The organism is Fodinicurvata halophila (genome assembly GCF_042651425.1).
GTDB classification, from domain to species: Bacteria; Pseudomonadota; Alphaproteobacteria; order Kiloniellales; family DSM-21159; genus Fodinicurvata; species Fodinicurvata halophila.
Genome location: NZ_JBHSCW010000011.1, coordinates 113,280 through 167,271, shown reverse-complemented (window position 1 = coordinate 167,271; position 53,992 = coordinate 113,280). Strand labels below are relative to the sequence as shown.

The following is a 53,992-nucleotide window of genomic DNA, read 5'->3' as shown; positions in this document are numbered from 1 at the left end:
GTTTTGCCGCCAATCTATCCCTCATGTTCACGGAGTGGCCCTTCCTGGAGCGTTTTGAAGTGGCGGCAGCCTGCGGATTCACGGGCGTCGAATACCTCTCTCCCTACAGTATTCCGGCCAAGGAGCTGGCGCAAAGGCTGCAGGATGCGGGTTTGCAACAGACACTGTTCAACCTGTCGCCGGGCGACAGGGACGCGGGCGAGCGGGGCCTGGCGGCCCTGCCGGGGCGCCAGGCGGAGTTTCGGGAGACACTTCAGCAGGCGTTGGAGTATGCGGCCATTCTGGATTGCCGGCACCTTCACGTCATGGCTGGCATTCCCCACGCTGACGAACCGCTGGCGGCCTGCCGCGAGGTCTATCTGGACAACCTTCGCCATGCGAGCGAGGAGGCGGCGAAATTGGGCTGCTGCTTGCTGATCGAACCGATTAATCAGAGGGACATGCCGGGCTATTTCCTGAGCCATCAGGACGACGCAATGACGGTCCTGCGAGAAGTCGGGGCGGAGAATCTGAGGCTGCAGTTCGACCTCTATCACTGTCAGATCATGGAGGGAGACCTGGAGAGGCACTTGGAGGAGCAGTTGCCACAGATCTCATACATACAGGTTGCAGGGGTTCCCGGGCGCCATGAACCGTCCGTGGGGGAGGTCAATTATCCCTATCTTTTCAATGTAATGGACGCGCTTGGCTACGACGGTTGGGTTGGATGCGAATATCACCCGGCGAGCGGAACCCTCGAAGGGTTGGAGTGGGCGCGGGAGTACGGGATTTCTCCCCGCTTGCCTGGGGAAAAGGAGCAATTACATTAAGCTCCATGAAACGCCTGATCCCGATTGCAGCTGTCTTTCTGTTTCTGACGGCCTGTAGTACCGCGCCGTCGGTCTATACCCCGGCCGAGGGTGGGGGGTATGGCTATTCGGAGCAGCAGCTGGAGGAGAATCGCTACCGCGTTTCCTATTCCGGGAACAGTGCGACGTCGCGGGAAAGGGTCGAGGATTATCTGCTCTATCGTGCCTCCGAGCTCACCCTTCAGAACGGCTACGACTACTTCGTGATGACGGCCCGGGATACCGAGCCGCGCACATCCTATTATGGCAGCGGCACGCCCTATGCCGGTTGGCCACCGGGCTATGGCTTCTATGGTTATGGCGGCGGCGGTTTCGGCGTGGGGTTGTCCACCAGCACGGCACGCCCCGTTACACGTTACAGGGCCTATGCCGATATCGTCCTGTATCGCGGCGAGACGCCCGAGAAGGACAGCTGGGCCTATGATGCGCGCGAAGTCATGGATCAGCTGGGTCCGGAACTCGTTCGCAAGGGTGAAAATTGATCTGTTCGCCCTCGAAACGTCACGGATATTCCATTCGTTGATCCGCTTACGTGATCCCAAGTGCAGGTTGCGCTGACATCACTGAATGCCGGCGATGTGATCGACCCAAGCAATTGAAGAGGTGCGGATATGAATTGGGATATCATCGAGGGCGACTGGCGCCAGTTTCGTGGCAAGGTCAAGGAGCACTGGGGGAAGCTGACCGACGATGACCTGGACGTGGTGGCCGGACGACGCGATCAGCTGATCGGACGGATCCAGGAGCGGTATGGCCTTGTGCGGGAGGCAGCCGAAAAGGAAGTGCGTGCATGGGAGGAACGTTCCTGACCATGCTTGGTTATTCCTTTATATATCTCTAAAGCATTTTCAACGCTAAATAATCACCCTGGAGTCACGTACAGCGCTCCAGGGTGATTGCTATCGGGTTTCAGCCCTTCTCCGAGCAAGGGAGAGAAGGTCTGAGCGAAAGAAATTTCACTGGCCAGCCCCCTTCGGCAAACGCAGTTTTCCGGGCTTCTCGAGCCGTCATCCAATTAGCCGATTCCCGGCAAGTCCTGTCGTTTCTTGAAAAGACGCTGTCGTTACCTATTATACTGTGACATAAAATAGACAGGCTGACGGGACGAACCGTGGCTCTGAAGAATGACAAACAGGGTATGACAGGCGGTTTGGCAATTTACGTCTCGCAATCCCATACCGCAGTTCTTTCCACATCTGTTGAATGCAGGCGCAGTGGGTTGCGCATGCGGTTTTCTTTGTCTCTCGCCTGAACGGAAAAAACTGGATATCGGAAAAGCCGTGACGGACAAACTGACTGTAAAGAACCTCTTCAAGGTCTTTGGACCAAACCCCGAGCAGGCGATCGAGCTTGCGAAGCAGGGAGTATCCAAGGACGAGATTTTCCGCCAGACCGAAAGTGTCGTTGCCGTCAACGATGTTTCGCTCACTGTCAGGGAGCGCGAGCTTTTCGTCGTCATGGGCCTCTCTGGCTCCGGTAAGTCGACGCTGATCCGCTGTTTGAACCGGCTGATCGAGCCCAGCAGCGGAGAGATTTCCATTGATGGATACAGCATCACGGATGCGGATGAGGAGACGCTGCGACAGCTCCGCCTCAACAAGATGTCCATGGTCTTCCAGCACTTCGCTCTCTTCCCGCACAAGACCGTGTGCGAGAATGCGGAATACGGCCTGAAGGTGCGTGGCGTCTCGCGCCGGGAACGTCGCGAGAAAGCCATGGCGGCGCTGGAAGCGGTCGGACTGGATGCCTGGGCGGATGCCTATCCCAGCAGCCTCAGCGGGGGCATGCAGCAGCGTGTCGGCCTGGCCCGCGGCCTGGCCGTGGACCCGCAGGTGCTGCTGATGGACGAACCGTTCAGTGCGCTCGACCCGCTGATCCGACGCGAGATGCAGGATGAACTGGCCGGCATTCAGGCCAAGTACACCACCACGATCATCTTCATCACCCACGATCTTCACGAAGCGCTGAAACTCGGCAATCACATCGCCATTATGAAGGACGGCCGCTTCGTCCAGGTCGGCCCGCCCGAGGAGATCGTGACCGCACCGGCCGATGACTACGTTTCGGCCTTTACCCATGACGTGGATCGCGGTCGCGTCCTGCGCGCGGAATCGGTCATGGAGCAGTCGATCACGCTTCAGGCCGGAAAGGACACGGCGTCCACTGCCTTGGCCCGCATGGACGAGGCCGGCCAGGACTGCCTCTATGTCCTGGACGACAAGGGCGGGCCCGCTGGTTACGTCAGGCGCGACATGCTGGCGGACGTGTCGGGCAATACGCAGATCACCAGCGTTATGCAGAGCGACTATCCTCAAACCGACCCGGATCGCTTGCTCTATGAGCTGTATGAACAGTTTGCCGAGGGCATTCCCGTGGCTGTCGTTGCAAAGGATGGCAAGCTTCTTGGGGTCGTGCAGCAATTACAGGTCTTCAATGAGTTGGTAAGCGAAGAGACGACAGCGGGAAGCCAGGACAAGGCCCCTGCAGGTGCTGCAAAGTAGGCTGGTTTATCCAAGAGCGACTTTGCGCAAGACAATAAAGCCGGAGAATTACGAGTTATGGCGAATGGGCCGGAAAGCGAACAGAGCAGTGCATTTGGCAGGTTCATCGAGGATCTGCCGAACTCCCTAAGTCTGTCCTATTATGACACGCTTCCGTTGGATAACTGGATCGAATGGTTCGTGAAGGACTTTCTGGTCCCGAACTTCCGGCCGTTCTTCCAGGCCATCCAGTGGCCGGTGGATCAGGTGCTTACGAACCTGGAGGCGTTCCTGCAGTGGATTCCCATGCTGCTTTTTGTTCTGGTCGCCGCGCTTTTTGCCTGGCGTGTGGCCGGAAAGAACATAGCCATATTCACCTTGGTTTCCTTGCTGTTCATCGACCTGATCGGCATGTGGAACCCCACCATGACCACCTTCGCGATGGTCCTGACGGCTGTCATATTCTGTACCATCGTCGGGGTGCCTATGGGCATTGCCGCGGCACGCAACGATCGCTTCGCCACAGGTATCCGGCCCGTACTGGATATCATGCAGACGATTCCGCCCTTCGTGTACCTGGTGCCCATCGTCATGCTGTTCGGGGTCGGCCTGGTGCCCGGAGTGATCGCGACCATCATCTTCGCCTTGCCCCCGATCATCCGCTTCACCAACCTGGGAATCCGCCAGGTGCAGGCGGAAATGGTCGAGGCTGGCTTCGCGTTCGGGGCCACCCGGCGTCAGGTGCTCTGGGATATCCAGGTGCCTTTGGCCTTGCGTACGATCATGGCGGGTCTAAATCAGACTCTTATGCTGGCGCTGTCCATGGTGGTGATTGCCGCCCTGATCGGCGCCGGTGGCCTGGGCGAAACGGTGTACACCGGTCTGGGGCGCCTGGATGTCGGGCGCGCGGCCATCGGTGGCATCGGAATCGTTCTGTTGGCCATTGTCATGGATCGCATTACCCAGGCCATGGGTGATGGCGGATCCGAGCGAAAGGAACACTGGACCTTCACAGGCGCACTCAAACGCGTTTTCATGAGGTCCAGACAAGCTGCCGATGAACGGCAGTAGACAGAGATGGAGCAGCGGGCGCCTACTGCCCGCGTTCCAAACGCGTTTCTTCAAGGGAAACGCCGGATTATGCTCGCGGAATGCCAAGTATGGGATGGCTGCGGGCTTGTCCGATAACCTTCAAACGAGGAGGATTAAATGAAGTACTGGGATATCGCAAAAGCCGCCGGGCTGGCGACAGCCATCACCGTGATGGGTGCGAGCGCAGTTTCCGCCCAGGACGAACCCGGTGACGGCGTGAGCGTCAGTCCGGCCCGTCCGACTTGGGATACCGGCTGGTTCACAACGGCCATTTACAACGAGATGCTTCGTGAACTCGGCTATGAGGTTGCCGATCCCACGACACTTGACAACCCGGCCTTCTATCAGTCCGTCGCCCAGGGCGATGTCGACTTCTGGGTCGAGGGCTGGTTCCCGCTGCACAACACCTACGAGGACGCCTTTTCTGATGGTGCTGAGAAGATCGGCATGGTCGCCGAGGGTGGTGCGCTGCAGGGCTATCTCGTCGACAAGGAAAGCGCTGAGGAATACGACATCACCAGCCTTGAAGACTTCAAGCGCGACGAGGTCAAGGAAGCGTTCGACGCCAACGGTGACGGCAAGGCCGACATGGTCGCCTGTCCGCCGGGCTGGGGCTGTGAGACCGTGATTGAGCATCACATGGATGCCTACAATCTCCGCGATCACATCAACCTCATCAAGGCCAGCTACAGCGCTTCCATGGCTGATGCCATCAGCCGCTACGAAAACGGCGAGCCGATCCTTTTCTACACCTGGACGCCGAACTGGACTGTTGGTGTCCTGACGCCAGGCGAGGATGTGGTCTGGATCGAAGTGGACCATCCCGATCTGCCTGAAGAGCAGAAGGAACTGGAAGACGCCACGGAGCTCGCCGGTGTTGAAGGCTGTGTGGATGACCCCTGCCAGATGGGCTGGCCAGCCAACGACATCCGTCCGGTGGCCAACAGCGAATTCCTCGCGGAGAATCCGGCCGCGGCCACGCTGCTGGAAACCGCATCCATTCCGCTTGATGCCGTCTTTGCGCAGAACGCGAAGATGAACGAGGGCGAGGACAGCGAAGAAGATATCAAGCGTCACGCCCAGGAGTGGATCGAGGAAAACCGCGACACTGTCGATGGTTGGCTTGAAGAGGCCCGCGCCGCAGCCAACTGAGCTGTGGAGCGTTCAAACCTCGTGAGTATTGGGGGCGGAGATCTTCTCCGCCCCCTTTTTCGTGGGCCCGGCATGGGCGCACTCCTGCTGGCGCAGGTTCTGCCATGAGTAGGTCATGACGAGTGAAGTGAAGCGCAACTGCGTGATGGCGACCGAATGTGGGAAGGAAGTGTGGAGCGCAAACCGCGAGCCGATGGCCAAGAACCGGATACGTGATGCTGCCGACGGCGCGAGCGCGAAAGCGACTGTGCCGAACCGGAAAAGGGACATCAGGCGTCAGGCTTGCAGAAGCACAAGCCTGACCGACTTTAACTGCTTTGACCGACCGGTGCGGCCCCACTTGACGGTTGGTGTAGCCGGGGGCGATCTCTCAAGTCCGCCCACAGGCCGATTACACTCATGGCAGACGCACAATAAAAAACGGCGGCCCGAAGGGCCGCCGTTCTTCTATACGGTTTTGATGCCGTATCTTCGGATCACTTACTCGACCTGAAGGTTGGCAGCGGCCTTCTTGCCGCGCTCCGTCACGATCTCGTAGCTGACCTTCTGGCCTTCATTCAGGCTGTTCAGGCCTGCGCGCTCGACAGCGCTGATGTGGACGAACACGTCCGCAGCTCCGTCGTTCGGCTGAATGAAGCCGTAGCCCTTGGTGGTGTTGAACCATTTTACCGTACCGCTAGCCATGTCTAGGCCTCCTTAATGTACGCGATTACTAATCAGACAGCTCGCCCGTTGGCGGCCGCCGCGCACAACCTCGATTTTTGGATAGCTTGAAGGGGCCTCGATGAGAAACGCCGGTAGCAATGGCCAAAACTCAGATTGCAAGCTGCATAAAGCGACAAAATGGGGAAGCCGTCAAGACCTTTGTGCGCTCGCACGTGGAAAAGGGCTGTCCGTGCTATTTTTCCACCAAGCCGGTTCTTGATTTACCCGGGGTCCTTCGTGAAAGTTGCGCCCAACGGAATATGGAGGAGATGCCCCTATGGCCAAATACCGCATTGCCGTGATTCCCGGAGACGGAATCGGCAAGGAAGTCATGGATGAAGGGATCCGGGTGCTTGAGGTCGCCGGCGCGCGCTACGGGATCGAGTTCCAGTGGGATCATTTCGACTGGAGCTGTGAGCTCTACAAGCAGACCGGCCGCATGATGCCCGAGGACGGCCTGGATCAGATTGCCGATCACGATGCGATCTTCCTGGGGGCCGTCGGGTTTCCCGGAGTGCCGGATCACGTCTCGCTCTGGGGACTGCTGATTCCGATCCGGCGTCATTTCCGCCAGTACATCAACCTGCGGCCCGTTCGACTTCTGCATGGCGTGTTCTCGCCGCTGGCCAACCGCAGTCCGGGAGAGATCGATTTCTACATCGTCCGCGAGAACAATGAGGGAGAATATTCCGAAATCGGCGGGCGCCTCTATGCCGGTACCGACGAGGAGGTGGCCGTTCAGGAAAGCATCTTCACCCGCAAGGGCGTTGACCGTGCGCTGAAGTATGCCTTCGAGCTGGCACAGCAGCGGCACAGGAAACACGTGACCTCGGCAACCAAGTCGAACGGCATCATTCATACCATGCCGTACTGGGATGAGCGCTTCGAAGAAATGGCCAAGGCCTATCCCGACGTAACCACCGACAAGTTTCATATCGATATCCTGACGGCCCACTTCGTGCGCAATCCGGACTGGTTCGACGTGGTGGTGGGCAGCAACCTGTTCGGTGACATCCTCTCGGACCTGGGGCCGGCCGCCACCGGCACCATCGGCATCGCGCCTTCGGCCAATCTCAATCCCGAGAAGGAGTACCCGTCCATGTTCGAGCCGGTACACGGCTCGGCCCCGGACATCGCCGGCAAGGGGATTGCCAACCCCATCGGTCAGATCTGGTCGGGAGCCATGATGCTGGACCATCTGGGAGAAACGGATGCGGCGCGTCTCGTGGAGCGGGCTTTCGAGACCGTGCTGGCGGAAAGCGAGGTCCGCACGCCTGATATGGGCGGCAATGCCACCACCCAGGAATTCGGTTATGCCATTGCGGAATCCGCGGCACGAATGTCCCTGTAGAGCAACTTCACATTGAAGTGAGAGCGGATTCACGGTGTCAGTTTGAGGCCTTGTGCTTCAAAGCGATCTTGATCCACTCTCGCCGACGGGCCTCGGCAGGAGATTTAGGGTCGAAGGGCTCAGTCCTCCTCCGCGGGCCAGGCAACGATATGTTCCTCCCAGTTCGTCTCGGGGACATCCCTTTCCGAGACGATGCGCCCCCGGGCGGAAATACCGGCCTCATGCACGCTTTCGGCACGCCCGCTGACGAGCGGGTGCCAGTCATAGAGGTCCTTGCCCTCGTCAATGAGACGATAGGCACAGGTGGGCGGCAGCCATGACAATTCCCGCACGCTCTCCGGGGTCAGGCTGATGCAATCGGGCACGTACGTCCGCCTGTTCTCGTAGCTGCTGCAGCGGCAACTGCCGAGCTCCAGGAGCTTGCATGCCACGTCGGTGTGAACGATCTCGCCATCGTCCGGGTCCTGGAGCTTGTTCAGGCAGCACTTCCCGCAGCCGTCACACAACGATTCCCACTCGGCCTCGGTCATCTCGGCCAGGGTCTTCCGCTTCCAGAAGGGCTGGGTGTCATCCGTCATCAAGGGCCATTTCTAACTCAGGATACAAGGCTACGCATTCCCGCTGTCTGCAGCTCCCCTTTGGCTGAGAGTGTGTCTGCTGTCGTTGGACACGAAGAGCGCCCCTTCGATGGATGGGCCTCCAATCAAGCGACCGCTCTAAGTCTGTCCCGCAGGGTCCTGTGTCTTCACAGCTTCACTCGGTATGCGGCAGCTTTCCAGAAGCCAGGCGTAGTCCTGGCCGAATGCCACACCGAAGCGTTCGTGCAGCCGACGACGGGCAGCGACGGCCAGGCGTTCCGGTATCTGACCGAGTTCGCCCTTGCGGGCCATCAGGGTGAGGCGGCGCGAGAAGCCGCCGCGGGCCAGACGGATCACCTGGAGGTGCGGCAGCTGATGGGATTCCTGCAGCAGGCAGAGCGGGGTGGTCAGGCTCCAGCCCATGCCATTGGCCACGGCCGCCAGGTGGCCCGTGGCCGTGTCGAATTCGGCAAAGGCGGGCAGGTCCAGGCGCAGGCGGTTGATCTGCCGCTCGATATGACGGCCGATGGCACTGCGCAGGGAATAGCGCAGGAAGGGCAACTCCTCGATCGGCTGCAGGTGATCCACGGGGTTGGGAAAGTCCGCGGGAAAGACCAGCACGAAGGGTTCGCTGAGCAGGAGATGACGCTCCAGGCCTTCCACGGTGTCCAGTTCATCCCCGGCAATCACAGCGATGTCGACGCCGTGCGTCATCAGCGAGTGCTGGTGGTCCGGCGAGATTCCGGACCAGATACGCCAACGCCGCGCCAGATGCATGCAGTCATGCAGCAGCAGCGGACCAATGCTGTTGGCAAAGCTTTCCACCATGGCGAAGGTAAGCGAACTGAGACCCGCCTGGTCATGGCCACTGCGTGTTGTCTCGAGTGCCTCGGCGGCCTTCTGCAGAATCTGTCGCGTGGCCTCGTAGAGTTCCTCGCCGGCCGAGGTCATGGCAAGGGGGCGGGTGTCCCGGTCGAAGAGGCGTGTCTCCAGGGCTGCCTCGAGGTTCGAGATGGTCTGAGAGACGGTGGACTGGGTCAGCGAGAGACGCCGGGCCGCCGCACTCATGCCGCCGGCTTCGACGACGATCTGGAAAACCCGAAGGCTGCGCAGGTCAAAGCCGTGCGGCAGTTCCATGTCATACTCCGCCCATTGCAGTCCGCGGGGCGCGGCTTCGGGATCTCTCTAGGCCTCAGCTGCCCTGGCGGGCAAGGAAATTCGATCCACTCTCGTAGACCCAGTCCCACAGCGACTGGGCATAGCTTCTGGTTACCAGCAGGTTGAAGTGGTCGGTCTGTCTGCGCAAGACCGTGATGTCGATATGATCGAGCATCGTGGCCGCGGCACAGCGCTCCGGCCAGGCGGCGAAGTTGACCGTCAGGCCACTGGCCAGAACTCCGCGGACCCCCGTACCCTGCATGTCGAGCAGAAGGCGCGACTCGCTCTGGTCGAAGATCGATCCCGAGTCCATGGGTGTGTTGCTGACAAGCTGGCGAGCGTTCTCCGCGCCCAGGTCCAGCAGCATGGCGCTGCCGGGCGCCGTCGAGAAGACAAGTCCGCCTTCAGACAGCTCCTGCAGCTGTCCGGGGTCGGGCCAGGACAGCGACGGCAGTGTCTGTTTCAGGTGCCCTGTCAGGGCGTCCTTATGTCCAGGCCAGGCCATGCATTGCAACAGGGAGTGAGGCACCTCCAGTCGCAGCTGCAGCAGGGTGTCCGCTACCGCGTCGCTGGGAAAGCGCTTCAGGATGGTACGCGAGGCCTCAGGCATTCATCCGGGCTCCTTCGGGATCGTAGAAGTGGGGACTGACGACGACAACGGGCACGCTCTCACCGGTGAGAGGGGAGGCGGCCGTGAGGTCCTCGCCGTGGCGGGCCCGTCCGTTGCGCAGCAAGGCCAGAGCAATATAGTTGCCAAGCGCGGCGCCATAGGTGGGCGAGGAGACATGCCCCTGGGCATCCTGCGGCGGCGTGCCGTCGCGTGCCGCCTGGTTGTCCAGCAGCTGTGCGCCCGGCGGAATCGGCTGCCCGGTGCTGGACACCAGCCCGACCAGCTGGGGGCGGTCGGCTTCCAGCAGGGCTTCGCGTTTGGACAGGGCCTCGCCAAGGAAATGCTTCTTCTTGGACATCAGGCCACCCAGCCCCAAGTCGTCGGCTGTCGTGCGCCCGTCCAGTTCAGGGCCGGCGACGTGTCCCTTCTCGATACGCAAGGAGCCCAGGGCTTCCAGGCCGTAAGGCGTGATGCCATCTTGTCGTCCGCTTTCCAGCAGGTGTGTCCAGACCGCTTCGCCGTGCGAGGCGGGCGTGTAGACCTCGTAGGCCAGCTCGCCGGAATAGCTGAGCCGCGCGATCCAGACCGGAGCACCATCGATCTCCGCTGCCTTCACGTCCATCGGGCGCAGGGCTTCGTTGGACAGGTCGAGACCGGTGACGCAGCGCTGCAGCACGGCACGGCTGTTCGGTCCCGCGATGGCGCAGCCGCTCCACAGATCGCTGACCGAAGTGATGTGAACCTTCATCTCTGGCCAGACGGCGGCCAGCAGGAACTCCAGGTGTTTCATGACACCTCCGGCGTTGCCGGTGGTGGTGGTCATGAGATAGCGGTTCTCCTCCATACGCCAGAGCGTGCCGTCGTCGAAGACCATCCCATCGGTTCGCAGCATAAGGCCATAGCGAGCGCGGCCGACCTTCAGGTTGCCCATGCGGTTGGAGTAGACACGATCGAGGAAGTCAGCGGCATCCGGCCCCTTGATCTCGATCTTGCCCAGGGTGGAGACATCGGTCATTCCGACCTTTTCACGAACAGCGCGCGCTTCACGACGTATGGCCTGGGTTAGGCTTTCCCCCTGCTGCGGATAGGCGCGCGGGCGCTGCCACAGGCCGACCTCCACCATGATGCCGCCATTCGCCACGTGCCAGTCGTGCAGCGGGGTGCGGCGCAGGGGGCGCAGGTTCGAACCGGTGGCCCGGCCTGCCAGGGCGCCGAGCGAAACCGGTGTGTAGGGCGGGCGGAATCGGGTCGTGCCGGCGACATCCAGTGGCACGTCCAGCAGCGAGGCCATCATGCCCAGCCCGTTGATGTTGCTGGTCTTTCCCTGGTCGCAAGCCATGCCGAGCGTGGTGTAGCGCTTCAGGTGCTCGACCGAGACGAAGCCTTCCTGGTGCGCCAGCTTCACGTCCCGTGCGGTGACGTCATGCTGCAGGTCCACGAAGGCCTTGCCCTTGCCGCCTTCGACTTGGAAGAGCAGGCGTGTGAGACCGGGCTTGCGATTTTCCAGGCCGTCGGGACGTCCTGATGTCGCAGCCGGTGTCAGGCCGCAGGCCTCGGCGGCACGGCCACCGGCCTGCTCACCTTGCTCCCAGGCGTCGGCCAGGCTGTCCGCACCGCCAAGAGCGCCGGCGGCACTCCAGTCCTGTAGGGCCTCGCCCGGCATGAACTGACCGCGTTCCTCGTCGTAGCGTGGCTTGCCGCCCGCCTGGGCCGTCAGGTGGATGACCGGGCTCCAGCCACCACTGACGGCCAGGCAGTCGGCCTGGATGCTGTCCTGTTTTCCGCGTGGGCGTCCGTCGTCATCAAGTTCCGTCAGAACGGCGCTCGTCACGGCTTTCCGGCCTTCCGCCGCCAGGACGGTGCTGCCGGAGCGCACGGGAATTGCCAGCGATTCCGCCTCGGCCACCAGGTCGGCTGGCGGTTCGCGGCGGCCATCCGCCAGGCAAGCGATTCTAACGCCCGCCCGAGCCAGGTCGATGGCGGTACGGTAGCCGCTGTCGTTGGTGGTGGCGACCAGGATGTTGCGACCGGCGGCAACGCCGTAACGGTTGGCATAGTCACGCACCGCCCCGGACAGCATGACACCGGGCAGATCGTTGTTGCCAAAGACCAGCGGGCGCTCCAGAGCACCGGTGGCCAGCACCACGCGCCGTGCCTTGATGATCCAGTGGCGATGGCGCGGCTGTCCGGCGCGGGGCAGGGGATGATGGTCGCTGACGCGTTCCACTGCGCCCAGGATGTTGTCGTCGTAGTAGCCATAGACGGTTGTACGCGGCAGGTAGTCGACACCGTGCTGATCCGTCAGCACCTGAATTTCCCGGCGGGCCCACTCGTAGCCTGTCTTTCCATCCAGCTCTGTGGTTTCGCTCAGAAGGGACCCGCCGGGATCGGGCGACTCGTCGGCAATCAGGACCTTTGCGCCTGAAGTTGCGGCTGCCCTTGCGGCAGCCAGGCCGGCTGGGCCGGCGCCCACCACCAGAACGTCACACCAGGCATGGCGCGTGTCATAGCGGTCGGGATCCGGCTCCAGGGAGGCCTCGCCCATGCCGGCAGCCTTGCGGATGAGCTTCTCGTAGAACATCCAGGCATGGCGGGTCGGGCCCATGAAGGTCTTGTAATAGAAACCGGCCACGAAGAATGGCGAGAAGAGGCCATTCATGGCACCCAGATCGAAGTCGAGGCTGGGCCAACGATTCTGGCTCTCCGCCGTCAGGCCGTCGTAGAGTTCAACGCCGGTTGCACGGCAGTTCGGTTCGTGTCGCGCGCCATGGCGCAGGCCGACCAGGGCATTGGGTTCGTCCGAGCCGGCGGCATAGATGCCGCGGCGGCGGTGGTACTTGAAGCTGCGCGCCACGGTCTTCTGTCCGTTGGCCAGCAGGGCCGAAGCCAGCGTGTCTCCCGCGTAACCGCTCAGGGGGTGGCCGTCGAAGGTGAAGCGCAGTTCGCGCTGGCGATCGATGTGGCCGCCGCTGTTCAGGCGAAATCCGCTCATTGACCCATCTCCGGGCTTTCCTGTTGTGCTTCTCCGGCCCAGGGGCCCGCGACTTCCACCTGATGGATCTCGTGTGTCAGGGTGTTGCGCTCGACGATCAGGAACTGTCGGCAGCCGTGGGCATGCTGCCAGTATTCGCTGTGCGGACCGGCCGGATTGCGACGCTGATAGACCGTCTCGCTCCAGGCCTCGAGGTCCTGGGTCTCGAGTGCCGGCCAGGTGATCGTGGCGTCCCCCTCATAGGTGAATTCCTCGAGATGACGATGGCCGCAGAATGGGCAGTTTATGTACATGACCTGATATCCTGATTGGGCAAAGCGGTCGGTTTGAGAATCGGGTTGAAATCAGTGCAGGCGCGGCACCGGGCCGGCGCCTTTCTCATCCAGCGTGCGACCCGTTCGGAAGCGGTCGAGGCGGAAGGCGGCGTTGAGCTCGTGGGGTTCATCGCGCGCGATGGTGTGGGCGAAACACCAGCCCGAAGCCGGGGTGGCCTTGAAGCCGCCGTAGCACCAGCCGGCGTTGATATAGAGACCATCTTTCGGGGACTTGTCGATGATGGGGCTGCCATCCATGGACATGTCCATGACGCCGCCCCAGTGACGCAACAGGTGCAGGCGCGAGAGGTTGGGGAACATGGCCACCGCCATGGCGGCGACGTCCTGGATGACCGGGATGTTGCCGCGCTGGGCGTAGGAATTGTAGCCGTCCAGGTCACCACCGAAGACCAGCCCGCCCTTGTCGGACTGGGAGATGTAAAGGTGTCCGGCTCCGAAGGTCACGACGGTATCGATCAGGGGCTTGAGCGGCTCGGAAACGAAAGCCTGCAGAACATGACTTTCAATCGGCAAGCGATCGAAGCCGGCCTTGGCGAGCACGCGGCTGGTGTTTCCGGCGACGGCGACGCCGACTTTGCCTGCCTTCACGGGTCCTTTGACGGTATCGACGCCGACGATCCGGTCCCCGTCGAAGAGGAAACCCGTGACCTCGCAGTTCTCGATGATATCGACGCCCAGGGAATCGGCGCCTCGGGCATAGCCCCAGGCCACGGCGTCATGCCGTGCCGTGCCCCCGCGCGGTTGCATCAGGCCACCGGCGATCGGAAAGCGGGCCCTGTCCGAGACATCCAGTCCGGGGACCTTGGCGGCCACCTGGTCACGATCCAGCAACTCGGCATCGATCCCGTTGACCCGCATCGAGTTACCGCGGCGCATGAAGCCTTCCATCTGCGCGGGCGTGTGGGCGAGATTGAGCACGCCGCGTTGGCTGAACATGACATTGTAGTTCAGGTCGCGGCTCATACCTTCCCAGAGCTTCATGCCCCATTCGTAGAAGCGATTGTTCTCGGGAAGCAGGTAGTTGGAGCGCACGATCGTGGTGTTGCGGCCCACATTGCCGCCGCCGATCCAGCCCTTCTCGATCACCGCGACATTGCGAATGCCGTATTCCTTCGCAAGATAATAGGCCGTGGCCAGGCCGTGACCGCCACCGCCGACGATAACGACATCATAGCTTTCCTTTGGTTGCTCGACGGCGCGCCAGGTACGCGTCCAGCCGCGATGCCCCTTGAGGGCCTGGCGTGCGAGGGTGAAGGCGGAAAAATGCATGACTGCTGTCCGATCTCTGTAAACCGCCCCTAGATAAACGCAAGCGAGCATGTCGTGCGATACCCATCGGTTTCTTCGTTTGTTTATATCGATTTTCACGATGGATAAGGGATGGGGGTTCTGCCGACCCGTTGCGCGTAATCTGGATGCAATCTCCACATTACAAGGACTTGCGAGGCGTTGTCTTTGCCGGAATGATTGGTTAGACAGGGTAAGAGGTTGTACTGGACGTGTTGCACTCACGCCCAAAATCACCCAATGCTTTCACCTTTCTGATAATGGCCCAATCGGGCCAGATCACAGAGAACAGGGAATTTAACGATGCTCAAGAAACTACTGACAACCACGGTCATGGGCGTTGCCGCTCTCGGCGTCAGCGCTTCCGTCGCGTTTGCTGACGTTCTGGAGGACGTCAAGGAACGCGGTACTCTGATTGCCGGTGTCAAGGCTGACTATCCTCCATTCGGCTATCGCAGCGATGACGGCGATATCGCTGGCCTGGAAATCGACCTGGCCGAGAACTTGGCCGAGCGCCTGGATGTCGACCTGGAACTGGTTCCGGTCGTGGCGTCCAACCGCATGGAGTTCCTGAACCAGGGCAAGGTCGACGTGCTGATCGCGACCATGACCAATACCGAGGAACGCGAGAAGGTCGTGGATTACGTGGAGCCGGGACACTATGCTTCGGGCACCAACATCCTGGCGCCCAAGAAGGCCGAGTTCACCGAGTGGGATGACCTGAACGGCAAGCCGGTCTGCGGCGTCCAGGGCGCCTTCTACAACCGTCGCACCCAGCAGGAATACGGCGCGGAACTGATCGCGTTCAAGGGGACGGCGGAAGCCTATACCGCACTTCAGCAGGGCCGTTGCCTGGCATTCGTCTATGACGACGCAGCACTTCTCGGGCAACTCGAGAAGGACGAATGGTCCGAATTCGAGATGCCGCTGGAAACCATCGACGAGTCCCCCTGGGGTCTTGCTGTGGCAGACGGCGAGGACAATTTCCGTGAGATGCTGGAAGACGTCGTGATCGACTGGCATGCCTCCGGAAAGATCCTCGAACTCGAGGACGAATACGGCATCAAGAACACGCCGTACGCCAAGCGGATGCACGAGAAATACGAGGGTAACTGATATCCTGGTAGCCTGATACGGCGGGTGAGTCTTTACAGAAGGCTCATCCGCCGTTTTCTTTGCAGCTTGTTCGACAAGCCGGTGTGTGTGGAGCGACGACAGGCGTGGAAATCATATACAACTGGTTCCAGCAGCTGAACGAGGCGACCGGCATCAACCTTCCGGTCTTCTACAATACCTTTGACCGAGAACGCTTCTTCTCAGGCCTGCTCGTCACGATCGAGCTGTCCATTGTCAGCCTGATCGCGTCCGTGGTGATCGGGGTTGTCGGAGCCTGGCTGCAGGGGTCCAAGCTGGTCTGGACGCGTCGCATCGTCCAAGTCTATATCCAGTTCTTCCGCAATACTCCGCCCCTGGTGCAGATGTATTTCTTCTTCTTCGGGCTCAGCGCGCTGTTGCCGACCGTGGAGAACGAGTACGGCTTCCAGGAGCCGATCCTGGGCGCGTTTGCCTGGGCCTGCATCTCGCTGAGCTTCTTCGCCGGCGCCTTCAATGTCGAGATCTTCCGTTCGGGTATCGAAGCGGTCCCGGAAACCACGCGCGAAGCTGCAGAATCTTTGGGATATAGCAGGCTTGGGGCCTACATTCATGTGATCCTGCCGCTGGCCTTCAGGGTCTGCCTGCCGGCGCTGAACAACAACCTCGTCAATCTGGTGAAGACCACGACCTTGGCCTATGCCATTGCGGTCCCGGAACTGTTGTATGTTTCCGGCCAGATCTGGTCCGACTATGCCAACGTGCCGGAAATGATGACGCTGCTTCTGCTGATCTACGTGGGGCTCGTGGGCATCGTGGTCATGGGAATGAACCGCTGGGAGCGGGCAATGCGTCTGCCGGGGTACGGAACATGACAAGGAAGGCAAGCTCAAGACAGCGCCTGAACGCCTCCCTGCGCTCGGGAACGGATCTGCCCGTTCTGCATTCGCCAGATGAGAGGACTGCGGCCTTCCGGACGACCGGGCGGGATGTTCTTGCCCTGCCGCGTTTGAACCTCAAGCCTTGGCACGGCCTGTTGTTGATGGGGCTGCTGCTTTTCTCGGCCGGCGTAGCCGAGGCCCAGAACGGAGGCGGTCGCGAGGGCGTCTTCTCGATCCTGGTCAAGTGGACCCCGCTGCTGCTCCAGGGCTTTGTCTTCAACCTGATCATATCGGTCCTGTCTATGGCGCTGGGGACTGCGGTCGGGGCTTTTCTTGGCCTCATGCAGATCTCGCTGTTGCCGCCAGTGCGGGCCGGAAGCTGGTTCGTGACTCAATTCTTCCGCAATGCGCCTTGGCTGGTACTGCTGTTCTACGCCATGTTCATGCTGCCGTTCCAGTTCGAGATCGGCGGCATGACCATCCCCTTCCCGGATTGGGTGAAAGCGGTTATCGGCCTCAGCCTGCCGGTCATGGCCAATGTCTCGGAACTGGTCCGCGGTGCTGTCCAGTCGATCCCCTCGGGGCAGTGGGAAGCGGCCGAATCCCTGGCCTTCACACGCCGCCAGCAGATCTGGCAGATCATCATGCCACAGTGCATCAAGCGGATGCTGCCGCCTTGGATGAATCTCTATGCCATCCTGACCATGGCCACCGTCCTGGCCTCGGTGGTGGGCGTGAACGAGGTCATGACCCTGGCTGACCAGGTGAAGGCCGCTGAGGGCGGGCGCACCGACCTGTTGGCGCCGCTCTACGGGTATCTCCTTCTGTTGTTCTTTATCTATTCCTATCCGATCGCGCGGCTGACCATGCGTCTAGAGCTCAAATACGCGGTGAAGATCTGATCAGAACGGCCGGAAACGGCGAAAAGGGACTCTTGCATGAGCACAGCAAACTGGACCGACGACCAACCGATTGTCTCGCTGAAGGACGTGCACAAATCCTTCGGTGACTTCGAGGTCCTCAAGGGCATTTCCTTCGACGTCAAGAAGGGCGAAGTGATCTGTATCATAGGGGCTTCCGGATCCGGAAAATCCACGCTGATCCGCTGCATCAACGCACTGACCGAGATCAACAGCGGATCCATCAAGGTCGAGGGGATCGAGGTCAACGATCCCAACCTGAACAAGCTGGAACTGCGCAAGCGCGTGGGCATGGTCTTCCAGCAGTATAACCTTTTCCCCCATCGTACGGCGCTGCAGAACATCATGATGGCGCCTGTCCAGGTTCTGCGGCAGCCGAAGCAGGAAGTTGAAGAGCGGGCCCATGCACTGATGAGAAAGGTTCGTCTCGACGGTAAGGAGCACGCCTATCCGGGCGAGCTTTCCGGGGGGCAGCAACAGCGCGTCGCCATCGCCCGCTCGCTGGCCATGAACCCGGAGGTCATGCTGTTCGACGAGGTGACGGCCGCCCTGGATCCGGAAACGGTGAAGGAGGTCCTGGCCACCATCAAGGAATTGGCCCAGGAGGGCATGACCTGCATGCTGGTGACCCACGAGATGGGATTCGCCAAGGAAGTGGCCGATCACATGTACTTCACGGACAATGGCGTGATCGTGGAAGACGGCCCGCCCGCCGAATTCTTCGCCAATCCGAAGGACGAGCGCACTAAGCAGTTCCTGGGGCAGATCCTCTGATCGCCTGTAGCAGCTGCCGCACCGTCTCTTCCGGTGCTTCAGCGCGCATGACTTCTCCCATCACGGCGAGCCCTGTGGCTCCGGCGCTCAGGCAGTCGCGCGCATTCGCGGCTGTCACGCCGCCCAGCGCGAGGACAGGCGGTGCGATGCCGTCTGTCATTCTGCGCAGGCCGTCCAGTTCCAGGGCCGGCCCGTAACCGGGTTTGCTCTCCGTCGCAAAGACCGGGCTCAGAGTGGCATAATCCGCGCCTTCCGCTGCCGCGGCCACGATATCCTTTCTGGAATGTGCCGACACCCCGATCACGGCGGCGTCCCCCAGAGCTGCTCGGGCGAGGGGGATGTCGCCCGGATGTTGCAGGTGGACACCGGCCGCGTCGACCTCCGCGGCCAGGCTCCAGTCGCCGTTTATGAGCACGCGGCCTAGATGCCTGCAGGCAAGTTCGCACAGCCGCTCCGCCAGAGCTCGGCGCTCCGTGTTGGCCAGGTCCTTATCACGCAGCATGAAGTTGCGGAGTCCTGCGCTGAAGGTCCGTTCGGCAATCTGCTCGAGGTCGTGCCGTGCCTGGTGCCGATCGCTGATGACCAGCAGTTCGGGCACTTTTCCGACCATTACGAGCCTACCAGCCCCATCTGCGGGCTTGAGGCCTCGGCATGCGTACGCTTGGGGATGCGCCCGGCCAGATGCGCCGCACGGCCGGCTTCGCATGCATGGCGTACAGCGCGGGCCATGGCGACGGGATTGCGTGCTTTCGCCACGGCTGTGTTCAGCAACACGGCATCACACCCCAGCTCGAAGGACTGCACCACGTCAGAGGCCGTCCCCAGTCCGGCATCGATCACCACCGGCACCTCCGCGCGCCGGCAAATCAGCTCGATGTTGGCCGGATTGGCCACGCCCATGCCGGAGCCGATCAGCGAGCCCATGGGCATGACGGCGGCGGCGCCCGCATCCTCCAGCCGCTTGCAGATCACGGGATCGTCATTGCAGTAGGGCAGGACGGTGAAGCCGTCCTTCACGAGCTCCTCCGTGGTCGAGAGCAGCTGTTCCACATCGGGATAGAGGGTTTCTCGGTCGCCGATGATCTCAAGCTTCACCCATTCGGTTTCCAGGGCTTCGCGGGCCAGCTGGGCCGTCAGGATGGCATCGCGCGCCGTTTCGCATCCGGCCGTGTTCGGCAGGAAGTGATAGCCGTCCAGCAGGTCCACCGGACTTTCCGCGTGACCTTCGAGATCCATGCGGCGAATGGAGAAGGTCACCATTTCGGTGCCGCTTTCCTCCACGCAATCCAGCATGATCTGCAGGTTGGGGTAGCTCGAGGTGCCGAGGAAGATGCGATTGCCGAATTCCCGTCCGGCAATCACGAGAGGCGTGTCGTTGGACATGAACTCGAGTCTCCTTCGCTCAACCGCCCGCCAGGGGACGGACGATTTCGATGCGGTCGCCCTCGGCCAGGGCTTCTTCGGACCAGCTGGCGCGTTTGACCAAGGCGCCGTTGCGCGCGATCGCGATTCGGCGGGCCGTCGGGTCGATCCCGCGTTGCTGCAGCAGATCCTGCAGCGTCCCGGGTTCGACGCGGGTCGTTTCGCCGTTGAGATTGATGTTCAGGGACATGGTCGAAGTATCCTATGCACTCTGCAGTAGCGGTTTCTTTCTGTTCGTGGAACGAGGCTTGAAGCGTGCCAGTGAAAACGGCCGGGCTGCCTCGGGCATCTCTCCCGTCAGGATCTGTTCGGCCAGGCAGTGTCCGGTGACCGGGGCCAGCAGGATGCCGTTGCGGTGGTGGCCTGTTGCCAGGTGGAGGCCCGGCACGGGGGTCGAGCCCAGCACGGGCGCGTCGTCGCGGCAGCCGGGACGAAAGCCGCTCCAGCTCTCGAGCAGGGGCAGGTCCTCGATGCCGGGCAGGGCTCTGCGGGCCCCTTCGATCAGGGCATAGAGGCCGCCGGCCGTTACGCTGTCGTCAAAGCCACGTTCCTCCACGGTCGCGCCGATGATCAGGCGTCCGTCACGGCGCGGCACGCAATACACCTGCTCGGTCCAGAGGACATGCTCCAGAAGCGGTGCCGCCGGGTCCATCTGCAAGGCCAGGGATTGTCCTTTCAAGGGCCGCACCGGCGGTTTGGCCGCATCCGGCAGGCCGGGCAGGCCACGGGTCCAGGCGCCGGCCGCCAGCACCAGGTGCTCGGCCTGCAAAACCTCGCCGTTCGCAAGATGGATGCGCTTGGCGGAGTCTTCCGGGCAGTCGAGTGCGGCGACCTCGGTGTGCTCACGCAGCTCTCCGCCGGCGTTCACGAAGGCCCGCTTCAGGCCTTCGGCCAGTTGCCGGTTGTCGACCTGGTGATCCTCCAGACTGTAAATGGCGGCGGCAGCGCTCTGTCGCAGGTGCGGTTCGCGTTCGCGCACCTCGCGTCCCTCCAGCCACTGCAAGGGCAGTCCCAGCGCGCTCTGGAAGTCGTGCCGAAAGCGCAGGCGATCGACTTCGTCGCGGTTGAGCGCCACTACCAGGGTGCCTTCGTCCCGATAATCCGGACGCAGTCCGCTCGCCGCTTCCAGGCGGTCCAGGAAAGTCGGCCAAAGTTCCTGGGCCCAACGGGTCAGCTGCAGCAGCTGTTCCTCGCCGGGCTCGCACTCGGCGGCCGCGGCCAACATGCCGGCAGCGGCATGCGTGGCCGCCTGGCCGCAGCGCTCGCGCTCGAGCAGGGTGACCTGCTGGCCGGCCTCCGCCAGCTGCCAGCCGATCGCCAAGCCGCAGACACCGCCACCGATGATCACGGTCTGCAGGCGTTCGCCGTTTCTGTGTTTCGTATCTGCCACGTTGCTCCCTTCGCTGGCATGATCCAGTGCAGGTTCCATGGGTGTGATCTCAGCCGCCTGTCTTGGCGGCACCCCAGATTTTCAGGCTGACTCTAAGATGAAGGCGAGGCCGTTGCCTTGCAAGGTTTTCGGCGAAATTTATTAACATTTATAAAATGTATAAATATTAATAAATCCACACAAAGTGTGAAATTATTTGACTCCCGAATCATATTGCGCAAATATAAGGGGGATCGAGAGATTTATACACTAACATGCGTGAAAATATCTGGCTCACGATGAAATACTTCCCTCTGTTTCATGATCTGACGGATGCTCCCTGCCTGGTGGTGGGTGGCTCCGAGGCGGCGGCCCGCAAGGTGCGTCTCCTGCAACGCACGGAGGCCGAAATCCACATCGTTGCACCGGAGATAAACGAAGAGCTGGGCGAACTGGTCTCCGCCGGCAGGGCGCATTGGTATCCGCGCCGCTTCCGGGCACGGGACCTGGATGACAAGAGCCTGGTCATCGCCGCCTCCGGTGACGAGCGGATCGATGGTCGGGTCTCCCGCCTGGCGAGGGCGCGCCGGCAGCCCGTCAATCTCGTGGATCGGCCGGCGCAATCCTCCTTCATCGTGCCAGGCATGATCGATCGGGATCCGGTCACGATCGCGATTGCCAGCGGGGGCAGTGCGCCGGTCCTGGTGCGACAGCTGCGCGAGAAGATCGAGGCTCTGCTGCCCGCGCGTCTTGGCGCACTGGCACGCTTCGCCGACCAGTTTCGTCCGGCCGTGAAGGCAGTGATTCCCGGCGAGGAGGGACGCCGCCGATTCTGGTCGCGCTTCTTCCGCAGCGGCGTGGCCGAATCGCTGCTGCAGGGCGATGAGCGCGGCGCGCGTGAACGGATGCTGGGCCTTGTCAATTCCGCGCCGGAAAGCCGCGGCAATCTCACGGGAAGTGTCGCACTGGTCGGCGCCGGTCCGGGCGACCCGGACCTGTTGACCTTCCGTGCCGTCCGCCTGATGCAGGAAGCCGACGTCGTGGTTTACGACCGGCTGATTCCCCAGGGGGTGCTGGATTGCGTGCGCCGGGATGCCGAGCGGATCTTCGTGGGCAAGGCGAAGGGCGCTCACAGCAAGAGCCAGGATGAGATCAACGAGATCCTGCTGCAGCAGGCCCGCGGCGGAAAGCAGGTCGTGCGCCTGAAGGGCGGCGATCCCTTCATTTTCGGCCGCGGAGGGGAGGAACAGGAGTACCTGCTGCGCCACGGTGTCGACGTACAGGTGGTGCCCGGCATCACTGCGGCAACCGGCTGCGCGGCTGCCGCCGGCATTCCCCTGACCCATCGGGAAACGGCGTCTGCCGTCACCTTCGTGGCCGGTTATGCCCGCAACGGCCTGCCGGAGCTCGATTGGCAGGCGCTGGCCGGCGAACGCCAGACACTGGTCGTCTATATGGGGCTGTCCCATGCCGAGGAGATTGCCCGCCGGCTGATGGACAAGGGGCTGCCGGCTGGCACCCCGATGGCCGTGGTGGAACGAGGCACGCTGCCGGATCAACGGGTGCTGGGCGGCCGTCTGGCGGATCTCGGCGACATCCTGCGTCGCGAGGCCGTGCAGGGTCCCGCACTGTTGATCATCGGACAGGTGGCCGCGGCTGCGGCGACAGACGAACCGGCCGTGGAGCCGCTCCTGGCCCAAGCCGTTTGAGAAAGAGGAAACAGGCAGAATGTATCTGAAAGCAGTAACCGCCAACCGGCTGCGCGATGGCCGCGTCGTCTATCTCTCGGAGACGGGGGGCTGGTCGCAGGCGCTCGAGGAAAGCCGGCTGGCACGCGACGAGGACGAGCTCAAGGGCCTGATGGACGAGGCCGAGCTCGGCGTGCTGCGCAATGAAGTGGTGGCTCCGTATGCCATCGACGTCGTGCAGCAGACGGATGGCTATGTGACCACCCGCTGCCGCGAGGAAATTCGCTCGACAGGACCAAGTCGCCGTACGGACGCGGCCTGACCAGGCTGGAGACCGGAGGAAGACCATGTATCGCTATGACGAATTCGATGAAGCGCTGGTGCGCGAACGCGTGGCCCAGTTCAGCGAGCAGGTGCAGCGTCGCCTGAATGGGGAGCTGAGCGAGGACGAGTTCAAGCCGCTCAGGCTGATGAACGGCCTCTACCTGCAGCTTCACGCCTACATGTTCCGAATTGCCATTCCCTACGGAACGCTCTCCTCGAACCAGCTGCGCCAGCTGGCTTATGTGGCGCGTACCTACGACAAGGGATACGGGCACATCACCACGCGCCAGAACATCCAGTTCAACTGGCCGCGGCTGGAGGATGCCCCGGCCATTCTCTCGGACCTGGCGGACGCGCAGCTGCATGCCATCCAGACCAGCGGCAACTGCATCCGCAACACCACGGCCGACCAGTACGCCGGCGTGGCGGCGGACGAGATCGCCGATCCGCGCCACTACTGCGAGATCATCCGTCAGTGGTCCACCCTGCATCCGGAGTTCTCGTTCCTGCCTCGCAAGTTCAAGATCGCGGTCACCGGCGCGGAAGAAGATCGCGCGGCCCTGCGCACGCACGACATCGGCCTGCGCATGCGCCGCGACGCGGACGGCAATCCGGGATTCGAGGTGATGGTCGGCGGCGGCCTCGGCCGCACGCCGGTGGTCGGTGTGACGATCCGCGATTTCCTGCCGGAACAGCACCTTCTGTCCTATCTGGAGGCGATCCTGCGGGTCTATAACCAGCTCGGACGGCGCGACAACATCCACAAGGCGCGTATCAAGATCCTGGTGCAGTCTGTCGGTCGCGACGAATTTGCCCGCATGGTCGAGGAGGAATGGGCTCAGCTGCGCGACGGCTACCTGACCCTGCCGCAGGAAGAGCTGGATGCCATCGCCCACTATTTCACACCACCACCTTATGAGGCGCTGGAAGACACGCCGCCGGAACTGCAGCTCTGGCAGAGCACCAGTCCCGGCTTTGGTGCCTGGATGAACGAGAATGTCGCCGCCCACAAGCAGCCCGGCTATGCCATCGTGAATGTCTCGCTGAAGCCCGAAGGTGGCGTGCCGGGCGATATCACGGCGGAACAGATGGAGGTGGTTGCCGATCTGGCCGAGCGCTATAGCTTCTCGGAGATTCGTGCGACGCACGAGCAGAATCTGGTCCTGCCCTACGTGCGCAAGCTGGACCTGATGGCGGTTTGGCAGGGCTTGCAGGAAGCTGGGCTGGCCACGGCGAACATCGGGTTGATCAGCGACATGATCTGCTGCCCCGGCCTGGATTACTGCAATCTGGCCAATGCCCGCTCGATTCCCGTGGCGCAGGAGATCAGCGAACGCTTCGCCGATCTTTCCCGCCAGCGCGACATCGGGCCGCTGAAGATCAAGATGTCCGGCTGCATCAATGCCTGCGGCCACCACCATGTGGGTCACATCGGGATCCTCGGCGTCGATAAGAAGGGCCAAGAGTACTACCAGATCACCCTGGGCGGAAGCGCCGAGAACGAGACGACACTGGGGAACATCATCGGTCCGGCCTTCAGTGCCGCGGAGGTCGGCGATGCCATGGAGACGATCGTCGAAACCTACCTGGATATCCGTCAGGAAGGCGAGAGTTTCCTGGAGACCTATCGCCGCGTCGGACAGCAGCCTTTCAAGGAGACTCTCTATGCCGCTCATTAAGAACGGAGAACAGATCGAGGATCTCTGGTTGCCGGTCGATGACGAACAGCCGTTGCCGGAGAATGCGCCGATCCTTGTTTCGCTGGAGCGCTGGCAGCAGGAGAAGGACGTGCTCCAGGCGCGCGGAACGGAGCTGGGGCTTCGCCTGCGCAGCGATCAGTCGCCCCAGCAGGTGGCCGAGGACTTGCAGGCGTTCTCCCTCATTGCCCTGGAATTCCCGAAATTCACGGATGGGCGCGCCTATTCCCATGCCCGCCTGCTGCGGGAACGCCATGGCTTCACCGGCGAGCTGCGGGCCGTCGGCAACGTCCTGCGCGACCAGCTTCTCTTCATGCAGCGCTGCGGCTTCGATGCCTTCGAATTGCCCGAGGATGCCCCTGTGGAGGCTTGGCTCAAGGCCCTGGAGGACTTCTCGGTCTGGTACCAGCCGGCCACGGACAATCGGGCCCCGGTGTCGTCCCTGCGGCGGCGCCTGCGGGTGGCTGCGCAGTAGGAGGAGATAGTCATGCAGCAGACATCCACCCTGCCTTCCACAGCCGCTCCGGGGCTTGCCAGGGATCTGATTCAGGCCTTCGAGCTGGAGGAGGAGAGCCGGGATCTCTATGCGCTGGAACTCCTGGACCGGATGGTCCATGAGGTCTTTCCCGGCCGCATCGCCCTGGTTTCGTCCTTCGGGGCAGAATCGGCCGTGCTTCTGGACATGGTGGCCCAGGTGAACCGGCATATTCCCGTGATTTTCCTGGAAACCGGAAAGCATTTCACGGAAACGCTCATGTATCGGGACCGGCTGGTCCGCCGGATCGGGTTGACTGACGTGCGCGATATCACGCCGGCGGAGGAGGATCTGGAGGCTGAGGATCCTGGTGGGACACTCTGGAAGTCCGCCCCCGACCGCTGCTGCCATATTCGCAAGGTCCTGCCACTGGAACAGGCGCTCGAGGGCTTTGACGCCTGGATCACGGGGCGCAAGCGTTACCAAGGCGGGACGCGTGAAACCCTGCCGCGAATCGAGGCCGCGGACGGCCGAGTCAAGGTGAATCCGCTGGCCGACTGGTCATTGCAGGAAATCCGCAACGCCTTCAAGGCGCGCGATCTGCCGAGCCATCCCCTGACGAATGTCGGCTATCTCTCGATCGGCTGTGCACCCTGTACCAGCCCGGCACTCCGCGAGGATGCGCCGCGTGCCGGTCGCTGGAACGGCATGGAGAAAACCGAGTGTGGAATCCATGCCTCAGGCAACCAGTGGGAATGAGCAGTTTATTACCTGTGGCAAAATGCGTATAGTGACCATGTCCCCGTTTTCCGGAAAGCAGGATGTCCATGCTGCTGGCGTCTCAATGACGCTGGGACGGCCGCGCGGTTTGCGTGGCGGGGCAAAGGGCATATGTAAAAATCGAGACGGACGCTTGCGGCAAACGGGACCCAAAAGGTCTTTATCTTGTGGTATAAAGCCGCCAGATAACGAATTGGTCAGAAGTCTGTGTGATCGACACAACATGGCCTGCTTGGGATCGCCCGATGATGTGCTCGGCCGACTTCCGGATCTTTCCGGAGGTTTGGTTCCGCGCGCAGGTCCGATTGAAACTTAACGGGCCGAATTCGTGAGGGGACCTGAAGCAGGGAAGAGTTAAGATGGACGAGAATGTGATTGCCTTTGATAAGAATCAGCCGATCGAGACGGATATCGTCATCGTCGGTGCCGGCCCGGTGGGCCTTTTTGCGGTATTCGAAGCCGGGCTGCTTGGCCTGAACTGCCACCTGATCGACAATCTCGACAAGGTGGGCGGCCAGTGCGCCGAGCTTTATCCGGAAAAGCCCATTTATGACATTCCGGCGCTTCCCTACTGCACGGGACAGGGGCTGGTCGACGAGTTGATGAAGCAGTCCGACCCCTTCAAGCCTGGCTTTCATCTCAGCCAGCAGGCCGACTCTCTGTCCAAGCTGGAGGATGGGCGCTGGCGGCTGGAAACCAGCACCGGCACGGTTTTCCACGCCACGGTGATCGTGATTGCGGCAGGTGCCGGCAGTTTCGTGCCGCGCCGGCCGCCTCTGGAGAACCTCGAGGACTATGAAGGCAGCTCGATTCTCTATGCCGTGCGCCGCATGGAAGCGCTGCGCGACAAGAGGATCGTGATCGCCGGCGGCGGCGATTCGGCGCTCGACTGGACGCTCAACCTGCACCCGCTGGCCAGCCAGGTGACGCTGATCCATCGCCGTGACCAGTTCCGCGCGGCGCCGGATTCCGTGGAGAAGATGCGCCAACTGGTGGCCAATGACGAGGTCAGCCTGCAGATCGGCCAGATCAAGGAACTCAAGGGTCAGGGCGGCCAGCTGGAAGCCGTCCAGGTCAAGGGATCAGATGGCGAACTGTACGACGTGCCCTGCGATGTACTCCTGCCCTTCTTCGGCCTGAAGATGGAGCTGGGGCCGATCGCCGAATGGGGCCTGAACCTGGATCGCGACCTGATTACCGTGGATACGGAGAAGTTCGAGACCTCCGTGCCCGGCATTTTCGCCATCGGCGACATCAACTACTATCCGGGCAAGCTGAAACTGATCCTCTCCGGCTTCCACGAGGCGGCGCTGATGGCCCAGCAGGCCTTCCGCTACTGCCGCCCCGACGAGAAGCTGGTCTTCCGTTACACCACGTCTTCAACGGACCTGCAGAAGAAACTGGGCGTGATATGAGCTATATCGTTGTTGTTGACCGCGAGGGCCAGGAACATCGCCTGGACGCCCTCAACGGCTGGCGTATCATGGAAATCATCCGGGACCACGAACTGCCCATCAAGGGCGAGTGCGGTGGCTGCTGCAGCTGTGCGACGTGCCACGTGTATGTGGATGACGACTGGCGTGCACGCCTGCCGCAGCGCGAGGACGAGGAGGACGAGATGCTGGACGAGGCCTTCGGCGTCGAGGACAATTCCCGCCTGAGTTGCCAGATCCTGTTCTCCGAGGACCTCGAGGGGCTGCGCGTCTATCTGGCTCCCGAAGGGGCCTGACGCCGGAGCCGGGCGCAGCCGCCTGCATGCAGTGCATGGCTGTTGCCCGCTTGTACGCCTTCCCAGGGTCCCCTTTTCCGACAAGAATGTAACTGCATCATGCAGACTCGGGCAGGGCCGGTGAGCCGGCCCTGCCCGGGTATCCCTATCCAACCGGCCGGTCGCCATCCGGCCGGTTCACTTTTGGATTCTGATCGGAAGAGATGTCAGCCATCGCAGAGGAGACGACGAAAGAACGGGCGAAGCCACCGATCGCCATCCTGATTGCGGCCAGTGCCATCGGCCCTCTGGCGCTCAACATCTTCATCCCCTCGATGCCGGGGCTGCAGTACAGCCTTTCGGCGGACTATGCCACTGTCCAGCTGACCCTGACGCTCTACCTGATTGGCCTGGCGGTCAGCCAGCTGCTCTACGGCCCGCTGTCCGACCGCTATGGCCGGCGTCCCCTTCTGCTTGGGGGCCTGGGCCTGTTTGTCCTGGCCAGCCTGGCCTGCTCCTTCGCCACCTCGATCGAGGAATTGATCCTGGCGCGCATCCTTCAGGCTGTCGGGGGCTGTTCGGGGATCGTGCTCGGTCGTGCCATCGTGCGCGACCTCTATGAGCGGGACCAGGCGGCCAGCATGATCGGCTATATCACCATGGCCTGGGTGCTGGCACCCATGGTGGCTCCCTTGATCGGCGGTATATTGGATACTTGGTACGGCTGGCAGGCCAGCTTCTATTTCCTGGTCGTGACGGGAGCACTGGTGTTCCTGGCCTGCCTGCGCTGGCTGCACGAAACGAATTTCCACAGGCAGAGCGCCGATGGCCTGAGAGGCTTTGTCATCGGTTTCCCGGTCCTGCTCAGGCGCAAGGAATTCCTGGCCTATGCGCTTCAACTGTCCTTCAACAGCAGCGTGTTCTTCTCGTTCCTGGCCGGTGCGCCCTATGTGATGACCGAGACCCTGGGCCGCAGCCCGGTGGAATACGGCATCTATTTCGCCCTGGTCTCACTGGGATACATGGCGGGGAATGGCCTTTCGGGGCGCTTCTCCGTTCAGCGCGGCATAGACAGCATGATCCTTCTCGGGCTGATCGCCACCTGGGCCGGGACTGCCATCATGATGGCCTTCGTCGTGGCAGGTGTCCTGCACCCCATCACCATCTTTGTCCCGATGCTGCTCTGTTCTCTCGGCAATGGCCTCAGCATTCCCAATGGCCTGGCCGGAGCCATCAGCGTGCGCCCAGATATGGCCGGGGTGGGGTCGGGCCTGGCCGGCTTTATCCAGATGTTCCTGGGGGCCATGATCTCGCAGCTGGTGGGTTTCCTGCAGAACGGTGCCGTCTATCCGCTGTTCGTCATCATGCTGACCTGCGCCACGCTTGCCTTTCTGGCGAACAGCTTCACAGGTGCGTCCAAAGTGGCGCCCGGCACGCAAACGGGCCCCTGACGTTCAAAGGGCAGTGCCGTGCCCGCGGTCGACACGCAGCGGCTCGATCGTCGTCACGCTGCCATCAGGCCCCGTAGCATGGAATTCGGCGATTTCTCTCTCCACATCCAGGATCATCAGGCTGAGAACGCCCGTGGCAAAGGCCCCGGTATCCAGGGAAATGCGGTTTTCCGTGATGACCGGACAGGGCGGGTCGATCATGGGCGTGTGGCCATGCACAACGGTGTGGCTCAATCGTCCCAGGTGATTGAGAAACGGACCGCGAATCCAGATGCAGTCCTCCGCATCCTGTTCGGGAATCGGACGGTTGGGGTTAACCCCCGCATGAACGAAGGCAAAGTTGCCCGCCAACTCCTGAATGGAGGCGTCGCGCAGCATTTCGAAGTGATCGCGGAAGTCTCTGGCCACCCGGTCCCGTACCGCTGCAGGATCGAGATCGGCAAGGCCATAGGATTGCAATGTCTCCGCACCCCCATTCATAAGCCAGGCAGGGTCCGCTGCACCCTGGTCGAAGAATTCCAGGAGCCAGCTGTCGTGATTGCCCAGCAGAAGGCGTGAGTCCGGCCAACGTTTCAGGGTTGCGCTGACCACGTCCATGGCGCGTCGGTTCTCCGGTCCGCGATCGACGATATCCCCCAGGAAAATGACCTTTGGACTGTGTCCGCGCTGGGCTGCATCGCTTTCGATGAAGGTCAGCAGGCGATCCAGCAGGCCGGCGTGACCGTGGATGTCGCCGATGACGTAGAGGGGAGCTTGTGCCGTCAAGCCTTGTTCCTTTCCTTGTCTGCCGCCAGATCCTCTTGTCAGGGCGCGGGGATGGCACAGTTTGTACAGGGACTCACATGGTATCAGTAAAGGGAGCGCGCAGGGTGCCAGGCTTCATTTCTTTGCTCGGTATGGTTCTTGTGCTCTTCATGCAGCCGGCCCTGGCGGAAGAGGACCTCTGGCAGGGACTGGCCGAAGGCAGGAATGCAGCACTTATCCGTCACGCCATTGCTCCGGGAACCGGCGATCCCGCCGGTTTCGAGCTGGGTGACTGCAGCACGCAGCGTACACTCTCGGAGGAAGGCCGCCGCCAGTCCAGGGCCTTGGGAGAGCTTTTCCGCGCTCAGGGGATCAGCCAGGCCCGGGTGCTCTCGAGCCGCTGGTGCCGCTGCCTGGAAACCGCGGAGCTCCTGGGATTGGGCCAAGTGGAAGAAAGCCCGCCACTGGATTCCTTCTTCGGCAATCGGGATCAGGGGCCTGAACAGACAAGAGCAGCGCGGACCCTCATTCGCGAGCACCTCGCAAATGCCGGGACGCCCCTGGTCCTGGTCACGCACCAGGTCAACATCACGGCGCTCAGCGACGTCTACCCTGCATCGGGAGAGGTCATCGTGGTGAGCCTCGTGCCTGAAAGCGATGAGCTGAAGGTGGAAGGGCGCATCAAGCCCGAATTCTGACCAGATCAGCCGCGCCGGCGGCTGCGCAGCTCCGCGATCGCCTCGCAGACGGCCTCGAAGGGCAGCAGGGCCGAGCCGTGGCGATGGCGCATGTCGATGGCCGGAAACAGCAATTCAAGATCCTTCCAGTCGCCCTGTGGAGGATCCTGCCCTTCCTTGAGCATGCGACGGACCTCTTCGCTCACCTGCTCGGCCTCGGCAAACGACTTGCCCGGCAGGTGTCGGGCAAGCACGGCGGTTCCGAGCTGGCCCAGCGAACAGGCACGCACGGCATAGCCGATCCCGGTCACCCTCTCTCCCTCGGCCGAGAGGTCGAGGGTCATGGTGCTGCCGCAGATCGGGCTGCGCCGGTCCACGCTTACATCCGGCCCTTCGAGACGGTGATCGCCTTCGACGTCACGCGTGAGTTCCTTCAAACGCGTGCTGTAGAGTTCCAGAAGATCGTCGTCCAAGGGGGCTGTCACACTGCTCTCCGCCATTCACAGGCTACCTTTCCTGTCCTTAAAGGTATTCAGCACCCCGGTTCCCCGACAAGGGAAAGTTTCCAGCTGTCAGCTGTCCGGCGGGTCATTCGGCCGGAACCAGCCTCAGGATCTCGGCATCGGAGGCGTCGATCGCGACATAGAGGTATCCGTCCGGGCCGTTGGCGACATCCCGGATCCGCTGGCCGCGATCCTCGAGCAGCCGCTCCTCGCCCACGATCTCCTGGCCCTCGACTTCCAGGCGGGTCAGATGTGTCATGGCAAGGGCCCCGACAAAGAGATCGCCTTGCCACTCCTCGAACCGTTCGCCGTCATAGAAGGCCATGCCACAGGGAGCGATGGAGGGCGTCCAGTGCAGCAGGGGCTGTTCCATGCCTTCCTTGTGGGTGCCTTCGCCGATGGTGCCGCCGGTGTAGGCCATGCCGTAAGTGATGACAGGCCAGCCGTAGTTCAGGCCCTTGCGCGGGATGTTGACCTCGTCGCCGCCCCGGGGACCGTGCTCGTGCTCCCAGAGCACGCCGGTCTCGGGATGCAAGGCGAGGCCCTGGGGGTTGCGATGGCCATAGGAGTATATCTCGGGCTTGGCATCCTCCTGTCCGACGAAGGGATTGCCCTCGGGGATGCTGCCGTCGTCATGCAGGCGGATCAGCGATCCTGCATGGTCGTTGATGTCCTGGGCCCGATCCATCTCGCCCCGATCGCCGACGGTGATGAAGAGATAGCCCTCTCGGTCGAAGGCCAGGCGCGAGCCGAAATGCCGGGTCGTGCCCGAGAAGGGTTTCGCCGTGAAGATCCGCTCCAGGTCTTCCAGGCGGTCGTCCTGGAAGCGGGCGCGGCTGACCGCGGTGGTCATGCCGTCTTCGCCGAAGATCGAATGACTTAGATAGATCAGCCGGTTGTTCTCGAAATCGGGGTGCAGGACGATGTCCAGAAGTCCACCCTGACCGCGGGCTGCAACCTCGGGAACGCCGGGCACGGGCTCCGATCGCAGGTTGCCGTCGGCATCCACGAGGCGCAGCTGTCCCGGTCGCTCGGTGACCAGCATGCGTCCGTCCGGCAGAAAAGCCATGGCCCAGGGGCGCTCGAGGCCCTTGGCAAAGGTCTCGACCTGGAAAGTGGCCTGTTCCGAGGTATGTGTTTCCTGGGAAAAGGCGGCCGGAACCAGGAGGAATACCCCCAGGAAACCGGTGACGAGAAGGCGGATAGCATTGATCATGGCGCCGTCGACCCTCCATGGGAATCATGCAGTGCTGCCGTATGGCCGCTTGCCATCCGGCAGCACTGCTCCACTCTCCTATGTAGCATTTTTCCGGGCACCTGCCATAGGTGACGGGGTGTCCGTCCCGCTTTGCCAGTCACAGCAGACCCTTGTACTGCCTCTACAGGAACGGCATGCTGTCTCGCGAACCTATTGGGCGCCGAGTATCCTTCGGCCCAGTCAACAGGGGGGCAAGAGATGAAAGTCGCGATTGCCAAGGAGCGGCAGACAGGGGAAGCGCGTGTCTCCGCTTCGCCGGACAGCGTCAAGAAGATGGTGTCGCTGGGAATGACAGTGGCCGTGGAAAGCGGAGCGGGCAACGGTGCCAGCTTTTCCGACGCGGCCTACAAGGAGGCCGGCGCCGAGATTTCCAAGTCCGCGAAAACCCTGTTGGCCGATGCCGATGTCGTGCTGCGAGTCGCCCGGCCCGAGGCCGATGAAGTCGGCGACTGCCCGAAGGGCACGCTGGTGATCGGTCAGATGAACCCCTATCAGGAAACCAAGAAACTGGAGGCCCTGGCAAAGCAGGGTTTGACCGTGTTTGCCCTGGAGTTCCTGCCGCGCATCAGCCGGGCCCAGGCCATGGACACGCTCTCTTCCCAGGCCAACTTGGCCGGTTACAAGGCCGTGATCGACGCGGCCGCCGAATATGGCCGGGCCCTGCCGATGATGATGACGCCCGCCGGCCGCATAAATCCGGCCAAGATCATGGTTATGGGGGCCGGCGTGGCCGGCCTGCAGGCCATCGCCACGGCACGTCGCCTGGGGGGACGGGTCTATGCCACGGACGTTCGACCGGCGGCCAAGGAACAGGTGGAATCCCTGGGCGCCGAGTTCGTGGCGGTCGAGGACGAGGAGTTCAAGGCGGCCGAGACGGCTGGCGGTTATGCCAAGGAAATGTCGGATGCCTACAAGAAGAAGCAGGCGGAACTGATCTCCGAATCCATTGCCGACATGGACATGGTGATCACCACGGCCCAGATTCCCGGGCGCCCGGCTCCGCGCCTGATCGACGAGGACATGGTCAAGTCCATGCGACCCGGCTCCGTGATCTTCGACCTGGCGGCCGAGGGCGGCGGCAACTGCGCACTCACCCAGCCCGGAAAGATGGCGACCAAACACGGCGTGAAGATCATCGGGTATCAGAACGTGCCCTCACGCCTCGCGGCCGATGCCTCGATGCTCTACGCCAACAATCTCTTCAACTTCCTGTCGCTGCTCTATGACAAGGAGAGCAAGGCCCTGAAAGTCGACTGGGAAGACGAGGTCGTCAAAGGCACCCTGCTCAGCCGGGATGGCGCGCTCGTGCATTCCAGACTGACAGGCAGGGCGGAAGAGACGGAGACAACCTCATCGACGGAGAAGGCTTCGGAAAAGGGGAACGGCAATGGCTGAGCAGGCACTGGTCGACCGCGCGATGGACCTGGCCAATCGCGCGAACGAGCTATCCAAGGAGATCGCGGCCCTGGGCCAGGATGCCAGCCGTGCGGCAGTGGAGACCACAGCCGGTGGCAGCGAGACCTCTGTCCTCGTCGTCGGGCTGACGGTCTTCGTGCTGGCGGTCTTCGTCGGCTACCACGTCGTTTGGCGGGTGACGCCGGCCCTTCACTCGCCGCTCATGGGCATTACCAATGCCATCTCCTCGGTGATTGTCGTCGGCGCCCTGATTGCCGCCGGGACCGGGGACTACGGTTTCAGCGAAATCATGGGCTTCATCGCCGTCGTTCTGGCCAGCGTGAATATCTTCGGGGGGTTCATCGTGACCTACCGCATGCTGTCCATGTTCAAGAAGAAACAGAAATAAGCGGGGGACAGGACAATGGACAAGGATTTCGCCGCCCTGCTGTATCTCGTGGCCTCGGTCTGCTTCATTCTGGCGCTGCGCGGCCTGTCGCATCCCGAAACCAGCCGCAACGGCCTGCGCTTCGGGATGGTCGGCATGGCCATCGCGGTGCTGACCACTCTGTTCGTGGTGCCGGAGGTGAACTACCTGCTGATCCTGGCCGGCGTGGCCGTCGGCGGGACGATCGGTACGGTGATCGCGCTGCGCATCCAGATGACGGCCCTGCCGCAGCTTGTGGCCGCCTTTCACTCCCTGGTCGGCCTGGCCGCGGTGCTGGTGGCCCTGGCCGCCTTCTACGATCCCGCGGCCTACGGCATCGGATCGCCGGGCGACATCAAGGTCAGTTCCCTGATCGAGATGTCCATCGGCACGGCCATCGGCGCCATCACCTTCACCGGCTCCATCGTGGCCTTCGGCAAGCTTCAGGGACTGGTCAGCGGCAAGCCGGTGACCTTCCCGATGCAACACTGGCTGAACCTGGCGCTGGGCATCCTGACCGTGGCGCTGGTCGTCTGGGTCTGCACGACCCAGGCAAGCCTGCCGTTCTGGCTGATCATCCTTGTAACGCTGGCGCTGGGTATCCTGATTATCATTCCCATCGGCGGGGCCGACATGCCGGTGGTGATCTCCATGCTCAACTCCTATTCCGGTTGGGCGGCCTGCGGCATCGGCTTCACGCTGGAGAACAACCTGCTGATCATCACCGGCGCTCTCGTGGGTGCGGCGGGTGCCATCCTCAGCTACATCATGTGCAAGGGCATGAACCGCTCGTTCATCTCGGTGATTCTCGGCGGGTTCGGCGGCGAATCCGCAGCCGCCGGTGCGGACGATACGGACCGCACCTATCGCCAGGGCTCAGCAGAGGACGCGGCCTTCCTGATGCGCAACGCCGACAAGGTCATGATCGTGCCGGGCTATGGCATGGCCGTGGCCCAGGCCCAGCACACTCTGCGCGAGATGGTGGACCTGCTGAAGGCAGAGGGCGTCGAGGTGAAGTACGCCATTCATCCCGTTGCCGGACGGATGCCGGGGCACATGAACGTCCTGCTGGCCGAGGCCAACGTGCCCTATGACGAGGTCTTCGAGATGGACGAGGTCAATCGCGAGTTCGGCGAGACCAATGTGGCTTTCGTGATCGGGGCGAACGACGTCACCAATCCCTCGGCCAAGACGGATCCGTCCTCGCCGATCTACGGCATGCCGGTCCTGGACGTGGAGAAGGCACAGAACGTGCTCTTCGTGAAGCGGTCCATGTCCAGCGGTTATGCCGGCGTCGACAACCCGCTGTTCTACATGGACCAGACCATGATGCTGCTCGATGACGCCAAGAAGATGTGCGAGCACATCGTCAAGGCGCTGGAAAAGTAGCGCAGCCAGGCAGCTCTCAGAGCTGCTTGTAGAGGATGGTGGCGGGATCCAGGCGGTCCTCGTGCGGATCCCGGGCATAGCCTGGGATGGCGCCGAGCCTGACGTAGCCCAGCGAGAGGTAGAGCGATTCGGCGGCGCTGCCGGTCGTGGTGTCTAGGGTGATCAGGTGCCGGCCCAGCTTTCGGGCGTGAGCCTCCATCTCGAGCATGAGCTTTCGCGCGAGGCCGCGGCGGCGATGCGCGGGGTGGACCAGCAGCTTGGTGATCTCGGCCCTGTGGGCCTGGTTGGGCGGCATGTCGCAGTTCAGTTGAACCGTACCGACAATGCCTGGCTGACCTGCCCCTTGGAGAGTCCTGGCGATCAACAGGACGCGATCTTCATCGCGTAGCGGGCCCAAGACCTTCTCGCGCCAGAAGGCGACCGCATCGTCCTGGCTGAAGGGCAGGATGAAGTTGATGTTCGCGCCGTCGTGGACGCAAGCATGCAGCAGAGCGCCCAGCTCCTGGAGATTGGCTGCGAACTCTTCCCCCGTCAGGTGGGCCAGGGTCAGGGGGGACGTTTCCTGCATGGGCGCGCTCCTATACCGTGAACAGGACATATCGGGCCGTGCTGTCCGGCTCCGTGCGGAACACACTCGGCCCCGACAGCCGATACCGCAGGCAGTCTCCGGCGTGCAGCCGGTGAGTCTGCCCGTCGAGCGTGATGTCCAGCGCGCCTTCGAGCAGGAAGAGATGGTGCTCGAGGCCTTCGCGTGGGGGTGAGTCATAGGAGATGGTCTGCCCCGCCTGGATTTCCGCCTCGATGGCTTCTCCGGCCAGTGGCCGGGCCGGTGGAGAGATCGTACGCCTGAGAAAGCCGGCATGCGGGTCGCGCCAGACTTCCTGCTCGGCGCGGCTGATCAGGGGCGTATAGGCGTCTTCGACCATGTGCATCAGGCGCGACAGGGTCAGACCGTAAGCGGAGCAGAGGCGCCCCAGGATGTTCGCAGTGGGGCTGACCTCGCCGTTCTCGATGCGTGAAAGGGAGGCGCGGCTGACACCGCTTTGTCCGGCCAGTTGATCGAGCGACCAGTCCTGCTCGAGGCGCAGGCGCTTCAGGCGGGCAGCAAGACGGTCATCGATTTGGCTTTCGCTCATATATGGAAATAATTCTCATATACGAGAATGTGTCAAGGTCTTTGGGACACAATGGTCTAGCGGCGGGATGCATGAAGACACAAGAAAAGCGCAGTCCGGAAATCCGGACTGCGCTTTTCGGAAGAATGTTCGAGCCTCGAAAGAGGGAGATCTAGAAGCCTTCGCGCTCCATGCGCTTGCGCAGCAGCTTGCGATGGCGGCGCACGGCTTCGGCGCGCTCGCGCTTGCGCTTCTCTGAAGGCTTCTCGAAATGGCGACGCAGCTTCATTTCACGGAAGACCCCTTCGCGCTGCAGCTTCTTCTTAAGCGCGCGCAGGGCCTGATCGACGTTGTTATCGCGGACGTGTACTTGCACGGAAGCTCGAACCTCCTAGTCTCTTGAACAAAAACCACCGTTCCGCAACGCTTTTCGTTGCGGAGCCGGTTCCTTAGCACGGCTCGGCCCTTGTGAAAAGAACCTATCTGCCCAATACAGTCGTCATCTTTACGACTGCAACAATTTCATACATACAACAGGCCATGGCTGTTCTCAAGATCCTGCGGATGGGAAATCCGATCCTGGCCCGCCGCGCGGAGGACATCATGGATATTTCCGCGCCAGAGGTGAGCCGACTGATCGCCGACATGAAGGAAACCCTTCAAAGCGAGGGCGGCAGCGGCCTGGCCGCACCGCAGGTGGGCGTTGGATTGCGGCTGGTGGTCTTCCGGATTCCCGGGCGTCACCGTAGTATCACCTCGGCAGTACACGGGGATTTCCGGGTTCTGGTCAATCCCGTGGTCGAGCCGTTGGGCAAGGAGCTGGAAGCCGGCTGGGAGGCCTGCCTGTCCGTGCCCGGTCTGGTGGGCGAGGTCTGGCGATACAGGGCCGTGCGATGCCGCTACTACGACGAGACAGGGGCCTTGCACACCACGGATGCGCAGGGATTCGAGGCGCGAATCCTGCAGCATGAGTGCGATCATCTCGACGGCGTGCTTTATCCGCATCATATCCGTAGTATGCACAAGCTGATCTATTCCTCGGAACTTCATCATCAGGGAGCGATCGCGTGACGGACGAAGCCACAAACGAAAGCCTGGAGACACTGCGCGAACAGCTGCTGGACGCCGTCCTGCCGCATGTGCCCTTTGATGGCTGGGGCGAGACGGCCCTGCGCGCAGGTGGACGGGATCTCGGGATGGATCCCGTCATGGTGCTCAACGCCTTTCCGGATCCGGGGCGCGACCTGATCGAGGCCTACAATGCGCGCATCGATCGCGAAATGTTGCGCCGCTTCGAGGCCGAAGTGCCCGCGGATGCCAAAGTGCGCGAGAAGATTTCGACCTTGGTGCGCCTGCGCCTGGAGCTTCTGGATCCCGACAAGGAGGCAGTGCGCCGGGGTGCTGCCTTCCTGTCCCTGCCGTTCAATGCCGCACTGGCCTCGCGCCTGGTGTGGCGGACAGTCGATATCATGTGGTATGCGGCGGGCGATACGGCCACGGACTACAATTACTACAGCAAACGGGCCCTGCTCTCCGGTGTCTATTCCTCGACTTTCCTCTATTGGCTGAATGACCGGACGGAAGGTTACGAGGCCACCTGGGCCTTTCTCGATCGACGCATCGACGAGGTGCTGAAGGTCGGCGGGCGTGTCGGCAAGACCATGTCCCGGGTCATGTCGCTGCCGGACCGCCTGTTCGACAAGCGCGAACGTGACGGCTTGAAGAGCAGGCTGTCCCGCGGCAGAAGGCCATTCGTACCGCCCCGTTCGTGACAACCTGCTCCAGCCGGCCTCTCAGGTAACCTTGTGCAGCAGCCGGATGAACTCGTTTCGCTCGAGATCGTCGAGCGGAGCGATCACTTCGTCGTTCACCTGAATCGCCCCCTCGATCAGGCTCTGCACCACGCCTTGGCCGCTTTCGGTCAGCTCCAGGACCATCCGGCGCCGGTCCATGGGATCGGGGGTTCGGCGGATGTAGCCCTTTTCATTCAGGCGCTGGATCACACCCTGTATGGTTGCCGGATCCATTGCGGTCTCCCGTCCCAGAAGATTCTGGGACAGGCGGCCTTTTTCGTGCAGGCGCGCCATGGCGAAGAACTGTGTTGGAGTCAGATGGTGGGTGCTGAGCTGGTTGATGAACAGCGAGGAGGCGCGTTGATGGGCGCGCCTGAGTAGATGCGCGACCTGTTCCTCGAGCTGGAAAGCGACGCGCCCGGAGGACTTGTTCGCTCTCTCTGTCATGACTTCGGGCATTTGAACCTCTGGTGAAGGTTGACGAAAATGCCCTCCGCCGATCTTGTAGTGCCGCTTCTTCCGGCGGTCACATCAGCAACGGTATTGGAAGGTATAATAGGCCGACACAACGGGTGCGTCCATGGCTGTTGTGCCATTGCCGTGCCATGTCCGCAGCACAGAGCGGTTGTTCGCATGATGCGGGCAGTCTGCGCTTGTTCTTGCGGACTCCTTCTGCAAACTGCAGGTCTGTCGTGAAGTCCAGTTTCCGTACTGTTACGAGTATGTCCACATGAAGCCTAAGGTCCTACAAATCAGACACATGCCGGGCGAGCGGCAAGATCGCGTCAGCGCCGAGCTTCAGAGCAGGGGCTTCGAGCTGGATACGCGCTGGATCGCAGACGGGCACGAGCTGCCAGAAGGTATCGAGGACTACGATGCCGCCGTCATCTATGGCGGGGCCCAGATGGTCGAGCAGGTCGGAGAGCTGGATTACCTGGCCCGCGAGATTGACTGGATCGGCCGCTGGATGAAGAGCGACAAGCCCTTGCTGGGCATCTGTCTCGGAGCGCAGATGATCGCCCATGCCCTGGGCGGACGGGTCGGGCCGCATGCCGAGAACAAGGCCGAGATCGGCTTCTTTCCCATTGAGCCCACGCCGGACGGGCAGGGGCTGATTCCCGAGGAGATCATGGTCTATCACTGGCATCTTCAGGGTTTCGAAGCCCCACCGGACAGTGCGCTCCTGGCGCGTGGTCCCGTCTTCGAGCATCAGGCCTTCCGTTATGGCCGGAACGTCTATGGCCTGCAGTTCCATCCCGAGATCACCCGGGATATCCAGGCCTCCTGGCTGGAGGCCGGTGCGCATCTGCTCGAGCTGCCGGGCGCGCAGTCGCGCGAGCAACAGCTGGCTGCCACGGACAAGCACCTGGCTCCCCTCGGTGACTGGTTGCGTGGCTTCATGGATACCTGGATCGGGACAGCGACGACCTCTACCCTCCGGGCCTCTTGAAAACAGCGCCACCGCATCCCCGCTTGCTGATTCTGGATTCCGGCATCGGCGGACTCAGTGTCCTGAAGGAAATACGCCGGGCATTGCCGCAGGCAGAGGTGATCTACCTGGCCGATACGGCCGCCTTTCCGCACAGCGACCAGAACGAGGAAGCGCTCGTTGAACGCTTGGCGGCCCTGCTTGAGGTTCTGCTGGCCTCAGGACGGCCCGATCTGGTGCTGGTTACCGGCAGCACGGCCAGCAGTCTCGCCCTGCCGCAGCTGCAGGCACGCTTCGACCTGCCGATCATGGGGTGCCAGCCGGCCCTGGAAACGGCCGTGGAGATGACGCAGGCGGGCTGCATCGGCCTTCTGGAGACGGAAACGACGCGGCGCCAGCCGGCACGCCGGGATTGGATCGAGCGGGTTGCGGCAGGCTGCAGGGTGGTTCGTGTGGGCGCGCGCCGACTGGCGGGCCTGGCCGAGCGCAGATTTCGGGGACTGTCCATGGATCGTGCGCTGCTGGCACGGGAAAGCGGCGCCCTTTTTTCCGAGCCGGTCGCCCCAAAGCCCGATGCCGTGGTCCTGGGCTCACCCCACTACTGGTTCCTACTGGAAGAGCTGCGCCGGCTAGGCCCGCCGGATACCCTGTGGATCGAACCTGGGATGACCACGGCGCAGCGCGTACAGGATATGGCATCCTCGCTCGCGTCGACAACCTTGCGCCGGCCGCTGGCCAGGCGGCAGCCTGGCTCTCTTCACGCAGCTGTCCGCCCAGGACAGGAAGCCGGTCGAGAGAGGCTGTGCCGGCTTCGGGCTCGCCCGCGTGCTGGCGCTGGATCCCCTTTCCTCCGCCGGCCGGCAGCGTCTCGGGGGGCTCCTGGCGGACGCTTGATGCGGCTTTCCCGGCGTTGCGTCCCTCTCTCGGCTGGGGCAGTGTCCACCTCTGTTCCGCTCTGTTGAGGATGAAGCCCGTGTCCGTTTCCCACAGTCTGTCGTACCTTTATCGCCTGCCTGTGCATTCGGGCAGGCGCCTTGCTCTCCCAATGCTGATCGGGTTGCTTTTCCTGGCCGCCTGTGCCGGGCCGCGCCCGGCGCCCGAGCCCGAGAGCCATCCCCCCGTTAGCTATCCTCCCCAGGCCAAGGAGCGCATTCTCTCCATCGCCTATCGCGAGTGGCTGGAGTTCGGGCGTCCGGTCCTGGATCAGACAGGTTCGGAGGCCGAACAGCTGCGCCAAGGCTATGAGGAAGGCGATCCTCAGGTCTTCGCCCATCTCCAGGCTTATTGGAACGCCGTGCGTCCGGAATACGCCGGCTATGTCCGTGAACAGCGGCGCCGCTATCGCAGCGGGGTCGAGGAAGGGCTATGGGCAGGTGAACCCTGGTCGGCCGCCTTCATTTCCTATGTCATGCGCTCGGCCGGCATCGACCTGGCCGACTTCGAGTGGGACGCAGGCCATCGCAACTACGTGGACGCCGCCATTCGCAGTGCCCGGCACTATGGACGCGAGGCAGTCTTCCAACCGTACGAGATTACGGATTATGCGCCGCAAGTGGGAGACCTGGTCTGCTCTGACCGGACCATGCCGGCCTCCCAACGTATCCGCACCCTGGCGGAGAGAGTCGCGGAGATGGGCAGTGATCGCGGAATGCACTGCGATATCGTTGTCCACACCATGACGGGGCGTATCGCCGTGATCGGCGGCAATGTGCGCGATGCCGTGACCCTGTCCTTCCTGCCGACGGACCGTCAGGGGCGCCTGATACCCTGGCAGCCTGCGGATGGCCCCGAGACACGGGCCTTCTTTACCGTGCTGCGCACCAATATACCCGATCCGTCCGGCGGCTTTCCCGTGCCGCGCGGCCTGAAGGAGGCGGAACAGCTGCTGCAGCGCGCGGAAAGGTCCCCTGTCTCGGGATGAATGCAACCGTGGCGCATTTCGCGCTGTCGCTGTCGATCCTGGAACAGTGAGTGCAGAGACCGAACGGTAGCGTCCATCCGGAAATTATAGAGAGTCCGGAAAGGGATAACCCAGATGCCGAAGAGTGATATCGAGATTGCGCGTGAAGCGTCCATCCGTCCGATCATCGAGGTTGGAGAGAAACTGGGTATCCCGCAGGAACAGATTCTCCAGTACGGTCCCTACAAGGGAAAGGTTTCCTTCGATTTCATTCGCTCCCTTGAAGACCGGCCCGATGGGCGCCTGATCCTGGTGACCGCCATCACGCCGACCCCCGCGGGCGAGGGCAAGACGACCACCACCGTCGGCCTGGGCGACGGGTTGAACAGCATTGGCAAGAATGCGGCCATCTGTCTGCGCGAGCCGTCTCTCGGCCCCTGCTTCGGCATGAAGGGTGGGGCTGCTGGCGGCGGCTATGCCCAGGTCGTGCCCATGGAGGACATCAACCTGCACTTCACGGGCGACTTCCACGCCATCGGCATTGCCCACAACCTGCTTTCGGCCCTGATCGACAACCATATCTACTGGGGCAACGAACTGGGCATCGACAGCCGGCGGGTTGCCTGGCGGCGCGTCGTCGACATGAACGACCGTTCGCTGCGTCAGATCGTATCCTCACTGGGCGGTGCGGCCAACGGTTTCTCGCGCGAGGACGGCTTCGACATCGTGGTTGCGTCCGAGGTCATGGCCATCTTCTGCCTGGCCAGCGATCTGGAAGACCTGACGGAACGCCTGGGCAAGATTGTCGTTGCCTATACCCGCGACAAGAAGCCGGTGCTGGCACGTGACCTGCAGGCCGAAGGGCCGATGGCCGTACTGTTGCGCGACGCCATCGCACCGAACCTGGTGCAGACGCTGGAAAACAACCCGGCCTTCATTCACGGCGGTCCCTTTGCCAACATTGCTCATGGCTGCAACTCCGTGATTGCGACTAGGACAGCGCTCAAGCTGGCCGACTACGTTGTGACCGAGGCTGGCTTCGGGGCCGATCTGGGGGCTGAGAAATTCTTCGACATCAAGTGCCGCAAGGCCGGCCTCAAGCCCAGTGCGGCCGTCATCGTGGCGACGGTGCGTGCGCTCAAGATGCACGGCGGCGTGGCCAAGGACGACCTGGGCAAGGAGAATGTCGAGGCCGTCAAGAAAGGCTGCTCGAACCTGGCGCGGCATATTCGCAACGTGAAAGCCTTCGGTGTGCCGGCCGTCGTGGCCATCAACCGCTTCGTCACGGACACCGACGCCGAAGTGGAGGCGGTGCAGTCGGTTGCACAGGAGCTGGGCGCCAAGGCCATTCTCTGCACCCACTGGGCCGAGGGCTCGCAGGGCACTCAGGAACTGGCGCGCCATGTCGTCGAGCTGGTGGAAAGCGGCGTCGACCAGTTTGCTCCGCTTTACGACGACGAGATGCCGCTATGGGACAAGATCCACACCATCGCCACTCACCTCTACGGAGCGCATGATATCCAAGCGGACAAGACCGTGCGCAACCGCATCAAGGAACTGCAGGAGACGGGCTACGGCCACCTGCCGATCTGCATGGCCAAGACGCAGTATTCCTTCTCCACCGACGGCAATCTCAAGGGAGCGCCTTCAGGACACTCCGTCACGATTCGCGAGGTGCGCCTGTCGGCCGGCGCGGAATTCGTGGTTGCCGTCTGCGGGGATATCATGACCATGCCGGGTCTGCCCCGTACCCCGGCGGCCAACAACATCCGGCTGGATCCGGAAGGGCGGATCGAGGGGCTTTTCTGACCATCCGGCCGGGCTGAGTCATCTCTGCTGCGACATTGATCAGGCGTTGCGTCCGTCACGGGTTGCGTGTACTGATATGGCAGGTCAAGAAGGGGGCTTCTATGGCAGGACATATCAGGACAGTTGCATTCGCGATGATCGGGGGCGCCTGGCTGGCTTTGGCCTCTGCTGCGGTGGCTGAGGATGCAACCCAGACCGCAGCCAAGACCGAGGGACCGGGTCTCGAGGTTCATGCGGTGATCATGGAGGGCGCCGGCGCCATCTCCAAGGATGTTTCCTTCAGCCTGCACAGCACGAACAGACGCGGCGATCGCAAGCTCGAGGATTCCGACACGGGTGGCCAGGCGATTCTGGATGCTCCCCCGGGTGAATACATCCTGACCACCGTCTATGGCGCGACCACGCGCGAACAGAAGGTCGAGATCGGCGAAGACGGGGGACGTCATGTGGTCAACCTGGATGCCGGAGAGATCACCCTGGACGTCATTCGCGGCGTGGGCCAGCCATCGGTCAACAAGCCCATCAAGTGGACGATCATGACCTATGGCAAGAACAGCAACGGCAATCGCAAGGTTGTCTATGAAGAAACGGGCATCAAGCCCTTCCTGGTTCTGCCGGCAGGCTGGTATATCGTCCATGCGGAAAATGATGGCGAACGGATCAAGCATACCATCGAAGTGACAAGCGGCGTGCGCTACGACTACACGCTTATTCATTACTGAGCCGTCAAGGATATTGCCCCAGTCTTGCCTGGAAGAGACGGCACGACGGTTTGTCGAAGAAGGCCGGGTCCTGTTGCGACCGGGCCTTTTTCAAATCCGGAAGACTTCCCGCGTACCATTTTTGACCTAGCCTCTTTATCTTGATTCCAGAAAAGAACAAGGCCAATTGCCGAAAGATCGCTCATTGAGCGTTCTCGGAAAACTCTGGAAAAGGAAAAGATAATGCTGGAATGGGCAGTGGTGTTCTTTGTCGTTGCCATTATTGCCGCCGTCTTTGGGTTCGGTGGCATTGCAAGTGCAGCAGCTGGAATCGCCAAGATACTATTCTTCATCTTCCTGGTTCTGTTCCTCATCGCGATCATCAGTGGACTTGCGGGCGCGGCCGCGGTCATTCCCTGACAGGCAAATTCCATGAGGGGGATGGAGAATGCCGGGTATCATCCCTACATCATAGGAGTTGCAAAGCCCTGAACCACAAACGGAAAGGACAATACCGTGGCAAATCAGAGCGTGGATAAGGAAAACGAGAACCTGAAGGAGGAACTGGATAATCTCCGCAAGGATCTCGGAAAGCTGAGCGAACAGGTAAGCAAGACCGCCGGTGCGGGGGCCAAGGCCGCGTCGGACGAGACACGCGCGGAGATCAACCGCTTGCGCAGTGAGCTGAACCGCATTTCCGGATATGCATCCGACTATGGGAAGGCAAGTGTGGACAATGTCCACCATCAGGTGGAGCAGCATCCACTGGCCAGTCTGGCCACCGCCTTCGGCGTCGGCTTCCTGCTCGGCAAGCTGCTCGACAGGCGCTGAGACTTCAGAAGTCCTGAAGCAGTCGAACGGGGGGCGGAACCTTGATGAATGAACTGCGCAGCCTTGCGGCGCGATTTGCGGCCGCATTGTTCCTGGTAAGCTTGGCCGTGCTGGCCTTGGTCGGCGCAGCGGTATGGGGCGCTTTCGCGCTCTATCTGCGCCTCGAGGAGGTCATGGATGCCGCCTCGGCTGCTGCTGTTACCGGGGGCGTTGTGCTTCTCTGTGCAGCTGTTCTGGCAGGAATTGCCTGCCTGGTTCTGCGCCGCTCGACACCCCCTCGGCGACAGCAGCCGGCAGTGGATCCAACCAGCGGCCTACCGCTTGGCAAGGAGACGTCTTTCAAGGGCCTGCCCCTGCCTGGGCGGCCGTGGGAAAGAGTCTTTGCAGGAGTTGTCGCCGGGTTCTGCCTGGGGGCTTCGCCCGAACTGCGTCGCTCCCTGAGCAAGATCATCGAGGACTACACCCGCTCCTCGTCCTGACGGTTCCATTTCATCAGAGCAAATAAAGAAAACGGCACGCCTACCTGTGCGTGCCGTTTTCACGGTCAGGCCTGACCGATCCCTTGTCGCTGGCTGCTTCAGGCGGCGCGCATCTTATCGAGAAAGCCCTGGACCTCGTCACGCAGCCTGTTGGCTTGCTGGGTAAGACCTTCCGTTGCCTGCAGGACATCGCTGCCCATGCAGCCCGTCTGCTCGGCGCCCTGCTGAACCTCGGAAATGATTTCGTCCACCTGCTGGGTGCCGCTGGCTGCCTCATTGACGCTGCGAGAGATTTCTGACGTCGCCGCTCCCTGCTCCTCCGCTGCCGAGGCGATGGAGGAGATCATCTCGTCGATGCCGGTGATGCGCTCGCCGATCTTGCGGATGGCGTCGACAGCCTCTCCGGTAACCCCCTGCATCTCCGAGATCTGCTGCGAGATCTCCTCGGTGGCCTTGGCGGTCTGGTTGGCCAGGTTCTTTACCTCACTGGCCACCACGGCGAAGCCCTTGCCGGCCTCGCCGGCCCGCGCCGCTTCGATGGTGGCGTTCAGTGCCAGCAGGTTCGTCTGCTCGGCAATGTCCTGGATCAGCTTCACCACGTTGCCGATCTTCTCCGCCGCAGCCGAAAGAGTTGTCACGGTGGAGTTTGTCTGCTCGGCCTCCTGAACGGCTTCACGTGCCATGCGGTTGGAGGATTCCAGCTGCTGGTTGATCTCCTGGATCGAGCTGGAGAGCTGATCTGCTGCCGAGGCCACGGTCTGCACGCTGGTGCTGGCCTGCCGCGAGGCAGAGCTTACCGACAGGGCCTGTGTGTTGGTGTTCTCCGCGATCTGGGACAAAGACTGGGCGTTCTCGTAAATCCGCCCGGCTTCCGAGGAAATGGAGGTGCCCAGCTGACCGATACTGGTTTCAAGGCCTTCAGCGAGGCCGTCGATCGTCTGCCTCTTCTCCTCGCGCAGGACCTCGGAGTAGACGGAAATGGCCAGATCCATGTCCAGCAGTGAAGTCTTGTTGATGGCCTGTAGTGCGGCACTGCGCCGTTCGCTCAGTCCCCGGGCATGCCAGCGCCCGCTGAAGTGTTCGCTGATCACCTGCAGGAAGCGGGCGCAGAGAAAGCTGTAACCGCCGATGTACCAGGCCGGAGTGAGGCCGATGCGGGCGTGAGCTTCGCCGATGCGGCGCGCCGAGTCATAGTAGTCCTGGTTGAACTCCGCCGAGAGAATCTGCTGCCAGTGCTTGACTTGAAGCTTCTTCGCCCGTTCGCGGGACTCGTCGGAGCTGAAAAGTCGATTCGTCTCGTCATACTGTGCCAGGTGGCTGTAGAAGGCGCTCATGATGCGCGGCAGTGCGGACTCGATGATCGGCTTGATGTCGCGCAGCGCTGCTTTCGTTGTCTTGTCGATCTGGAAAAAATCAAGGCGTGTGTCGAGAGACGGATCGTCCGACATTATGGCAACTCCTGGCCGAAGCACTTTGTCTGCAGGTTCTGAGAACGCGTAAAAAGCGTTGTCGGGCAGGACGATAGGGGAAATATGTTAAGAGAGCCTTTATGTGAGCATCATTCTTGCCGGATCCGCGGATGTGACCCAAGCGCCCGATTTTGCTCCCTGTTTCGACACAAAGACTTGCGATTGTCTGAAACCTGTCAACGCGCTAAGCCTGCAGGGATGATCGTGCAGGGGAGAGCAGCAGGAGTTCGCGCATGACCCGGGGGGACTCACTCAACGTCGTGGTGTTGGCGGCCGGCCTGGGGACACGCATGCGCTCGTCCCGCCCGAAAGTCCTGCACGAGGTCGCCGGGCTGCCCATGGTGCATCATGTCCTGAAGGCCGCCGAAGCGCTTTCACCCAAGCGGGTTGTCGTCGTGATCGGCCCGGACATGCCCGAGGTCGAGCAGGCGGTTGCGCCCTGGCCCGTGGCGATTCAGCAGGAGCGCCTCGGCACGGCCGATGCCGTAAAGGCAGCCGCCTCAGTGTTGCAGGATGTGAAAGACGGCGACGAGCTTCTGATTCTCTATGGGGATGGACCTCTCATCACACCCGAAACCCTGCAAGGTCTGCAGCAAAGGCGACAGGAGACGGGCGCGGACTTCGTCTGGCTGGGCTTCCGGCCGCCGAGCCCGACTGGCTACGGGCGGCTATTGCTGGCCGAGAACGGTGAGGTGGAGGCCATTGTCGAGGAGAAGGATGCCACCGAAGACCAGCGCAGGATCGATCTCTGCTGGGCGGGATACCTGCTCGGCGATGCGGGGCGGCTTCTTGCGTTCCTTGGGCAGATCGACAACAGGAACGCCAAGGGAGAGTACTACCTGACCGCCCTCATCAGCGTGGCGCGCAAAGCCGGCTGCAGCTCGCGGAGTCTCGAATGCGGGGCCGAGGAAGTCACCGGGGTGAATTCGCGGTCTGAACTGGCCCTGGCCGAACGCTTGATGCAGGAGCGATTGCGCCGCCGGGCCATGGAGCAGGGCGTGACCCTGATCGACCCGGATACGGTCTGGTTTCACCATGACACGGAGATCGCTGCCGATGTGGTGGTACACCCGAGCGTGGTGTTCGGAGCCGGAGTCCGGGTGGCGACGGGCGCCGAGATATTCAGCTTTTCGCATCTGGAAGGCGCCGAGATAGCAGAAGGTGCACGTGTCGGGCCCTTTGCACGGGTGCGCCCGGGCAGCGAGATCGGCCCGAAGGCACGGGTCGGCAATTTCGTGGAGATCAAGGCCACCCGCCTGGGCGCTGGGGCCAAGGCCAATCATCTGACCTATCTGGGCGATACCACCGTCGGGGAGGGCGCCAACATCGGAGCCGGCACCATCACCTGCAACTACGACGGCTATGGAAAGCACCGCTGCGAGATCGGCGAAGGCGCCTTCATAGGCTCCAACTCAGCACTGGTGGCGCCGGTGCGGATCGGGGCCGACAGCATCGTCGGTGCCGGTTCGACCATCACAAAGGATGTGCCGCAGGACTCGCTGGCCCTCTCGCGCGCGGAGCAGATCAACCGACCCGAGGCGGCACGGCGTTTTCGCGAGATGCGCAGGAATGACAAGGAGACATCCTGATGTGCGGTATTATCGGCATTCTGGGGAACAAGGCGGTCACGCCGTTGCTGATGGATGCGCTGAAGCGGCTGGAATACCGCGGCTACGACTCCGCTGGGGTGGCCACACTGCTGAACGGGCGCATCGATCGCCGGCGCGCCGAGGGCAAGATCGTCAACCTGGAAGGGGTGATCGATGAGCAGCCTCTGGGGGGCACGGTGGGTATTGGCCATACCCGCTGGGCCACGCACGGCCGCCCGACGGAGAGCAATGCGCATCCCCATGCCAACACCGAGGTCGCTGTGGTGCACAACGGCATCATCGAAAACTTTCGTGCACTCAGGAAGGAGCTCGAAGCCGCCGGCCACAGTTTCGAAACGGAGACCGATACCGAAGTTGTGGTACATCTGGTCACCGACTACCTGAATAGCCAGAAGAGTCCGGAAGAGGCTGTGGCTGCAACCCTTAAGCGGCTGCACGGGGCCTTTGCCCTGGCCATCATCTTCGCCGGACGCCACGACCTGATGATCGGGGCGCGGCGTGGCAGTCCGCTGGCCCTGGGCTATGGCGATGGCGAGCTCTACCTGGGCTCCGACTCCCTGGCGCTGGCGCCGCTGACCGATCGGATATGCTTCCTGGAGGAAGGCGACTGGGTCGTCCTTCACAAGGACGAGGCGAAGATCTATGACCAGGAGGATCGCCCGGTCGATCGCCCGGTCACACGCACCGTGATGTCGGGAGCGATGATCGGCAAGGGCTCGTACCGTCATTTCATGCAGAAGGAGATCTTCGAGCAGCCGGTGGTCATCGGCGATACGCTGCAGAGCTATGTGGATCCGCTGAGCCGCAGGGTCACCCTGCCGGAGATGCCCTTCGACTTTGCGCAGATTCCGCGCCTGACGGCCAGTGCCTGCGGCACGGCCTATTATGCCGGCCTGATCGGGAAGTACTGGTTCGAACAGATGGCCCGCCTGCCCATGGATATCGATATCGCCAGCGAGTTCCGCTATCGCGAGGCGCCGTTGCCGGAGAACGGGGCCGCGCTGTTCATCTCCCAGTCGGGCGAGACCATCGATACCCTCTCGGCCCTGCGCTATACGCGCCAGGAGAAGCAGCACATCCTGTCCATCGTCAATCAGCCGGAAAGCGCCATCGCGCGGGAGTCCGACGTGGCCTTGCAAACGTTGGCGGGGCCGGAGATCGGCGTGGCGTCGACCAAGGCCTTCACCACGCAGCTGGTGGTCCTGGCCTGTCTGGCCCTGGCGGCGGGACGTGCGCGCGGCAGCCTGTCGAGCGAACGGGAGGCCGAGCTGACCTCGGCCCTGATCGAGGTGCCGGCCCAGGCCTCGTATTTCCTGGAGCGCGAGGCCCAGCTGATCGACATCGCAAACGAGATGGCGGATGCCAGCGACATCCTCTACATGGGTCGCGGCAGCATGTATCCCCTGGCCCTGGAGGGTGCGCTCAAGTTCAAGGAAATCAGTTACCTGCATGCCGAGGGCTATGCCGCCGGCGAACTGAAGCACGGCGCCATGGCGCTGATCGACGAACATGTCCCCATCGTCGTCTGTGCGCCGAGTGGGCCGCTGTTCGACAAGACGGCCGGGAACATCCAGGAGGTGATCGCGCGTGGTGGGCGCGTCGTCCTGATCTCCGACAGCCAGGGCATCGAAGCCATCGGCGAAGGTGTGACCCATGCCGTCGAGGTGCCGGAGGTCTCCCCCTTCGTGGCTCCGATCCTCTACGCCCTGCCGCTGCAGCTGCTGGCGTATCACACGGCCTCCATCAAGGGCACGGACGTCGACCAGCCGCGCAACCTGGCCAAGAGCGTGACGGTGGAATAGGACCGCCTTTCCGCCGCGGGCATTGCTGCTCGGCAGCAACGTGGTAAAACGGCGCGAAACCTGACTGCCGACAATTCGGAGAAATGCACATGTCCGCTGGCGAAGAAACCCGTATCGAAACCGATTCCATGGGCGAACTAACCGTTCCGGCTGATCGCTACTGGGGCGCGCAGACGCAGCGTTCGCTGCAGAATTTCCGGATCGGAGGCGAGACGATGCCGGAGGGTGTCGTCCGTGCCTTCGGAATCCAGAAGCTGGCAGCCGCGCGCACCAACATGAAGCTGGGCGTCCTGGATGCGAAGATCGGCGAGGCGCTCTGCCAGGCGGCCGAGGAGGTCGCGGCCGGCAAGCTGATGGACCACTTCCCGCTGGTGGTCTGGCAGACGGGCTCGGGCACGCAGACCAACATGAACAGCAACGAGGTGATTGCCGGGCGGGCCAACGAAATCCTGACCGGCAAGCGCGGTGGCAAGGAGCCGGTGCATCCAAACGATCACGTGAACATGGGCCAGTCCTCCAACGATTCCTTCCCGACGGTTATGCATATTGCCGCCGTGCTGGTTCTGGAGGAAACCACGCTGCCCAAGCTGCGCCGCCTGCAGGAAGGCCTGGAGGCCAAGTCGAAGGCGTTCGAGAAAATCATCAAGATCGGCCGCACCCATTTGATGGATGCCACGCCGTTGACCCTGGGACAGGAATTTTCCGGTTATGCACAGCAGGTGAAGTACGCGATTGCGCGGATCGAGGGGACGCGTGCGCGGTTGCTCGAACTGGCTCAGGGCGGCACGGCCGTTGGTACGGGTCTCAATTCCCTGGATGGCTTCGCCGAAGCCTTTGCCGCAGAAGTCGCCTCCATTACCGGCAAGCCCTTCGTCACGGCGGCCAACAAGTTTGAAGCCCTGGCCGCGCACGACGCAGTGGTCGAGGCCTCCGGGGCGCTCAACTCGGCCGCGGTTTCGCTGATGAAGATTGCCAATGACATCCGCATGCTCGGCTCCGGCCCACGCTGCGGCTTTGCCGAATTGCTGCTGCCGGCCAATGAGCCAGGTTCCTCCATCATGCCGGGCAAGGTGAACCCGACCCAGGCCGAGGCCCTGACCATGGTCTGTGCCCAGGTCATGGGCAATCATACGACGGCCAGCGTCGCGGGCTCCAATGGTCACTTCGAACTGAACGTCTTCAAGCCGGTCCTGATCTACAGCCTGTTGCAGTCGGCGCAACTGATCGGAGACGGCGCGGAGTCCTTCCTGGACAACTGCATTGCCGGCATCGAGGCAGACGAAAAGCGCATCGAGGACCTGATGTACCAGTCCCTTATGCTGGTCACCGCCCTGAATCCGCACATCGGCTACGACAATGCGGCCAAGGTTGCCAAGAAGGCCTATGCCGAGAACAAGACCCTGAAGGAGGCCGCCGTCGAGCTGGACATGATGACGGCCGAGCAGTTCGATGAGTGGGTGCGGCCCGAGAACATGATCGGACCGCGCAAGGCCTGATCCGCAAAGAGGCCGAGAGGGCCCGGACATGAAAGGCGATGGCGGAATCCGCAAGCGCTCGGTGACCCTGGCCGGTCACCGAACGTCCATATCGCTTGAGGATATCTTCTGGCAGCTGCTCAGGCAGGCCGCGGAGGAGGATGGCCTTTCCCTGGCGGCTCTGATCGCGCGCATCGACCGGCAACGGCTGGAAGGCGAGGCAGAGGCCAATGCCGATGCCTCCAGCCGTCCCGGGGTCGGGCTGTCCTCGGCCCTGCGCGTCTATGTGGTCCGCCGTCTTTGTGCGCAGCTGGATCGTGTGCCGTAACGTTATCCCGTCGGGAGGCTATTGCGTGGCCGGCCAACCGGTTTGTTCCGATGCCTGGGCATTCTGTGGGATCGACTGGCTCAGACTGCGTCCGAACCTTTGCCAGCGGAACGCGGGATCGCCCAGCGGGCCGACGATGTCCATGATCGCTTGGGGCGTGTCTTGGTTCTCTTCGAACAGTTCCGCGGTGGTCCGGATTTGCCGGCGCGGCAGGTCGGCCAGCATCCCCCTGAAAACGAGTTGCCGTCTCGCACCGCTCAGCTTCAGGTCCTGGCTCGTCAGTCGGCCGGACTCTATCTGCAGGTTGCCGGCGGCTTCCGCGGGATAGTCGAGGAGGGCGAAGAGGGTATCGGGGGTGGTTTCGCCTACGCCAGTCGGCATTCCGGCCTCCTGGTCGCCTGCGGGAAACTGGAGGCGACCCGAGAGATCGACGCTGCCCTCCAGGTTGCGCAGCATGCGGGTGATGGATTCGCCGTCCGTGGAAAGTGAGAAGGGCAGATCGAGCCTGCCTTCCAGAGGGGTGCTGCCAAACAGCGGCGACGAAAGGGATCCGGCCGAGGCCTCGGCAAGATTGCCGTCCAGATCGACACCGTAATTTCCTGTGGAATCGGCCAGCAGGCTGCCTGTAGCCGAAAAACGGCCACCCAGGACTTCGGCCGACAACTCTTCGAACTGCAGGCGGTTGTCGGCCAGTCCAGCGGACAGGCCCAGGTTTTCAAGTGGTTGCCAGGAGGTTTCGAGGCGCTGCAGGTTCAGGTCGAGCCGACCCTGGTAGCCGCGCAGGAATCCCAGTGGCAGAGGTGCTTCGGGCCACTCGGAACTCTCGGGCGCTTCGGCGCGGGCCGGCGGCAGGAAGGCCTGCAGCGAAGCCAGGTCCAACCTGTCCCCCTGCAGGGACAGGTTGATTTCCGGCCGACGGCCCGAGAAGACCAATTCTCCGCCCATATCCAGGCTATCTTCGCTCAGCAAGAGCTCGCTTTCACCCAGCTCGATGGCGCGGGGAGATGCCTCGGCCTGTCCCCTGGCCTCGACCCCGGGAAGCTGTTCGCCATTGCGGTCCATAAGCCGGGGAAGAACCGCCGCGTTCTCCGGATGCATGAACTCGAAGCGGAAGGCGGTAACAGGATAGCCGATGTCGATGTCCTCCGTCGTGCCTTCCAGGTGCAGTCTGGCGCTCTCGCTTTCCAATCGGGTGTCGTACTGCCAGGTTCCCTCTTCCAGGGAAAAGTTGCTGGCGGCATGGAGTTCCGGCAACCGGCGTACCGGATTGTCGGCGGCAAGGCCCAGCCAGTCGCCCAGCTGCCGGCCTGTCAGGCCCGACAGGTCGAGTTTTCCGTTCGACAGCGCCCGAGCGTCTGTGCCGCTGGAAAGCTGCGCCGAGAAGAAGAGGGAGGCCGCGCCCATGGCCATGTCGCTGTTGATGGAAAGTTCGTTGAGAGGGCCGTCCAGAATGCCGTTGGCCGTGATCTCCCCAAGCCGCCCGAAATAGCTGGGAAATGGCAGGTCAAGCGTGTCGGCCAGCTGTTCCGGTCGTACGAGCTCCAGCTCGAACTGCGTATCCGAAAGGTGCGGAACCTCTGCGAGATTATCCAGGCGGCCGCTGAGACTGGCGCCCAGACCGGCCAGGTTTCCGATCCGCAGTTGCTCCAGGGTGAGTTTTCCACCCTGAAGCTGCCCACTGATCCGCAG

At 62.3% G+C, this 53,992-nt stretch carries 58 protein-coding genes and 1 riboswitch (2 of these 59 only partly in view); of the genes, 38 read left to right on the top strand and 20 right to left on the bottom strand.

What is annotated here, in order from left to right; genetic code table 11:
* The 7 genes from otnI to ACFOW6_RS16930 all read left to right on the top strand — a co-directional run.
* Window positions 1-809, top strand: partial view of a 2-oxo-tetronate isomerase gene (gene otnI / locus ACFOW6_RS16960; protein ID WP_382423616.1) — the 3' portion only. Its footprint begins 7 nt before the window's first position; only the last 809 of its 816 coding nucleotides appear in the window; its start codon lies off the left edge, out of view; the stop codon is at window positions 807-809.
* 5 nt (window positions 810-814) lie between these two features.
* A complete protein-coding gene (locus ACFOW6_RS16955; protein ID WP_382423615.1) occupies window positions 815-1,330 on the top strand; it encodes a CC0125/CC1285 family lipoprotein in 516 nt (171 codons plus the stop codon).
* A 129-nt stretch (window positions 1,331-1,459) separates the two neighbouring features.
* Window positions 1,460-1,657 (top strand): CsbD family protein, encoded by a 198-nt coding sequence (locus ACFOW6_RS16950; RefSeq protein ID WP_382423614.1) that lies wholly within the window; start codon window positions 1,460-1,462, stop codon window positions 1,655-1,657.
* 471 nt (window positions 1,658-2,128) lie between these two features.
* Window positions 2,129-3,349 carry a quaternary amine ABC transporter ATP-binding protein gene (locus tag ACFOW6_RS16945; RefSeq protein WP_382423613.1) on the top strand — a complete coding sequence of 407 codons (1,221 nt, stop codon included), beginning with the start codon at window positions 2,129-2,131 and terminating at the stop codon, window positions 3,347-3,349.
* A 57-nt stretch (window positions 3,350-3,406) separates the two neighbouring features.
* Entirely contained in the window at window positions 3,407-4,399 is a 993-nt protein-coding gene (locus tag ACFOW6_RS16940) for an ABC transporter permease (protein WP_382423612.1), read from the top strand.
* A gap of 138 nt (window positions 4,400-4,537) precedes the next feature.
* Window positions 4,538-5,572: a glycine betaine/L-proline ABC transporter substrate-binding protein ProX gene (gene proX, locus ACFOW6_RS16935; protein WP_382423611.1), complete on the top strand. Its 1,035-nt coding sequence runs from the start codon at window positions 4,538-4,540 to the stop codon at window positions 5,570-5,572.
* 115 nt (window positions 5,573-5,687) lie between these two features.
* Window positions 5,688-6,065, top strand: a complete 378-nt coding sequence (locus tag ACFOW6_RS16930; RefSeq protein ID WP_382423610.1) for a hypothetical protein — start codon at window positions 5,688-5,690, stop codon at window positions 6,063-6,065.
* On the opposite strand, the gene ACFOW6_RS16925 is transcribed toward ACFOW6_RS16930, so the two are convergent.
* Window positions 6,053-6,256 carry a cold-shock protein gene (locus ACFOW6_RS16925; RefSeq protein WP_382423609.1) on the bottom strand — a complete coding sequence of 68 codons (204 nt, stop codon included), beginning with the start codon at window positions 6,254-6,256 and terminating at the stop codon, window positions 6,053-6,055. The genes ACFOW6_RS16930 and ACFOW6_RS16925 overlap by 13 nt on opposite strands.
* A gap of 298 nt (window positions 6,257-6,554) precedes the next feature.
* Here ACFOW6_RS16925 and ACFOW6_RS16920 point away from each other — a divergent pair, with 298 nt between their 5' ends.
* Window positions 6,555-7,628: a tartrate dehydrogenase gene (locus ACFOW6_RS16920; RefSeq protein ID WP_382423608.1), complete on the top strand. Its 1,074-nt coding sequence runs from the start codon at window positions 6,555-6,557 to the stop codon at window positions 7,626-7,628.
* Between the two features lie 119 nt (window positions 7,629-7,747).
* Here the strand turns inward: ACFOW6_RS16920 and ACFOW6_RS16915 are convergent, their stop codons facing one another.
* The 6 genes from ACFOW6_RS16915 to ACFOW6_RS16890 all read right to left on the bottom strand — a co-directional run bounded on the left by ACFOW6_RS16915 (window position 7,748) and on the right by ACFOW6_RS16890 (window position 14,570).
* Window positions 7,748-8,206, bottom strand: coding sequence for a YcgN family cysteine cluster protein (locus tag ACFOW6_RS16915; RefSeq protein ID WP_382423607.1), 459 nt, complete (start codon window positions 8,204-8,206; stop codon window positions 7,748-7,750).
* Between the two features lie 138 nt (window positions 8,207-8,344).
* A complete protein-coding gene (locus tag ACFOW6_RS16910) occupies window positions 8,345-9,343 on the bottom strand; it encodes a LysR family transcriptional regulator (RefSeq protein WP_382423606.1) in 999 nt (332 codons plus the stop codon).
* Between the two features lie 55 nt (window positions 9,344-9,398).
* Complete coding sequence (locus tag ACFOW6_RS16905; protein WP_382423605.1) at window positions 9,399-9,974, bottom strand: hypothetical protein; 576 nt, start codon at window positions 9,972-9,974, stop codon at window positions 9,399-9,401.
* Window positions 9,967-12,966 (bottom strand): sarcosine oxidase subunit alpha family protein, encoded by a 3,000-nt coding sequence (locus ACFOW6_RS16900; RefSeq protein WP_382423604.1) that lies wholly within the window; start codon window positions 12,964-12,966, stop codon window positions 9,967-9,969. The genes ACFOW6_RS16905 and ACFOW6_RS16900 overlap by 8 nt, the downstream gene beginning before the upstream one ends.
* Window positions 12,963-13,259 (bottom strand): sarcosine oxidase subunit delta, encoded by a 297-nt coding sequence (locus ACFOW6_RS16895; protein WP_382423603.1) that lies wholly within the window; start codon window positions 13,257-13,259, stop codon window positions 12,963-12,965. Before ACFOW6_RS16895 ends, ACFOW6_RS16900 begins: the two co-directional genes overlap by 4 nt.
* A gap of 51 nt (window positions 13,260-13,310) precedes the next feature.
* A complete protein-coding gene (locus tag ACFOW6_RS16890; protein ID WP_382423602.1) occupies window positions 13,311-14,570 on the bottom strand; it encodes a sarcosine oxidase subunit beta family protein in 1,260 nt (419 codons plus the stop codon).
* 321 nt (window positions 14,571-14,891) lie between these two features.
* Between ACFOW6_RS16890 and ACFOW6_RS16885 the strand changes: the two genes are divergently transcribed.
* The 4 genes from ACFOW6_RS16885 (at window position 14,892) to ACFOW6_RS16870 (ending at window position 18,255) form a co-directional block, all read left to right on the top strand.
* Window positions 14,892-15,704, top strand: coding sequence for a transporter substrate-binding domain-containing protein (locus ACFOW6_RS16885; protein WP_382423601.1), 813 nt, complete (start codon window positions 14,892-14,894; stop codon window positions 15,702-15,704).
* Window positions 15,705-15,808: 104 nt separating this feature from the next.
* Window positions 15,809-16,555 carry an amino acid ABC transporter permease gene (locus ACFOW6_RS16880; protein WP_382423600.1) on the top strand — a complete coding sequence of 249 codons (747 nt, stop codon included), beginning with the start codon at window positions 15,809-15,811 and terminating at the stop codon, window positions 16,553-16,555.
* A complete protein-coding gene (locus tag ACFOW6_RS16875) occupies window positions 16,552-17,463 on the top strand; it encodes an amino acid ABC transporter permease (RefSeq protein ID WP_382423599.1) in 912 nt (303 codons plus the stop codon). Before ACFOW6_RS16880 ends, ACFOW6_RS16875 begins: the two co-directional genes overlap by 4 nt.
* 36 nt (window positions 17,464-17,499) lie before the next feature.
* Window positions 17,500-18,255, top strand: a complete 756-nt coding sequence (locus ACFOW6_RS16870; protein ID WP_382423598.1) for an amino acid ABC transporter ATP-binding protein — start codon at window positions 17,500-17,502, stop codon at window positions 18,253-18,255.
* Here ACFOW6_RS16870 and ACFOW6_RS16865 read toward each other — a convergent pair.
* The 4 genes from ACFOW6_RS16865 to thiO form a co-directional block, all read right to left on the bottom strand.
* Window positions 18,227-18,865: a thiamine phosphate synthase gene (locus ACFOW6_RS16865; protein WP_382423597.1), complete on the bottom strand. Its 639-nt coding sequence runs from the start codon at window positions 18,863-18,865 to the stop codon at window positions 18,227-18,229. The two genes, ACFOW6_RS16870 and ACFOW6_RS16865, sit on opposite strands and share 29 nt — an antisense overlap.
* Window positions 18,865-19,638: a thiazole synthase gene (gene thiG / locus ACFOW6_RS16860; protein WP_382423596.1), complete on the bottom strand. Its 774-nt coding sequence runs from the start codon at window positions 19,636-19,638 to the stop codon at window positions 18,865-18,867. The genes ACFOW6_RS16865 and thiG overlap by 1 nt, the downstream gene beginning before the upstream one ends.
* Window positions 19,639-19,657: 19 nt before the next feature.
* Window positions 19,658-19,867, bottom strand: coding sequence for a sulfur carrier protein ThiS (gene thiS, locus ACFOW6_RS16855; protein ID WP_382423595.1), 210 nt, complete (start codon window positions 19,865-19,867; stop codon window positions 19,658-19,660).
* 12 nt (window positions 19,868-19,879) lie between these two features.
* The gene (gene thiO / locus ACFOW6_RS16850) at window positions 19,880-21,067 is read right to left on the bottom strand and encodes a glycine oxidase ThiO (protein WP_449267371.1); all 1,188 of its coding nucleotides are present in this window, start codon (window positions 21,065-21,067) and stop codon (window positions 19,880-19,882) included.
* Window positions 21,056-21,153: riboswitch (TPP riboswitch) on the bottom strand. (Overlaps the previous gene by 12 nt.)
* A 168-nt stretch (window positions 21,154-21,321) precedes the next feature.
* Between thiO and cysG the strand changes: the two genes are divergently transcribed.
* The 8 genes from cysG (at window position 21,322) to ACFOW6_RS16810 (ending at window position 29,169) form a co-directional block, all read left to right on the top strand.
* Window positions 21,322-22,755: a siroheme synthase CysG gene (gene cysG / locus ACFOW6_RS16845; RefSeq protein WP_382423593.1), complete on the top strand. Its 1,434-nt coding sequence runs from the start codon at window positions 21,322-21,324 to the stop codon at window positions 22,753-22,755.
* Between the two features lie 19 nt (window positions 22,756-22,774).
* Entirely contained in the window at window positions 22,775-23,056 is a 282-nt protein-coding gene (locus ACFOW6_RS16840; RefSeq protein WP_382423592.1) for a DUF2849 domain-containing protein, read from the top strand.
* Between the two features lie 25 nt (window positions 23,057-23,081).
* Window positions 23,082-24,737 (top strand): nitrite/sulfite reductase, encoded by a 1,656-nt coding sequence (locus ACFOW6_RS16835; protein ID WP_382423591.1) that lies wholly within the window; start codon window positions 23,082-23,084, stop codon window positions 24,735-24,737.
* A complete protein-coding gene (locus ACFOW6_RS16830) occupies window positions 24,724-25,230 on the top strand; it encodes a DUF934 domain-containing protein (protein WP_382423590.1) in 507 nt (168 codons plus the stop codon). The genes ACFOW6_RS16835 and ACFOW6_RS16830 overlap by 14 nt, the downstream gene beginning before the upstream one ends.
* Before the next feature lie 12 nt (window positions 25,231-25,242).
* A complete protein-coding gene (locus ACFOW6_RS16825; RefSeq protein WP_382423589.1) occupies window positions 25,243-25,989 on the top strand; it encodes a phosphoadenylyl-sulfate reductase in 747 nt (248 codons plus the stop codon).
* Window positions 25,990-26,369: 380 nt separating this feature from the next.
* A complete protein-coding gene (locus ACFOW6_RS16820; protein WP_382423588.1) occupies window positions 26,370-27,425 on the top strand; it encodes an NAD(P)/FAD-dependent oxidoreductase in 1,056 nt (351 codons plus the stop codon).
* Window positions 27,422-27,739 (top strand): 2Fe-2S iron-sulfur cluster-binding protein, encoded by a 318-nt coding sequence (locus ACFOW6_RS16815; protein ID WP_382423587.1) that lies wholly within the window; start codon window positions 27,422-27,424, stop codon window positions 27,737-27,739. The genes ACFOW6_RS16820 and ACFOW6_RS16815 overlap by 4 nt, the downstream gene beginning before the upstream one ends.
* A 203-nt stretch (window positions 27,740-27,942) precedes the next feature.
* Entirely contained in the window at window positions 27,943-29,169 is a 1,227-nt protein-coding gene (locus ACFOW6_RS16810) for a multidrug effflux MFS transporter (protein ID WP_382423586.1), read from the top strand.
* 3 nt (window positions 29,170-29,172) lie between these two features.
* Here the strand turns inward: ACFOW6_RS16810 and ACFOW6_RS16805 are convergent, their stop codons facing one another.
* A complete protein-coding gene (locus ACFOW6_RS16805) occupies window positions 29,173-29,934 on the bottom strand; it encodes a metallophosphoesterase (protein ID WP_382423585.1) in 762 nt (253 codons plus the stop codon).
* A gap of 104 nt (window positions 29,935-30,038) precedes the next feature.
* On the opposite strand from ACFOW6_RS16805, the gene ACFOW6_RS16800 reads away from it, so the two are divergent.
* Window positions 30,039-30,611, top strand: coding sequence for a histidine phosphatase family protein (locus tag ACFOW6_RS16800; protein WP_382423584.1), 573 nt, complete (start codon window positions 30,039-30,041; stop codon window positions 30,609-30,611).
* A 5-nt stretch (window positions 30,612-30,616) separates the two neighbouring features.
* On the opposite strand, the gene ACFOW6_RS16795 is transcribed toward ACFOW6_RS16800, so the two are convergent.
* Window positions 30,617-31,090, bottom strand: a complete 474-nt coding sequence (locus ACFOW6_RS16795; RefSeq protein WP_382423583.1) for an iron-sulfur cluster assembly scaffold protein — start codon at window positions 31,088-31,090, stop codon at window positions 30,617-30,619.
* A gap of 88 nt (window positions 31,091-31,178) precedes the next feature.
* Window positions 31,179-32,309, bottom strand: a complete 1,131-nt coding sequence (locus ACFOW6_RS16790) for a PQQ-dependent sugar dehydrogenase (protein ID WP_382423582.1) — start codon at window positions 32,307-32,309, stop codon at window positions 31,179-31,181.
* 240 nt (window positions 32,310-32,549) lie between these two features.
* Between ACFOW6_RS16790 and ACFOW6_RS16785 the strand changes: the two genes are divergently transcribed.
* From ACFOW6_RS16785 to ACFOW6_RS16775, 3 genes are read left to right on the top strand one after another with little or no spacing between them, the layout of a single operon-like run.
* Window positions 32,550-33,746 carry a Re/Si-specific NAD(P)(+) transhydrogenase subunit alpha gene (locus tag ACFOW6_RS16785; protein ID WP_382423581.1) on the top strand — a complete coding sequence of 399 codons (1,197 nt, stop codon included), beginning with the start codon at window positions 32,550-32,552 and terminating at the stop codon, window positions 33,744-33,746.
* Entirely contained in the window at window positions 33,739-34,155 is a 417-nt protein-coding gene (locus tag ACFOW6_RS16780; protein ID WP_382423580.1) for an NAD(P) transhydrogenase subunit alpha, read from the top strand. The genes ACFOW6_RS16785 and ACFOW6_RS16780 overlap by 8 nt, the downstream gene beginning before the upstream one ends.
* Window positions 34,156-34,170: 15 nt before the next feature.
* Window positions 34,171-35,562, top strand: coding sequence for an NAD(P)(+) transhydrogenase (Re/Si-specific) subunit beta (locus ACFOW6_RS16775; protein ID WP_382423579.1), 1,392 nt, complete (start codon window positions 34,171-34,173; stop codon window positions 35,560-35,562).
* A gap of 16 nt (window positions 35,563-35,578) precedes the next feature.
* On the opposite strand, the gene ACFOW6_RS16770 is transcribed toward ACFOW6_RS16775, so the two are convergent.
* From ACFOW6_RS16770 to rpsU, 3 genes are all read right to left on the bottom strand, one after another.
* Window positions 35,579-36,130, bottom strand: a complete 552-nt coding sequence (locus ACFOW6_RS16770; protein WP_382423578.1) for a GNAT family N-acetyltransferase — start codon at window positions 36,128-36,130, stop codon at window positions 35,579-35,581.
* Between the two features lie 10 nt (window positions 36,131-36,140).
* Window positions 36,141-36,698, bottom strand: coding sequence for a helix-turn-helix domain-containing protein (locus ACFOW6_RS16765; protein ID WP_382423577.1), 558 nt, complete (start codon window positions 36,696-36,698; stop codon window positions 36,141-36,143).
* Window positions 36,699-36,849: 151 nt separating this feature from the next.
* Window positions 36,850-37,053: a 30S ribosomal protein S21 gene (gene rpsU, locus ACFOW6_RS16760; RefSeq protein ID WP_382423576.1), complete on the bottom strand. Its 204-nt coding sequence runs from the start codon at window positions 37,051-37,053 to the stop codon at window positions 36,850-36,852.
* A gap of 164 nt (window positions 37,054-37,217) precedes the next feature.
* On the opposite strand from rpsU, the gene def reads away from it, so the two are divergent.
* A complete protein-coding gene (def, locus tag ACFOW6_RS16755; RefSeq protein ID WP_382423575.1) occupies window positions 37,218-37,748 on the top strand; it encodes a peptide deformylase in 531 nt (176 codons plus the stop codon).
* Window positions 37,745-38,449, top strand: coding sequence for a COQ9 family protein (locus tag ACFOW6_RS16750; RefSeq protein WP_382423574.1), 705 nt, complete (start codon window positions 37,745-37,747; stop codon window positions 38,447-38,449). The genes def and ACFOW6_RS16750 overlap by 4 nt, the downstream gene beginning before the upstream one ends.
* Before the next feature lie 21 nt (window positions 38,450-38,470).
* Here the strand turns inward: ACFOW6_RS16750 and ACFOW6_RS16745 are convergent, their stop codons facing one another.
* Window positions 38,471-38,929, bottom strand: coding sequence for a MarR family winged helix-turn-helix transcriptional regulator (locus ACFOW6_RS16745; protein WP_382423573.1), 459 nt, complete (start codon window positions 38,927-38,929; stop codon window positions 38,471-38,473).
* Window positions 38,930-39,200: 271 nt separating this feature from the next.
* On the opposite strand from ACFOW6_RS16745, the gene ACFOW6_RS16740 reads away from it, so the two are divergent.
* The 8 genes from ACFOW6_RS16740 to ACFOW6_RS16705 all read left to right on the top strand — a co-directional run bounded on the left by ACFOW6_RS16740 (window position 39,201) and on the right by ACFOW6_RS16705 (window position 45,619).
* Entirely contained in the window at window positions 39,201-39,920 is a 720-nt protein-coding gene (locus tag ACFOW6_RS16740; RefSeq protein ID WP_382423572.1) for a glutamine amidotransferase-related protein, read from the top strand.
* 23 nt (window positions 39,921-39,943) lie between these two features.
* Window positions 39,944-40,861 (top strand): glutamate racemase, encoded by a 918-nt coding sequence (locus tag ACFOW6_RS16735; protein WP_382423571.1) that lies wholly within the window; start codon window positions 39,944-39,946, stop codon window positions 40,859-40,861.
* 83 nt (window positions 40,862-40,944) lie between these two features.
* Window positions 40,945-41,820 (top strand): DUF2272 domain-containing protein, encoded by an 876-nt coding sequence (locus tag ACFOW6_RS16730; protein ID WP_382423570.1) that lies wholly within the window; start codon window positions 40,945-40,947, stop codon window positions 41,818-41,820.
* A 114-nt stretch (window positions 41,821-41,934) separates the two neighbouring features.
* Window positions 41,935-43,608: a formate--tetrahydrofolate ligase gene (locus ACFOW6_RS16725; protein ID WP_382423569.1), complete on the top strand. Its 1,674-nt coding sequence runs from the start codon at window positions 41,935-41,937 to the stop codon at window positions 43,606-43,608.
* A 101-nt stretch (window positions 43,609-43,709) separates the two neighbouring features.
* On the top strand, window positions 43,710-44,330 hold the full coding sequence (locus ACFOW6_RS16720; protein WP_382423568.1) for a hypothetical protein: 621 nt from the start codon (window positions 43,710-43,712) through the stop codon (window positions 44,328-44,330).
* 222 nt (window positions 44,331-44,552) lie between these two features.
* Complete coding sequence (locus ACFOW6_RS16715) at window positions 44,553-44,729, top strand: DUF1328 family protein (RefSeq protein WP_382423567.1); 177 nt, start codon at window positions 44,553-44,555, stop codon at window positions 44,727-44,729.
* Between the two features lie 96 nt (window positions 44,730-44,825).
* Entirely contained in the window at window positions 44,826-45,140 is a 315-nt protein-coding gene (locus tag ACFOW6_RS16710; protein WP_382423566.1) for a DUF883 family protein, read from the top strand.
* Between the two features lie 44 nt (window positions 45,141-45,184).
* Window positions 45,185-45,619: a hypothetical protein gene (locus tag ACFOW6_RS16705; RefSeq protein WP_382423565.1), complete on the top strand. Its 435-nt coding sequence runs from the start codon at window positions 45,185-45,187 to the stop codon at window positions 45,617-45,619.
* Between the two features lie 98 nt (window positions 45,620-45,717).
* Here the strand turns inward: ACFOW6_RS16705 and ACFOW6_RS16700 are convergent, their stop codons facing one another.
* A complete protein-coding gene (locus ACFOW6_RS16700; RefSeq protein WP_382423564.1) occupies window positions 45,718-47,067 on the bottom strand; it encodes a protoglobin domain-containing protein in 1,350 nt (449 codons plus the stop codon).
* Between the two features lie 254 nt (window positions 47,068-47,321).
* On the opposite strand from ACFOW6_RS16700, the gene glmU reads away from it, so the two are divergent.
* From glmU to ACFOW6_RS16680, 4 genes are all read left to right on the top strand, one after another.
* Complete coding sequence (glmU, locus tag ACFOW6_RS16695) at window positions 47,322-48,677, top strand: bifunctional UDP-N-acetylglucosamine diphosphorylase/glucosamine-1-phosphate N-acetyltransferase GlmU (RefSeq protein ID WP_382423563.1); 1,356 nt, start codon at window positions 47,322-47,324, stop codon at window positions 48,675-48,677.
* Window positions 48,677-50,500: a glutamine--fructose-6-phosphate transaminase (isomerizing) gene (glmS, locus tag ACFOW6_RS16690; RefSeq protein ID WP_382423562.1), complete on the top strand. Its 1,824-nt coding sequence runs from the start codon at window positions 48,677-48,679 to the stop codon at window positions 50,498-50,500. The genes glmU and glmS overlap by 1 nt, the downstream gene beginning before the upstream one ends.
* 89 nt (window positions 50,501-50,589) lie before the next feature.
* The gene (gene fumC, locus ACFOW6_RS16685) at window positions 50,590-51,996 is read left to right on the top strand and encodes a class II fumarate hydratase (RefSeq protein WP_382423561.1); all 1,407 of its coding nucleotides are present in this window, start codon (window positions 50,590-50,592) and stop codon (window positions 51,994-51,996) included.
* 28 nt (window positions 51,997-52,024) lie between these two features.
* On the top strand, window positions 52,025-52,303 hold the full coding sequence (locus ACFOW6_RS16680; RefSeq protein ID WP_382423560.1) for a ribbon-helix-helix domain-containing protein: 279 nt from the start codon (window positions 52,025-52,027) through the stop codon (window positions 52,301-52,303).
* Between the two features lie 18 nt (window positions 52,304-52,321).
* Here the strand turns inward: ACFOW6_RS16680 and ACFOW6_RS16675 are convergent, their stop codons facing one another.
* Window positions 52,322-53,992, bottom strand: the 3' portion of a protein-coding gene (locus ACFOW6_RS16675; RefSeq protein WP_382423559.1) for an AsmA family protein. Its footprint extends 1,626 nt past the window's final position; 1,671 of the gene's 3,297 nt are visible here — the last part of the coding sequence; its start codon lies off the right edge, out of view; its stop codon occupies window positions 52,322-52,324.

Bases quoted from the DNA above. Each gene is read 5' to 3' on its own strand.
- ACFOW6_RS16875 (WP_382423599.1), top strand. From the start codon at position 16,552: ATGACAAGGAAGGCAAGCTCAAGACAGCGCCTGAACGCCTCCCTGCGC.
- thiS (WP_382423595.1), bottom strand. From the start codon at position 19,867: ATGTCCCTGAACATCAATCTCAACGGCGAAACGACCCGCGTCGAACCC.
- ACFOW6_RS16910 (WP_382423606.1), bottom strand. From the start codon at position 9,343: ATGGAACTGCCGCACGGCTTTGACCTGCGCAGCCTTCGGGTTTTCCAG.
- ACFOW6_RS16790 (WP_382423582.1), bottom strand. From the start codon at position 32,309: ATGATCAATGCTATCCGCCTTCTCGTCACCGGTTTCCTGGGGGTATTC.
- ACFOW6_RS16955 (WP_382423615.1), top strand. From the start codon at position 815: ATGAAACGCCTGATCCCGATTGCAGCTGTCTTTCTGTTTCTGACGGCC.
- ACFOW6_RS16730 (WP_382423570.1), top strand. From the start codon at position 40,945: ATGCTGATCGGGTTGCTTTTCCTGGCCGCCTGTGCCGGGCCGCGCCCG.
- glmS (WP_382423562.1), top strand. From the start codon at position 48,677: ATGTGCGGTATTATCGGCATTCTGGGGAACAAGGCGGTCACGCCGTTG.
- def (WP_382423575.1), top strand. From the start codon at position 37,218: ATGGCTGTTCTCAAGATCCTGCGGATGGGAAATCCGATCCTGGCCCGC.
- ACFOW6_RS16905 (WP_382423605.1), bottom strand. From the start codon at position 9,974: ATGCCTGAGGCCTCGCGTACCATCCTGAAGCGCTTTCCCAGCGACGCG.
- ACFOW6_RS16740 (WP_382423572.1), top strand. From the start codon at position 39,201: ATGAAGCCTAAGGTCCTACAAATCAGACACATGCCGGGCGAGCGGCAA.
- ACFOW6_RS16920 (WP_382423608.1), top strand. From the start codon at position 6,555: ATGGCCAAATACCGCATTGCCGTGATTCCCGGAGACGGAATCGGCAAG.
- ACFOW6_RS16950 (WP_382423614.1), top strand. From the start codon at position 1,460: ATGAATTGGGATATCATCGAGGGCGACTGGCGCCAGTTTCGTGGCAAG.
- ACFOW6_RS16885 (WP_382423601.1), top strand. From the start codon at position 14,892: ATGCTCAAGAAACTACTGACAACCACGGTCATGGGCGTTGCCGCTCTC.
- ACFOW6_RS16925 (WP_382423609.1), bottom strand. From the start codon at position 6,256: ATGGCTAGCGGTACGGTAAAATGGTTCAACACCACCAAGGGCTACGGC.
- ACFOW6_RS16705 (WP_382423565.1), top strand. From the start codon at position 45,185: ATGAATGAACTGCGCAGCCTTGCGGCGCGATTTGCGGCCGCATTGTTC.
- ACFOW6_RS16795 (WP_382423583.1), bottom strand. From the start codon at position 31,090: ATGGCGGAGAGCAGTGTGACAGCCCCCTTGGACGACGATCTTCTGGAA.
- ACFOW6_RS16725 (WP_382423569.1), top strand. From the start codon at position 41,935: ATGCCGAAGAGTGATATCGAGATTGCGCGTGAAGCGTCCATCCGTCCG.
- ACFOW6_RS16915 (WP_382423607.1), bottom strand. From the start codon at position 8,206: ATGACGGATGACACCCAGCCCTTCTGGAAGCGGAAGACCCTGGCCGAG.
- ACFOW6_RS16830 (WP_382423590.1), top strand. From the start codon at position 24,724: ATGCCGCTCATTAAGAACGGAGAACAGATCGAGGATCTCTGGTTGCCG.
- ACFOW6_RS16680 (WP_382423560.1), top strand. From the start codon at position 52,025: ATGAAAGGCGATGGCGGAATCCGCAAGCGCTCGGTGACCCTGGCCGGT.
- ACFOW6_RS16930 (WP_382423610.1), top strand. From the start codon at position 5,688: ATGACGAGTGAAGTGAAGCGCAACTGCGTGATGGCGACCGAATGTGGG.
- ACFOW6_RS16870 (WP_382423598.1), top strand. From the start codon at position 17,500: ATGAGCACAGCAAACTGGACCGACGACCAACCGATTGTCTCGCTGAAG.
- glmU (WP_382423563.1), top strand. From the start codon at position 47,322: ATGACCCGGGGGGACTCACTCAACGTCGTGGTGTTGGCGGCCGGCCTG.
- ACFOW6_RS16895 (WP_382423603.1), bottom strand. From the start codon at position 13,259: ATGTACATAAACTGCCCATTCTGCGGCCATCGTCATCTCGAGGAATTC.
- ACFOW6_RS16720 (WP_382423568.1), top strand. From the start codon at position 43,710: ATGGCAGGACATATCAGGACAGTTGCATTCGCGATGATCGGGGGCGCC.
- ACFOW6_RS16900 (WP_382423604.1), bottom strand. From the start codon at position 12,966: ATGAGCGGATTTCGCCTGAACAGCGGCGGCCACATCGATCGCCAGCGC.
- ACFOW6_RS16835 (WP_382423591.1), top strand. From the start codon at position 23,082: ATGTATCGCTATGACGAATTCGATGAAGCGCTGGTGCGCGAACGCGTG.
- ACFOW6_RS16780 (WP_382423580.1), top strand. From the start codon at position 33,739: ATGGCTGAGCAGGCACTGGTCGACCGCGCGATGGACCTGGCCAATCGC.
- ACFOW6_RS16825 (WP_382423589.1), top strand. From the start codon at position 25,243: ATGCAGCAGACATCCACCCTGCCTTCCACAGCCGCTCCGGGGCTTGCC.
- ACFOW6_RS16815 (WP_382423587.1), top strand. From the start codon at position 27,422: ATGAGCTATATCGTTGTTGTTGACCGCGAGGGCCAGGAACATCGCCTG.
- ACFOW6_RS16745 (WP_382423573.1), bottom strand. From the start codon at position 38,929: ATGCCCGAAGTCATGACAGAGAGAGCGAACAAGTCCTCCGGGCGCGTC.
- ACFOW6_RS16840 (WP_382423592.1), top strand. From the start codon at position 22,775: ATGTATCTGAAAGCAGTAACCGCCAACCGGCTGCGCGATGGCCGCGTC.
- ACFOW6_RS16765 (WP_382423577.1), bottom strand. From the start codon at position 36,698: ATGAGCGAAAGCCAAATCGATGACCGTCTTGCTGCCCGCCTGAAGCGC.
- cysG (WP_382423593.1), top strand. From the start codon at position 21,322: ATGCGTGAAAATATCTGGCTCACGATGAAATACTTCCCTCTGTTTCAT.
- ACFOW6_RS16700 (WP_382423564.1), bottom strand. From the start codon at position 47,067: ATGTCGGACGATCCGTCTCTCGACACACGCCTTGATTTTTTCCAGATC.
- ACFOW6_RS16865 (WP_382423597.1), bottom strand. From the start codon at position 18,865: ATGGTCGGAAAAGTGCCCGAACTGCTGGTCATCAGCGATCGGCACCAG.
- ACFOW6_RS16890 (WP_382423602.1), bottom strand. From the start codon at position 14,570: ATGCATTTTTCCGCCTTCACCCTCGCACGCCAGGCCCTCAAGGGGCAT.
- ACFOW6_RS16940 (WP_382423612.1), top strand. From the start codon at position 3,407: ATGGCGAATGGGCCGGAAAGCGAACAGAGCAGTGCATTTGGCAGGTTC.
- ACFOW6_RS16770 (WP_382423578.1), bottom strand. From the start codon at position 36,130: ATGCAGGAAACGTCCCCCCTGACCCTGGCCCACCTGACGGGGGAAGAG.
- thiG (WP_382423596.1), bottom strand. From the start codon at position 19,638: ATGTCCAACGACACGCCTCTCGTGATTGCCGGACGGGAATTCGGCAAT.
- ACFOW6_RS16785 (WP_382423581.1), top strand. From the start codon at position 32,550: ATGAAAGTCGCGATTGCCAAGGAGCGGCAGACAGGGGAAGCGCGTGTC.
- proX (WP_382423611.1), top strand. From the start codon at position 4,538: ATGAAGTACTGGGATATCGCAAAAGCCGCCGGGCTGGCGACAGCCATC.
- ACFOW6_RS16775 (WP_382423579.1), top strand. From the start codon at position 34,171: ATGGACAAGGATTTCGCCGCCCTGCTGTATCTCGTGGCCTCGGTCTGC.
- fumC (WP_382423561.1), top strand. From the start codon at position 50,590: ATGTCCGCTGGCGAAGAAACCCGTATCGAAACCGATTCCATGGGCGAA.
- ACFOW6_RS16810 (WP_382423586.1), top strand. From the start codon at position 27,943: ATGTCAGCCATCGCAGAGGAGACGACGAAAGAACGGGCGAAGCCACCG.
- ACFOW6_RS16715 (WP_382423567.1), top strand. From the start codon at position 44,553: ATGCTGGAATGGGCAGTGGTGTTCTTTGTCGTTGCCATTATTGCCGCC.
- ACFOW6_RS16820 (WP_382423588.1), top strand. From the start codon at position 26,370: ATGGACGAGAATGTGATTGCCTTTGATAAGAATCAGCCGATCGAGACG.